The sequence below is a fragment of the Silvania sp. genome (genome assembly GCF_051656365.1).
GTDB classification, from domain to species: Bacteria; Pseudomonadota; Gammaproteobacteria; order Enterobacterales; family Enterobacteriaceae; genus Enterobacter; species Enterobacter hatchlandensis.
The window spans coordinates 1-57,671 of sequence record NZ_JBOGBT010000017.1; the positions used below are offsets into that span (position 1 = coordinate 1).

The 57,671-nt window shown below is 57.2% G+C and carries 49 protein-coding genes and 1 pseudogene; 35 read left to right on the plus strand and 15 right to left on the minus strand.

The annotated features are described in order from the left end of the window. Positions 1–83: 83 nt before the first annotated feature. The gene (setB, locus tag ACRDD5_RS02805; RefSeq protein WP_271282771.1) at positions 84–1,265 is read right to left on the minus strand and encodes a sugar efflux transporter SetB; all 1,182 of its coding nucleotides are present in this window, start codon (positions 1,263–1,265) and stop codon (positions 84–86) included. 369 nt (positions 1,266–1,634) lie between these two features. Here setB and fruB point away from each other — a divergent pair, with 369 nt between their 5' ends. From fruB to fruA, 3 genes are read left to right on the plus strand one after another with little or no spacing between them, the layout of a single operon-like run. Then, complete coding sequence (gene fruB, locus ACRDD5_RS02810) at positions 1,635–2,765, plus strand: fused PTS fructose transporter subunit IIA/HPr protein (RefSeq protein ID WP_438675856.1); 1,131 nt, start codon at positions 1,635–1,637, stop codon at positions 2,763–2,765. After that, positions 2,765–3,703 (plus strand): 1-phosphofructokinase, encoded by a 939-nt coding sequence (gene fruK / locus ACRDD5_RS02815; RefSeq protein ID WP_271282768.1) that lies wholly within the window; start codon positions 2,765–2,767, stop codon positions 3,701–3,703. The genes fruB and fruK overlap by 1 nt, the downstream gene beginning before the upstream one ends. 16 nt (positions 3,704–3,719) lie before the next feature. Continuing rightward, the gene (gene fruA / locus ACRDD5_RS02820; protein ID WP_271282767.1) at positions 3,720–5,411 is read left to right on the plus strand and encodes a PTS fructose transporter subunit IIBC; all 1,692 of its coding nucleotides are present in this window, start codon (positions 3,720–3,722) and stop codon (positions 5,409–5,411) included. Positions 5,412–5,452: 41 nt separating this feature from the next. Here the strand turns inward: fruA and ACRDD5_RS02825 are convergent, their stop codons facing one another. Further along, the gene (locus tag ACRDD5_RS02825) at positions 5,453–6,151 is read right to left on the minus strand and encodes a transcriptional regulator YeiL (protein WP_438675857.1); all 699 of its coding nucleotides are present in this window, start codon (positions 6,149–6,151) and stop codon (positions 5,453–5,455) included. 127 nt (positions 6,152–6,278) lie between these two features. Here ACRDD5_RS02825 and rihB point away from each other — a divergent pair, with 127 nt between their 5' ends. Beyond that, positions 6,279–7,211, plus strand: a complete 933-nt coding sequence (rihB, locus tag ACRDD5_RS02830) for a ribosylpyrimidine nucleosidase (RefSeq protein ID WP_438675858.1) — start codon at positions 6,279–6,281, stop codon at positions 7,209–7,211. A gap of 67 nt (positions 7,212–7,278) precedes the next feature. Here rihB and nfo read toward each other — a convergent pair whose 3' ends face one another. Beyond that, positions 7,279–8,136 (minus strand): deoxyribonuclease IV, encoded by an 858-nt coding sequence (nfo, locus tag ACRDD5_RS02835; protein WP_438675859.1) that lies wholly within the window; start codon positions 8,134–8,136, stop codon positions 7,279–7,281. Between the two features lie 64 nt (positions 8,137–8,200). Then, complete coding sequence (locus tag ACRDD5_RS02840) at positions 8,201–9,247, minus strand: YeiH family protein (RefSeq protein WP_271282763.1); 1,047 nt, start codon at positions 9,245–9,247, stop codon at positions 8,201–8,203. A gap of 123 nt (positions 9,248–9,370) precedes the next feature. On the opposite strand from ACRDD5_RS02840, the gene yieE reads away from it, so the two are divergent. The 3 genes from yieE to cirA all read left to right on the plus strand — a co-directional run bounded on the left by yieE (position 9,371) and on the right by cirA (position 14,133). Then, positions 9,371–10,237 carry a DNA-binding transcriptional regulator YeiE gene (gene yieE / locus ACRDD5_RS02845; RefSeq protein WP_271282762.1) on the plus strand — a complete coding sequence of 289 codons (867 nt, stop codon included), beginning with the start codon at positions 9,371–9,373 and terminating at the stop codon, positions 10,235–10,237. A 166-nt stretch (positions 10,238–10,403) separates the two neighbouring features. Then, positions 10,404–11,873 carry an amino acid permease gene (locus ACRDD5_RS02850; RefSeq protein WP_271282761.1) on the plus strand — a complete coding sequence of 490 codons (1,470 nt, stop codon included), beginning with the start codon at positions 10,404–10,406 and terminating at the stop codon, positions 11,871–11,873. Positions 11,874–12,162: 289 nt separating this feature from the next. Then, entirely contained in the window at positions 12,163–14,133 is a 1,971-nt protein-coding gene (cirA, locus tag ACRDD5_RS02855) for a catecholate siderophore receptor CirA (protein ID WP_438675860.1), read from the plus strand. An 82-nt stretch (positions 14,134–14,215) separates the two neighbouring features. Here the strand turns inward: cirA and fghA are convergent, their stop codons facing one another. Continuing rightward, the gene (fghA, locus tag ACRDD5_RS02860) at positions 14,216–15,052 is read right to left on the minus strand and encodes an S-formylglutathione hydrolase (RefSeq protein WP_438675861.1); all 837 of its coding nucleotides are present in this window, start codon (positions 15,050–15,052) and stop codon (positions 14,216–14,218) included. A 140-nt stretch (positions 15,053–15,192) separates the two neighbouring features. On the opposite strand from fghA, the gene ACRDD5_RS02865 reads away from it, so the two are divergent. The 7 genes from ACRDD5_RS02865 (at position 15,193) to mglC (ending at position 23,375) form a co-directional block, all read left to right on the plus strand. Then, positions 15,193–16,326: a YbfB/YjiJ family MFS transporter gene (locus tag ACRDD5_RS02865; RefSeq protein WP_438675862.1), complete on the plus strand. Its 1,134-nt coding sequence runs from the start codon at positions 15,193–15,195 to the stop codon at positions 16,324–16,326. 117 nt (positions 16,327–16,443) lie between these two features. After that, the gene (gene folE, locus ACRDD5_RS02870) at positions 16,444–17,112 is read left to right on the plus strand and encodes a GTP cyclohydrolase I FolE (protein ID WP_271282757.1); all 669 of its coding nucleotides are present in this window, start codon (positions 16,444–16,446) and stop codon (positions 17,110–17,112) included. A gap of 17 nt (positions 17,113–17,129) precedes the next feature. Continuing rightward, positions 17,130–18,287 (plus strand): DUF418 domain-containing protein YeiB, encoded by a 1,158-nt coding sequence (yeiB, locus tag ACRDD5_RS02875; protein WP_438675863.1) that lies wholly within the window; start codon positions 17,130–17,132, stop codon positions 18,285–18,287. Between the two features lie 155 nt (positions 18,288–18,442). Further along, positions 18,443–19,465, plus strand: coding sequence for an HTH-type transcriptional regulator GalS (gene galS / locus ACRDD5_RS02880; RefSeq protein WP_271282755.1), 1,023 nt, complete (start codon positions 18,443–18,445; stop codon positions 19,463–19,465). Positions 19,466–19,757: 292 nt separating this feature from the next. Beyond that, positions 19,758–20,756, plus strand: a complete 999-nt coding sequence (gene mglB, locus ACRDD5_RS02885; RefSeq protein ID WP_438675864.1) for a galactose/glucose ABC transporter substrate-binding protein MglB — start codon at positions 19,758–19,760, stop codon at positions 20,754–20,756. Positions 20,757–20,828: 72 nt separating this feature from the next. Beyond that, the gene (mglA, locus tag ACRDD5_RS02890; protein WP_271282753.1) at positions 20,829–22,349 is read left to right on the plus strand and encodes a galactose/methyl galactoside ABC transporter ATP-binding protein MglA; all 1,521 of its coding nucleotides are present in this window, start codon (positions 20,829–20,831) and stop codon (positions 22,347–22,349) included. A 15-nt stretch (positions 22,350–22,364) separates the two neighbouring features. Next, the gene (mglC, locus tag ACRDD5_RS02895; protein WP_438675865.1) at positions 22,365–23,375 is read left to right on the plus strand and encodes a galactose/methyl galactoside ABC transporter permease MglC; all 1,011 of its coding nucleotides are present in this window, start codon (positions 22,365–22,367) and stop codon (positions 23,373–23,375) included. 223 nt (positions 23,376–23,598) lie between these two features. On the opposite strand, the gene sanA is transcribed toward mglC, so the two are convergent. The 4 genes from sanA to ACRDD5_RS02915 all read right to left on the minus strand — a co-directional run bounded on the left by sanA (position 23,599) and on the right by ACRDD5_RS02915 (position 26,537). Beyond that, positions 23,599–24,306 carry an outer membrane permeability protein SanA gene (gene sanA / locus ACRDD5_RS02900; RefSeq protein ID WP_438675866.1) on the minus strand — a complete coding sequence of 236 codons (708 nt, stop codon included), beginning with the start codon at positions 24,304–24,306 and terminating at the stop codon, positions 23,599–23,601. Between the two features lie 127 nt (positions 24,307–24,433). After that, entirely contained in the window at positions 24,434–25,318 is an 885-nt protein-coding gene (gene cdd / locus ACRDD5_RS02905; RefSeq protein WP_438675867.1) for a cytidine deaminase, read from the minus strand. Between the two features lie 128 nt (positions 25,319–25,446). Then, on the minus strand, positions 25,447–26,142 hold the full coding sequence (locus ACRDD5_RS02910; protein ID WP_271282747.1) for a CidB/LrgB family autolysis modulator: 696 nt from the start codon (positions 26,140–26,142) through the stop codon (positions 25,447–25,449). Continuing rightward, a complete protein-coding gene (locus ACRDD5_RS02915) occupies positions 26,139–26,537 on the minus strand; it encodes a CidA/LrgA family protein (RefSeq protein ID WP_271282746.1) in 399 nt (132 codons plus the stop codon). Before ACRDD5_RS02915 ends, ACRDD5_RS02910 begins: the two co-directional genes overlap by 4 nt. A 188-nt stretch (positions 26,538–26,725) precedes the next feature. On the opposite strand from ACRDD5_RS02915, the gene ACRDD5_RS02920 reads away from it, so the two are divergent. The 8 genes and pseudogenes from ACRDD5_RS02920 to ACRDD5_RS02955 all read left to right on the plus strand — a co-directional run bounded on the left by ACRDD5_RS02920 (position 26,726) and on the right by ACRDD5_RS02955 (position 35,850). Then, positions 26,726–26,944, plus strand: a complete 219-nt coding sequence (locus ACRDD5_RS02920) for a ParD-like family protein (protein WP_032612583.1) — start codon at positions 26,726–26,728, stop codon at positions 26,942–26,944. Then, positions 26,925–27,704 carry a type I methionyl aminopeptidase gene (map, locus tag ACRDD5_RS02925; protein WP_271282745.1) on the plus strand — a complete coding sequence of 260 codons (780 nt, stop codon included), beginning with the start codon at positions 26,925–26,927 and terminating at the stop codon, positions 27,702–27,704. The genes ACRDD5_RS02920 and map overlap by 20 nt, the downstream gene beginning before the upstream one ends. 87 nt (positions 27,705–27,791) lie before the next feature. Further along, entirely contained in the window at positions 27,792–28,724 is a 933-nt protein-coding gene (gene dusC, locus ACRDD5_RS02930) for a tRNA dihydrouridine(16) synthase DusC (protein ID WP_271282744.1), read from the plus strand. Positions 28,725–29,145: 421 nt separating this feature from the next. Continuing rightward, entirely contained in the window at positions 29,146–30,435 is a 1,290-nt protein-coding gene (locus tag ACRDD5_RS02935) for a carbohydrate porin (RefSeq protein WP_418939609.1), read from the plus strand. A gap of 159 nt (positions 30,436–30,594) precedes the next feature. Further along, on the plus strand, positions 30,595–31,428 hold the full coding sequence (licT, locus tag ACRDD5_RS02940) for a BglG family transcription antiterminator LicT (RefSeq protein ID WP_271282742.1): 834 nt from the start codon (positions 30,595–30,597) through the stop codon (positions 31,426–31,428). 26 nt (positions 31,429–31,454) lie between these two features. Further along, positions 31,455–33,425 (plus strand): annotated as a pseudogene (bglF, locus tag ACRDD5_RS02945) (PTS beta-glucoside transporter subunit IIABC). A 12-nt stretch (positions 33,426–33,437) separates the two neighbouring features. After that, entirely contained in the window at positions 33,438–34,832 is a 1,395-nt protein-coding gene (locus ACRDD5_RS02950) for a glycoside hydrolase family 1 protein (RefSeq protein ID WP_438675868.1), read from the plus strand. 244 nt (positions 34,833–35,076) lie between these two features. Further along, on the plus strand, positions 35,077–35,850 hold the full coding sequence (locus ACRDD5_RS02955; RefSeq protein WP_438675869.1) for an SDR family oxidoreductase: 774 nt from the start codon (positions 35,077–35,079) through the stop codon (positions 35,848–35,850). Between the two features lie 4 nt (positions 35,851–35,854). Here the strand turns inward: ACRDD5_RS02955 and ACRDD5_RS02960 are convergent, their stop codons facing one another. Beyond that, positions 35,855–36,415, minus strand: coding sequence for a DedA family protein (locus ACRDD5_RS02960; RefSeq protein ID WP_438675870.1), 561 nt, complete (start codon positions 36,413–36,415; stop codon positions 35,855–35,857). 118 nt (positions 36,416–36,533) lie between these two features. Here ACRDD5_RS02960 and ACRDD5_RS02965 point away from each other — a divergent pair, with 118 nt between their 5' ends. Beyond that, positions 36,534–37,121: a Yip1 family protein gene (locus tag ACRDD5_RS02965; RefSeq protein ID WP_438675871.1), complete on the plus strand. Its 588-nt coding sequence runs from the start codon at positions 36,534–36,536 to the stop codon at positions 37,119–37,121. 167 nt (positions 37,122–37,288) lie between these two features. Beyond that, entirely contained in the window at positions 37,289–38,209 is a 921-nt protein-coding gene (gene pbpG, locus ACRDD5_RS02970) for a D-alanyl-D-alanine endopeptidase (RefSeq protein ID WP_438675872.1), read from the plus strand. Positions 38,210–38,254: 45 nt separating this feature from the next. On the opposite strand, the gene ACRDD5_RS02975 is transcribed toward pbpG, so the two are convergent. Both ACRDD5_RS02975 and dld read right to left on the minus strand, forming a co-directional pair. Beyond that, positions 38,255–38,809 carry a GNAT family N-acetyltransferase gene (locus ACRDD5_RS02975; RefSeq protein ID WP_271282735.1) on the minus strand — a complete coding sequence of 185 codons (555 nt, stop codon included), beginning with the start codon at positions 38,807–38,809 and terminating at the stop codon, positions 38,255–38,257. A 102-nt stretch (positions 38,810–38,911) separates the two neighbouring features. Further along, the gene (dld, locus tag ACRDD5_RS02980; RefSeq protein ID WP_438675873.1) at positions 38,912–40,669 is read right to left on the minus strand and encodes a D-lactate dehydrogenase; all 1,758 of its coding nucleotides are present in this window, start codon (positions 40,667–40,669) and stop codon (positions 38,912–38,914) included. Between the two features lie 189 nt (positions 40,670–40,858). Between dld and bglX the strand changes: the two genes are divergently transcribed. The 8 genes from bglX (at position 40,859) to ACRDD5_RS03020 (ending at position 51,485) form a co-directional block, all read left to right on the plus strand. Continuing rightward, positions 40,859–43,156, plus strand: a complete 2,298-nt coding sequence (gene bglX / locus ACRDD5_RS02985) for a beta-glucosidase BglX (protein WP_271282733.1) — start codon at positions 40,859–40,861, stop codon at positions 43,154–43,156. A 307-nt stretch (positions 43,157–43,463) separates the two neighbouring features. Continuing rightward, positions 43,464–44,816, plus strand: a complete 1,353-nt coding sequence (locus ACRDD5_RS02990) for a glycoside hydrolase family 28 protein (RefSeq protein ID WP_438675874.1) — start codon at positions 43,464–43,466, stop codon at positions 44,814–44,816. After that, a complete protein-coding gene (locus ACRDD5_RS02995; protein WP_438675875.1) occupies positions 44,813–46,372 on the plus strand; it encodes an MFS transporter in 1,560 nt (519 codons plus the stop codon). The genes ACRDD5_RS02990 and ACRDD5_RS02995 overlap by 4 nt, the downstream gene beginning before the upstream one ends. 52 nt (positions 46,373–46,424) lie before the next feature. Then, positions 46,425–47,660: an MFS transporter gene (locus tag ACRDD5_RS03000; RefSeq protein ID WP_438675876.1), complete on the plus strand. Its 1,236-nt coding sequence runs from the start codon at positions 46,425–46,427 to the stop codon at positions 47,658–47,660. A 70-nt stretch (positions 47,661–47,730) separates the two neighbouring features. After that, positions 47,731–48,648 carry a glycine betaine ABC transporter substrate-binding protein OsmF gene (gene osmF, locus ACRDD5_RS03005; protein ID WP_271282729.1) on the plus strand — a complete coding sequence of 306 codons (918 nt, stop codon included), beginning with the start codon at positions 47,731–47,733 and terminating at the stop codon, positions 48,646–48,648. A 15-nt stretch (positions 48,649–48,663) separates the two neighbouring features. Continuing rightward, positions 48,664–49,821, plus strand: a complete 1,158-nt coding sequence (locus tag ACRDD5_RS03010) for an ABC transporter permease (RefSeq protein WP_438675877.1) — start codon at positions 48,664–48,666, stop codon at positions 49,819–49,821. Further along, the gene (locus ACRDD5_RS03015; protein ID WP_438675878.1) at positions 49,814–50,764 is read left to right on the plus strand and encodes an ABC transporter ATP-binding protein; all 951 of its coding nucleotides are present in this window, start codon (positions 49,814–49,816) and stop codon (positions 50,762–50,764) included. The genes ACRDD5_RS03010 and ACRDD5_RS03015 overlap by 8 nt, the downstream gene beginning before the upstream one ends. Beyond that, positions 50,748–51,485: an ABC transporter permease gene (locus ACRDD5_RS03020; RefSeq protein ID WP_438675879.1), complete on the plus strand. Its 738-nt coding sequence runs from the start codon at positions 50,748–50,750 to the stop codon at positions 51,483–51,485. Before ACRDD5_RS03015 ends, ACRDD5_RS03020 begins: the two co-directional genes overlap by 17 nt. On the opposite strand, the gene ACRDD5_RS03025 is transcribed toward ACRDD5_RS03020, so the two are convergent. Together ACRDD5_RS03025 and mlrA are read right to left on the minus strand one after the other, a co-directional pair. Beyond that, on the minus strand, positions 51,460–51,573 hold the full coding sequence (locus ACRDD5_RS03025; RefSeq protein WP_271268768.1) for a protein YohO: 114 nt from the start codon (positions 51,571–51,573) through the stop codon (positions 51,460–51,462). The two genes, ACRDD5_RS03020 and ACRDD5_RS03025, sit on opposite strands and share 26 nt — an antisense overlap. A 59-nt stretch (positions 51,574–51,632) precedes the next feature. Beyond that, positions 51,633–52,367 (minus strand): HTH-type transcriptional regulator MlrA, encoded by a 735-nt coding sequence (mlrA, locus tag ACRDD5_RS03030; protein WP_271282725.1) that lies wholly within the window; start codon positions 52,365–52,367, stop codon positions 51,633–51,635. A gap of 218 nt (positions 52,368–52,585) precedes the next feature. Between mlrA and ACRDD5_RS03035 the strand changes: the two genes are divergently transcribed. Genes ACRDD5_RS03035 through ACRDD5_RS03045 form a run of 3 tightly spaced genes read left to right on the plus strand, consistent with a single transcriptional unit; the run spans position 52,586 to position 55,504 of the window. Beyond that, entirely contained in the window at positions 52,586–54,274 is a 1,689-nt protein-coding gene (locus ACRDD5_RS03035) for a LytS/YhcK type 5TM receptor domain-containing protein (RefSeq protein WP_438675880.1), read from the plus strand. Next, complete coding sequence (btsR, locus tag ACRDD5_RS03040) at positions 54,268–54,987, plus strand: two-component system response regulator BtsR (protein WP_271282723.1); 720 nt, start codon at positions 54,268–54,270, stop codon at positions 54,985–54,987. Before ACRDD5_RS03035 ends, btsR begins: the two co-directional genes overlap by 7 nt. Positions 54,988–55,033: 46 nt before the next feature. Continuing rightward, complete coding sequence (locus ACRDD5_RS03045) at positions 55,034–55,504, plus strand: DUF1456 family protein (protein ID WP_271282722.1); 471 nt, start codon at positions 55,034–55,036, stop codon at positions 55,502–55,504. Positions 55,505–55,580: 76 nt separating this feature from the next. On the opposite strand, the gene metG is transcribed toward ACRDD5_RS03045, so the two are convergent. Further along, complete coding sequence (gene metG / locus ACRDD5_RS03050; protein ID WP_438675881.1) at positions 55,581–57,614, minus strand: methionine--tRNA ligase; 2,034 nt, start codon at positions 57,612–57,614, stop codon at positions 55,581–55,583. Positions 57,615–57,671 lie beyond the last annotated feature (57 nt).

Genomic DNA, 57,671 nt, shown 5'->3' on the forward strand with positions numbered 1-57,671 from the left:
CTGCAGCCAGCGCGGGAGATGTGCGGCACCTCGCGTCCCCAGGCCATGACCTGGCTGCTGGAACTCGAGTCGCTCACCGCGCCTTAAATATCCTTAATTCGCGTCAGGCAGAGGGTGGTGAGCATGCACATCCCCAACGCAATCCAGAACACGGCGTGATAGCTCCAGAACTCAGCCACCACTCCGGCCACCGATCCGGCGATAATCCAGCCCACACGGGTGGTATTGGTGTACAGCGTAGTGGCCGCGCCCGCCTGACCCGGCATCAAATCCTGGAAGTAAAGCATGCCAATCCCGGCAAGGATGCCAATATAGATGGCGTTCAGCAGCTGTAACCCCAGCAGCAGCACCGGCGAATGCGCAGTCAGCATCCCTGTATAGAACAGCAGGCCCGCAACGGCGGCAATGCGCATCAGGAAGCGTTTGCCGAAGCGTTTAGCGTAATAGCCCGCAATCAGCATGGTCGGGATTTCCAGCCCGGCCGCCGTGCCCATCATCACTCCCGCCAGTTTTTCCGACAGGTGCAGCTCGTTAATAATAAACAGCGGCATATTAATGATGTACAGGCTGTTCGTGCCCCACATCAAGGTGCAAACCGTAAACAGCAGCAGTGCGTCGCGTCGGTTGCGGCGCGGGGATTCCAGCACGCCGGTCGCCAGCTTTGGCTCTTTACGCATCGACGGCAGGAAAAACCACACCATCACGCCGCAGACCACAAACGCCACCGCCGCGCTGATATACATCACCGCAAAACCAAACCCCATCGCCAGCGCATAGGCCAGCGGCGGGCCGATAACCCACGCCAGTGATACCTGCGCACGCAGGATTGAGCTGAACATTACCGCCTCGCGCCCGGTGTGGTCGGCATGTTCCCGGGCAAGGGCAAACATCTGCGGGTTAGCGGTCGAGCCAAAGCTGCTGAGAAACACCCCGACAAACAGCAGCACGAAGTAGTTACGGTTCCAGGCGAACAGCAGGCAGGCGAATACGCCCATCAGGCAGCAAAAGACAATCAGCGATTTGCGATCGCCTTTCTTATCCGAACGACCCGCCAGAAACTGGCTGACGAGGATGCCGATAATGGCGCTTCCGGTAAAAAAGAAGCCAACCATCGCCGGACGGGCATGAACCTCGTTGGTGAGGAACAGACTCAGCGTCGGTGTTTGTAACGCACCGGCAATACCGGTGAGGAAGGCAACAATCAAAAACGCCGATGACGTCAAATCAAATGGCTTTGGTGAGGCGGCAGCGGGGGTTGTGTGCATGTTTCTGTATCAGTGATAGTGAAGAGACGCGGAGTTTACGCCGCTTGTCAGAAAATGAACAGGTGCCCGGATCAATTCCCCACAATAAATCAAAAGCCCGTTTCAGAATAAAAATTACTGTTGCTGAAGTTGCTGAAACGCAGCGGTAAAAAACAAAATAGAGAGGCTGAAGTGAATGGCCTGCAAAGAAAATGTGCTGCATATCTAACTTCTGCATGCTGAATTGTAACTTTACTTGCAAGGTTTTGTAGAAAGAGCAAGACTTCTTGAAACGTTTCAGCGCTATCGGGTATCAATCAGTTTCACCGGAATAGCGTATTTTTTTTCATGTTAGCTGAAACGATTCAATTTCAGCAGGAGTGGAGAACCATGTTCCAGTTATCCGTGCAGGACATCCATCCGGGCGAACAGGCCGGTACGAAAGAAGAGGCCATCCGTCAGGTGGCCACCGCGCTGGTGCAGGCAGGCAACGTCGCCGACGGTTACGTTGACGGCATGCTGGCGCGCGAGCTGCAAACCTCAACATTTCTCGGCAATGGCATCGCCATTCCGCATGGCACCACCGATACCCGCGATCAGGTGCTGAAAACCGGCGTTCAGGTCTATCAGTTCCCGCAGGGCGTCCTGTGGGGTGAAGGCCAGGTCGCCTACGTCGCGATCGGCATTGCCGCCAGCAGCGACGAACACCTCGGCCTGCTGCGCCAGCTGACGCACGTCCTGAGCGACGACGCCGTGGCTGAACAGCTCAAATCCGCGACCACTGCTGAAGAGCTGCGTGCGTTGCTGATGGGCGAGAAGCAGAGCGACGCGCTGAAGCTGGACAACGAAACGCTGACGCTGGACGTCGTCGCCTCCGATCTGGTGACCCTGCAGGCGCTCAACGCCGGTCGCCTGAAAGAAGCGGGCGCGGTGGATACCGCCTTCGTGGCCCACGCCATTAACGATACGCCGCTGAACCTCGGTCAGGGTATCTGGCTGAACGACAGCGCCGAGGGCAACCTGCGCAGCGCTATCGCGGTCAGCCGCGCGGCCACCGCCTTTGATACCGCAGGCGAAAAAACCGCGCTGCTGGTTACCGTCGCCATGGCCGATGAACAGCCGGTTGAGGTGCTTAAGCGCCTGAGCGACCTGCTGTTGAACAACAAAGCTGAAAAACTGCTGAACGCCGATGCCGCGACCCTGCTGGCGCTGCTGACCAGCGACGACGTTTCACTGGACGAACTGTTGAGCGCTGAATTTGTAGTGCGTAACGAACACGGCCTGCACGCTCGTCCGGGCACCATGCTGGTGAACACCATCAAGCAATTTAGCAGCGATGTGACCGTCACCAACCTCGACGGCAGCGGGAAACCGGCTAACGGCCGCAGCCTGATGAAAGTCGTCGCACTGGGCGTGAAGAAAGGTCACCGCCTGCGCTTCACCGCGCAAGGTGCCGATGCTGAACAGGCGCTGAAAGCGATTGGCGAAGCCATCGCAGCAGGCCTGGGGGAGGGCGCATAATGAGCAGACGTGTTGCAACTATTACGCTGAACCCGGCTTACGACCTGGTGGGTTTTTGCCCGGAAATTGAGCGCGGTGAAGTCAACCTCGTGCGTACCACTGGCCTGCACGCCGCCGGTAAAGGGATTAACGTCGCGAAAGTGCTCAAAGATCTCGGTATCGACGTCACAGTAGGTGGCTTCCTCGGTAAAGATAACCAGGATGGTTTCCAGCAGCTGTTCAGCGAGCTGGGGATCGCCAACCGTTTTCAGGTTGTGCAGGGCCGCACTCGCATCAACGTGAAAATGACCGAAAAAGACGGCGAAGTGACCGACCTGAACTTCTCCGGTTTTGAAGTCACTCCGTCCGACTGGGAGCGTTTTGTCACTGACTCCCTGACATGGCTTGGTCAGTTCGATATGGTGTGCGTCAGCGGCAGCCTGCCGTCCGGCGTCAGCCCTGAAGCCTTTACCGACTGGATGACGCGCCTGCGCAGCCAGTGTCCATGCATCATTTTTGACAGCAGCCGCGATGCGCTGGTAGCCGGTCTGAAAGCCGCGCCGTGGCTGGTGAAACCAAATCGTCGCGAACTTGAGATCTGGGCTGGCCGTAAGCTGCCAGAATTAAAGGATGTGATTGAAGCCGCCCATGCGCTGCGCGAGCAGGGTATCGCTCACGTGGTGATTTCGCTGGGCGCAGAAGGCGCGCTGTGGGTTAACGCGTCTGGCGAATGGATCGCCAAGCCGCCGTCAGTGGAAGTGGTTAGCACCGTTGGCGCAGGGGATTCGATGGTTGGCGGGCTGATTTATGGCCTGCTGATGCGTGAGTCCAGTGAGCATACTTTACGTCTTGCCACCGCCGTTGCTGCCCTGGCCGTTAGCCAGAGCAATGTCGGGATTACCGATCGTACCCAGTTGGCCGCGATGATGGCGCGTGTTGACTTGAAACCCTTTAACTAACAGCAGGAGAGGCATAATGAAAACGCTGCTGATTATTGACTCTGCCCTCGGACAGGCTCGCGCCTATATGGCGAAAACGTTGCTGAGTTCGGCAGGACATAAAGCACACCTTGATTTCATCGACAACCCGGGCGATGCCGAACTGGTCATCGTGCTGGCTGACAGCATCCCGGCTGACAGCGCGCTGAACGGCAAAAAAGTGTGGCTGGGCGATATCAATCGCGCCGTGGCACACCCGGAACTGTTCCTGAGCGAAGCGAAAGGCCATGCGGCGGTGTACAGCGCACCTGTTGCAGCCGCTGCCCCGGCAGTTGTCAGTGGTCCAAAACGCGTGGTCGCGATCACCGCTTGCCCAACCGGTGTAGCGCATACCTTTATGGCGGCTGAAGCCATTGAAACCGAAGCCAAAAAACGCGGCTGGTGGGTTAAAGTCGAAACCCGCGGCTCGGTGGGTGCCGGCAATGCTATCACCCCGGAAGAGGTGGCTGCAGCCGATCTGGTGATCGTCGCGGCGGATATTGAAGTGGACCTGGCGAAGTTTGCCGGTAAGCCGATGTACCGCACCTCTACCGGCCTGGCGTTGAAGAAAACGGCGCAAGAGCTGGATAAAGCGCAGGCAGAAGCGAAGCTGTATCAGCCTACGGGCAACACGGCATCCTCTGCCAGCGAAGGCAAGAAAGAGTCCGCGGGTGCCTATCGTCACCTGCTGACGGGCGTCTCTTACATGTTGCCGATGGTGGTAGCCGGTGGTCTGTGTATTGCGCTCTCGTTCGCCTTTGGTATCGAAGCCTTTAAAGAGCAGGGCACGCTGGCAGCGGCATTGATGCAGATTGGTGGCGGCTCGGCGTTTGCGCTGATGGTGCCAGTGCTGGCAGGTTACATTGCGTTTTCTATTGCGGATCGTCCAGGCCTGACGCCGGGTCTTATCGGCGGGATGCTGGCGGTAAGCACCGGTTCGGGCTTTATCGGCGGTATCATTGCCGGCTTCCTTGCGGGTTATGTGGCGAAGTTCATCAGCTCGAAGCTTAAGCTGCCGCAGAGTATGGAAGCGCTGAAACCGATCCTGATCATTCCGCTGTTCTCCAGCCTGGTGGTTGGCCTTGGCATGATCTACCTGATCGGCAAACCTGTTGCGGGCATCCTTGAAGGCCTGACCCACTGGCTGCAAACCATGGGCACAGCTAACGCGGTTCTGCTGGGTGCAATCCTCGGCGGCATGATGTGTACCGACATGGGTGGTCCGGTGAACAAAGCGGCCTACGCCTTCGGTGTTGGCCTGCTGAGTACCCAGACCTATGCCCCGATGGCGGCCATCATGGCGGCGGGTATGGTGCCTCCGCTGGCTCTGGGCCTGGCGACTATCATTGCCCGTCGTAAGTTCGACAAAGCACAGCAGGAAGGCGGTAAAGCGGCGCTGGTTCTGGGTCTGTGCTTTATCACCGAAGGGGCAATCCCGTTCGCTGCCCGTGACCCGATGCGCGTGCTGCCATGCTGTATCGTCGGTGGTGCGGTGACCGGTGCAATGTCGATGGCGATTGGCGCAAAACTGATGGCGCCGCACGGCGGTCTGTTTGTGCTGCTGATCCCTGGCGCTATCACCCCAGTACTGGGTTACCTGTTTGCGATTATCGCCGGTACGCTGGTGGCCGGTCTCTCTTACGCGGTGCTGAAGCGCCCGGAAGCTGAGGTCGTCGCTAAAGCGGCATAATCCATTGTAGAAAATAAAAGGCAGAGGAAACTCTGCCTTTTTTAATGGAATAACGTCGTAAAATTGTTTAACGGATCCATCTCCCGCGCCAGCGAGGTCAGTCGTTTTTTATCTTTAATGATGTAACCTGCCTTCTGTTTTACTAACACGCCGTCATGGGTAAATTGCGCAATAACAAATAACAGATGTCGATATGACACACCCATATATTCAGCAGCCTGCGTATGTTTTTCGCGATATATATCACAATTCTGTGTGAGTAAGATAAAGGCTGCCAGCCGGTTAATCAGCGGGAAAGACTGGTTTTGAGTTAAGGATACGATATTACGGTAATTTTTATGGCTTAACGCAACGCAAAGATTACGTAAAAAAGTCGCGTCATTTAATAATAAAGGACGATACTGTTTCATGGGCAATGCCAGACACCAGCACTCCTCAATGGCCTGTACCGCTCGTGGTTCGTGATCGGTGTCGACTAATTCAATTTCGCCAATAAAACAGGGCGCGCTAAAAAAATCGATCAATGAGACCTTCCCATTGGGCAGGGACGCGTACAGTTTAGCCCGCCCGCGCACCAGGTAGAAGAGATACGTCGGCTGACTGGCCTCTTTCACAATAAACCCCCCGGCTGGTACCTGAATTAGCCGGGTGTCATGTAAAATGTCCATAGAAAACCGCGTCTTATAGTTCGATTCCTCAATCAGCTGATATTTCAATACGTCATTGTGGATCTCTTTCACGGCAGCTTCCTGATGTGAGATTTCTCATATCCAGCATACGTTCTCCCTTGTTAGGATTCAATCGTCGAAATAAGCCCCTGTGTTTGATGTATTTGAATTAACGTAACAGCGAACTGAGGAAGTAAAAATGGAAAAGAGAAAGATTATTCTTGATTGCGATCCTGGCCATGATGATGCGATTGCTATAATGCTGGCGGCAAAACATCCTGCAATAGATTTATTAGGCATAACGATCGTCGCCGGTAATCAAACGTTGGATAAAACATTAGTGAATGGATTAAATGTTTGTCAGGCTCTTGATATTCATGTCCCGGTTTATGCGGGCATGCCCCAGCCTATTATGCGCCAACAAATCGTGGCCGATAATATTCATGGCGAAACAGGGCTGGACGGGCCAGTATTTGCGCCATTGATGCGCAACGCTGAAAGCACCCATGCGGTGAAATACATTATTGATACTCTGATGGAAAGTGAGGGCGATATCACCCTGGTTCCCGTCGGCCCGCTGACGAACATTGCGGTGGCAATGCGTATGCAGCCCGCTATTTTGCCTAAAATTCGCGAAATCGTGCTAATGGGCGGGGCATACGGTACAGGCAATTTCACACCGTCTGCCGAATTTAATATCTTCGCCGACCCGGAAGCGGCCCGCGTTGTCTTCACCTCCGGCGTGCCACTGGTGATGATGGGCCTGGATCTCACCAACCAGACAGTTTGCACCGCCGACGTTATTGCCAGAATGGAAAAAGCGGGCGGTCCGGCCGGTAAATTGTTTAGCGACATCATGAATTTCACCCTCAAAACGCAATTCGAAAACTACGGCTTAGCCGGGGGGCCGGTGCATGACGCCACCTGTATCGGTTATCTCATTAATCCTGTCGGGATTAAAACGCAGGATATGTACGTCGAAATCGACGTAAACAGTGGCCCCTGCTATGGCCGTACCGTGTGCGATGAGCTGGGCGTTCTGGGTAAACCGGCGAATACCAAAGTGGGTATCACTATCGATACCGACTGGTTCTGGGATTTAGTGGAAGAGTGCGTGCGTAAGTACGCCTGATTTCCCTGAGTGCAGGCCGTGACGGGTAATCATTGGTTACCCGTCACGCGATCCAACCGGCCATTTTTTATGCCGTGACGTCTGCTGTTTGTTGCGCCTTCAGCCACGCAATCTCTTCGGCCCAGATATCCGGATTAATGGTTTCCAGTACCATCGGGATACCGTCAAAGCGCGGGTCCTGCATGATAAAGCGGAACGCATCATGGCCGATATTGCCTTCGCCCAGGCTGTGGTGGCGGTCGACGCGGCTGCCAAAAGCGCTTTTGGCGTCGTTCAGGTGCATGCCGCGCAGGTAGTTGAAACCGACGATGCGCTCGAATTCGGCGAAAGTTTTCTCACACTCTTCAATGCTGCGCAGGTCGTAGCCCGCGGCAAAGGCGTGACAGGTATCAATGCAGACCCCGACGCGGGTTTTGTCTTCCACGCCGTCGATGATTGCCGCCAGGTGTTCAAAGCGGAAGCCGAGGTTGCTGCCCTGTCCGGCGGTGTTTTCAATCACCGCTGTCACCCCTTCGGTTTGCGCCAGGACGATATTGATTGATTCGGCGATCCGCGCCAGACAGGCGTCTTCGTCGATCTGCGTCAGGTGGCTGCCAGGGTGGAAGTTCAGCAGCGTCAGGCCGAGCTGTTCGCAGCGCTGCATCTCATCAAGGAACGCCTCGCGGGACTTATCCAGCGCCTCCTGAACCGGGTGGCCCAGGTTAATCAGGTAGCTGTCGTGGGGCAGGATCTGGCCAGGGCCGAAATGGTACTTTTCACAGGCCGCTTTGAACTCATCAATCACCTGAGTGGTTAACGGCGCGGCGCGCCACTGGCGCTGATTTTTGGTGAACAGGGCGAAAGCGGTCGCCTCGATTTCGGCGGCACGAATGGCGGCATTGGCCAGACCACCAGCAGCGCTGACGTGCGCTCCAACATATTTCATATAAAACTCCCGTTAACCTGCAAACGCATATGATAGCGGGTTAACGGGAGAAGGTTGAAATGGTTTATGCCATCAGGCTATGAACCGCCAGGTTGATGGCGCCGCCGCCCACAATCAGCCAGACAAACAGCAGCAGGGCCATCAGCAGCGGTTTGGCACCGGCTTTTTTCAGCGCACTGACGTGGGTGGTTAAGCCCAGCGCCGCCATCGCCATCGCCAGCAGAACGGTATCAAGCGTTACCAGCATATCCACCACGGCTTTCGGCAGCAGATGGAACGAGTTAAACACCGCCACCACAATAAACAGGATTGCAAACCACGGTATGGTAATTTTGCTTTTCTCACCGCTGCCTGCTGGGGCCAGCTGTTTTACCCGCGCGGCCAGAATCAGCAGAAACGGTGCCAGCATCATGACGCGCAGCATTTTAGCGATCACCGCCGCATTTTCCGCTTCCGGGCTGATGGCGTGACCGGCGGCCACTACCTGCGCCACTTCATGCATCGTCGAACCGATGTAAATCCCGTAGGTTTCCGGGCTAAACCAGTGCGCCACCAGCGGATACATCGCCGGGTAGAGGAAGATCGCCAGCGTCCCGAAGATCACCACGGTCGCCACCGCCACGGTGACTTTGCTGGATTCTGCTTTGACCACCGGCTCGGTCGCCAGCACCGCAGCCGCGCCGCAGATGCTGCTGCCTGCCCCAATCAGCCAGCTGGTCTGTTTATCCAGTCCGAACACCTTCTGCCCGATAACGCAGGCCAGGATAAAGGTGCTGGTCAGGGTTAATACGTCGATGGCGATCCCGCTGACCCCGACGTCGGCAATCTGCGCAAAAGTCAGGCGAAAACCGTACAGGATGATCCCAAGGCGCAGCAGGTGCTGTTTGGCGAACAGAACCCCGCCGTCGCACGGTTTATGGATCCGCGGGTAGAGGGTGTTACCAACCACCATCCCCAGCAGGATGGCCAGCGTCAGAGCGCTGAAGCCTGCTCCCGCAACTGCCGGAATACTGCCGCCCCATAACGCGACGCCGGTGACCAGTGCACTCAGCGCCAGGCCCGGAACGTAATGCCACATGGAATGCTGATGCTGTAGAGTGAGTGTTGTCATAACCTTCTCCTTTATCTGGCTAAAAGGTTACGGCGCTCTGGTTTAAAAATAAAATTGATTATATATTTATAATTAATCTCTATAAGTGGTAAGCAACGCGCTTGCCGTACCGGATAGCCCCCTATGCACATTACGTTACGCCAGCTCGAAGTGTTCGCCGAGGTGCTGAAAAGCGGGTCAACGACCCAGGCTTCACAAATGCTGTCACTGTCGCAGTCTGCCGTCAGTGCCGCCCTGACCGATCTGGAAGGTCAGCTTGGCGTTCAGCTGTTCGACAGGGTAGGGAAGCGGCTGGTGGTCAACGAACACGGGCGCTTGCTCTACCCGCGGGCGCTGGCCCTGCTGGAGCAGACCGTCGAAATCGAACAGCTGTTTCGCGAGGATAACGGTGCCATCCGCGTCTCTGCCAGCAGCACCATCGGCAACTACATCCTGCCGGAAGTGATTGCCCGCTACCGCCGCGACTTCCCTGCGCTGCCGCTGGAGATGAGCGTCGGCAACAGCCAGGACGTGATCAATGCGGTGATCGATTTTCGGGTCGACATCGGGCTTATCGAAGGGCCATGCCATAACGCCGACGTCATCGCCGAGCCGTGGCTTGAAGATGAGCTGGTGGTCTTTGCCTCGCCCGCTTCGCCTTTACTGCAGCAGGAGATCACGCTGGAGCTGCTGGCGCAGGCACCGTGGATTTTGCGCGAGCGGGGTTCCGGTACGCGCGAGATCGTCGACTATCTGCTGCTCTCGCACCTGCCGCAGTTTCAGATGGGCATGGAGCTGGGCAACTCAGAGGCCATCAAGCACGCGGTGCGTCACGGCCTGGGCATCAGCTGCCTGTCGCGCAGGGTGATTGCCGAGCAGCTGGAATCCGGTTCGCTTGTGGAAATACCCGTTCCGGTTCCCCGGCTGGTGCGCACCCTGTGGCGCATTCATCATCGCCAGAAGCACCTCTCCAACTCCCTGCAGCGCTTCCTGCGCTACTGCGCGCAATAGCTTGTCACCCTCTTCGTCAGGGGAGGGTGCAATCTCTGCGATCTCAGCTTTACTTATAATCCTGGACCGGTCATGAAGCTCTCTTATAACAGGGCATTTGTGCCGGAAGGAACGCGGATCGTCTGCTACAATCTCGCCTCATTTTTTGAATGGACAGCATTTTCATATGGTTTCCGAAACTAAAACCACAGAAGCGCCCGCGCTACGTCGCGAACTCAAGGCGCGTCACCTGACGATGATCGCCATTGGTGGTTCTATCGGTACAGGGTTATTTGTCGCCTCTGGTGCGACCATTTCTGCAGCGGGCCCTGGCGGCGCGCTCTTTTCCTATATTCTGATCGGTTTGATGGTCTATTTCCTGATGACCAGCCTGGGCGAACTGGCGGCGTACATGCCGGTATCCGGTTCCTTTGCGACCTACGGCCAGAAATATGTCGAAGAAGGCTTCGGCTTCGCGCTGGGCTGGAACTACTGGTACAACTGGGCGGTGACCATCGCCGTTGACCTGGTGGCCGCGCAGCTGGTGATGTCCTGGTGGTTCCCGGACACGCCGGGCTGGATCTGGAGCGCCGTGTTCATGGCGGTGATTTTCCTGCTGAACTACATCTCCGTGCGCGGCTTCGGCGAGGCGGAATATTGGTTCTCGCTGATCAAAGTCGCCACCATCGTCATCTTTATTGCCGTGGGCATCGCGATGATCTTCGGTATCTTCCAGGGTGCCAAACCGGCGGGCTGGAGCAACTGGGCGATTGGCGATGCGCCGTTTGCCGGGGGCTTCGCGGCGATGATTGGCGTGGCGATGATCGTCGGCTTCTCCTTCCAGGGTACCGAGCTCATCGGGATTGCGGCCGCAGAATCCGAAGATCCGCAGAAGAACATTCCGCGCGCGGTGCGTCAGGTGTTCTGGCGTATCCTGCTGTTCTATGTGTTCGCGATTCTGATTATCAGCCTGATTATCCCGTATACCGATCCGAGCCTGCTGCGCAACGATGTTAAAGACATCAGCGTCAGCCCGTTCACGCTGGTGTTCCAGCATGCGGGTCTGCTCTCGGCGGCGGCAGTGATGAACGCGGTGATCCTGACGGCGGTCCTGTCTGCGGGCAACTCCGGCATGTATGCCTCAACCCGTATGCTCTATTCTCTGGCCTGCGACGGCAAAGCGCCGCGTATTTTCGCGAAGCTGTCCCGTGGCGGCGTGCCGCGTAACGCGTTGTATGCGACCACTGTGATTGCCTGCCTGTGTTTCCTGACCTCGATGTTCGGCAACCAGACCGTCTACCTGTGGCTGTTGAATACCTCCGGGATGACGGGCTTTATCGCGTGGCTCGGTATCGCCATCAGCCACTACCGTTTCCGTCGCGGCTACGTGAAGCAAGGGTTTGATATTAACAACCTGCCGTACCGCTCCGGGTTCTTCCCGCTGGGACCGATCTTCGCTTTTGTACTGTGTCTGATCATCACCCTTGGACAGAACTACGAAGCCTTCCTGGCCGACACCATTGACTGGGGCGGCGTGGCAGCAACCTATATTGGTATCCCGCTGTTCCTGATCATCTGGTTTGGCTACAAGTTGACGAAAGGATCGAAATTCGTTCGCTACAGCGAAATGGAATTCCCGGACAGCGTTAAAAAGTAATTGCCTCTCTCTCCAACCCGCTCATCCGAGCGGGTTTTTTTATCTCCACAGTATGAAAAATTGACATAACTTTTAACAATTGAATTGATAATAGTTATCGTTTGCTTTATCGTTAGCATCGCAATGAAAAGGATGAAGGAGTGGACGTCATCGCCCTGGTCAGGGGAGGACGCCGCCGCCACACCTGCAAAGAAATACTGAGCCGATTCGCCAGAGAAGCGGGCGGCATGCGATGCGATGTGAGCAATATAGAGTTGATTTTGTTGTGTTTACCTCATGGAGATTTGGAATGTTTAGGTTGAATCCCTTCGTACGGGGAGGACTGTGCGCGTCTGCTCTGTCCTTAGCCCTGCCGGTTGTTGCCGCTGAATCTGGCGAAACGATGGTTGTTACTGCATCGGCCAATGAACAAAACCTGAAAGATGCCCCTGCCAGTATCAGCGTTATCACCCAGCAGGATCTGCAGCGCAAACCGGTGCAGAACCTGAGAGATGTGTTACAGGAAGTTCCGGGCGTGCAACTCACCAACGAAGGAGACAACCGCCAGGGCGTCAGCATTCGTGGACTCGACAGCAGCTACACGCTGATCCTGATTGACGGTAAGCGCGTCAACTCGCGCAATGCGGTCTTTCGTCATAACGACTTCGATCTTAACTGGATCCCGGTTGACGCCATCGATCGTATCGAAGTAGTGCGTGGGCCGATGTCCTCGCTGTACGGCTCCGATGCGCTGGGCGGCGTGGTGAACATCATCACCAAAAAAATTGGTCAGAAATGGACCGGCACGCTCACCGCAGACACTACCATCCAGGAACACCGCGACCGCGGCGACACCTATGGCGGCCAGTTCTATACCAGCGGCCCGCTGGTGGACGGCGTTCTCGGCCTGAAAGCCTTCGGCAGCGTGCAGCAGCGCGACAAAGACAAACCGCAGGAATCGACGACCACCGCCACCGGTGAAACCCCGCGTATCGAAGGCTTTACCAGCCGCGACGCCAACGTCGAATTCGCCTGGACACCGAACGAAAATCATGACTTCACCGCAGGCTACGGCTTTGACCGCCAGGACCGGGACTCCGACTCGCTGGATCAGAACCGCCTTGAACGCCAGAACTACTCTCTGAGCCACAATGGCCGCTGGGGGCTGGGCAACAGCGAACTGAAGTTCTACGGTGAGAAAGTCGAGAATAAGAATCCGGGCAACAGCAGCCCGATCACCTCCGAAAACACCTCCCTTGACGGCAAATATGTTCTGCCGCTGAGTGATATCAACCAGTTGGTGACCCTCGGTGGCGAATGGCGTCACGACAAGCTGAAAGATCCGGTTAACCTGACGGGCGGCAGCAGCAGTAATACGTCTGCCAACCAGTACGCGCTGTTTATCGAAGACGAATGGCGGATCTTCGAGCCACTGGCGTTGACCACCGGCGTGCGTATGGATGACCACGAAACTTACGGCGACCACTGGAGCCCGCGTGCCTACCTGGTCTATAACGCGACCGATACCGTGACGGTGAAAGGGGGCTGGGCAACGGCCTTCAAAGCACCCTCCCTGCTGCAGCTCAGCCCTGACTGGACCACCGGGTCCTGCCGTGGTGCCTGTGAGATTGTCGGGAGCCCGGATCTGAAGCCGGAAACCAGCGAAAGCGTCGAACTGGGTCTCTACTATACCGGCGAAGAGGGATGGTTAGAGGGCGTGCAGGCCAGCGTCACCGCCTTCCAGAATGATGTCGACGATCGGATCAGCATCCTGCGTACCGCGAACGTCAACCAGGCACAGAGCTACCCGAACTATGTCGGTCTGAACGCCGATGGCGAGCCGATTTTCCGCTATTACAACGTTAACAAGGCACGTATTCGTGGCCTGGAGACGGAGCTGAAATTCCCGCTGGCCGAAGACTGGCGGGTGAGCCTGAACTACACCTACAACGACGGACGTGATGTCAGCAACGGCGACAACAAGCCGCTCTCCGATCTGCCGTTCCATACCGCAAACGGTACGGTTGACTGGCAGGCATCGCAGGCGTGGTCCTTCTACGTGCAGGGTAACTATACCGGTGAAAAACGTACCGTTACCAGCGGCGGCACAACGCCGGGCGGCTACGTGGTGTGGAACACCGGGGGCGCATGGCAGGCGAGCAAAAACGTCAAGCTGCGCGCGGGCGTCATGAACCTGATGGATAAAGACCTCAGCCGCGACGACTACACCTACAACGAAGATGGACGCCGTTACTTTATGGCGGTGGATTACCAGTTCTGATGCATGAAATGCCGGGCGGCACTGCGCTTGCCTGGCCATGGGTTGATGCCCTCTCCCTTTAGGAGAGGGCATCAGGCCGCGCTTACTTCAATAAATACTGCGCATGGAAGCGCAGATGATCGTCGATAAACGACGCCATGAAGTAGTAACTGTGATCGTAGCCTGGCTGGATACGCAGCGTCAGCGGCCAGGATGTCTGGCGTGCGGCTTCGGCCAGCACCGCGGGCTGCAACTGGCTGGCGAGGAACTGATCGCCATCACCCTGATCGATAAGCGTCGGGATCGCCTGTTCCGGCTGGCTGGCCAGCATTAGCGCACAGCTGTCCCATGCCTGCCAGCTCGCCGTATCTTCACCCAGATAGGCCGAGAACGCTTTTTGTCCCCACGGCACCTGGGTCGGATTCACAATTGGCGCAAAGGCCGACACGCTGACATATTTACCCGGGTTTTTCAGCGCCATGATCAGCGCGCCGTGTCCACCCATTGAATGCCCGCTGATGGCGCAGCGATCGCTAACCGCGAACTCCGCCTGAATCAGCGCAGGCAGCTCATCGCGCAGGTAATCGTACATCCGGTAGTGACGCGCCCAGGGTTGCTGGGTGGCGTTGAGATAGAACCCGGCGCCTTTGCCCAGGTCGTAACCGGCGTCGTCTGCCACGTCATCGCCGCGCGGGCTGGTGTCGGGCATCACCAGGGCGATCCCCAGCTCAGCGGCCACGCGCTGGGCGCCTGCTTTGGTGGTGAAGTTTTCATCATTGCAGGTCAGGCCGGAGAGCCAGTACAGCACCGGCGGTTTAGCCGCGCCGTCGGTAGGCGGCAGGAAAATGCTGAACGTCATCGCGCAGTTCAGCACCGCGGAGTCATGCCGCCAGCGCTGCTGCCGACCTTCAAAACAGTGGTGCTCTTCGAGCAGTTCCATGCAGGGCTCCTTCAGGAAGGTGATATCGATGTATGAAAGCCATAATACAATTATTCAATAACGTGTGAGCAACTTTCACTTCCGCATTAACCTCATATCCTGCATCATGAATTTACGAAACTTTAACAACTGGAGTGGTCATGGCGCTGCGTATCGCGCTCAGCGGATTTGTGGTTCTGGTCGTTGCGATGGGAATAGGGCGCTTTGCCTTTACCCCGCAGGTGCCGCTGATGATTGCCGCCGGGCAACTCACCCTGACCAGCGCCGGGCTGGTGGCCGCCATGAACTACCTTGGCTATCTGGTGGGGGCGTGGGATGCCATGCGGGCGCACCGCTTTGTCGAAGGCCGCCTGTGGCTGGGGATCATCGGCGCCGTGGCGCTGACGTTGCTCTCGGCGGTAGCCGATAACGCCGTTATTCACGGGCTGCTACGCTTTGTTATTGGCTGCATGAGCGGCTGGTCGATGGTGCTGATTGCCGCCTGGACCAACGAGCGGCTGGCCCATTTTGCGAAGCCGGGCCTGAGTGCGGCGGTATTTGCCGGGCCGGGAGCCGGGATCGCCATCAGCGGGCTGCTGGCAGTGTGGATCCAGGCGCAAGGGCTCTCTGCCGGGGCCGCCTGGCAAATTTACGGCGTGCTGGCGCTGGTGCTGGTGGCGCTGATTGCCCGCTATCTGCCGCGTGCCGGGCAACTGCACCGTCCGGGCTCTACGCCCGAGCCGCTGACGCTGACCCGCGACTTACGTCGTCTGGTCTGGAGCTACAGCCTCGCCGGGTTTGGCTACATCCTCCCGGCGACTTTTCTGTCGCAGATGGCGGCGTTGCGCTTTCCCGGCAGCGTGTTTGCTCAGTTTGTCTGGCCGGTCTTTGGCGTTGCCGCGATGCTCGGCATTGCCCTGAGCATCGCCCTGCGTCATGTTTCCACCACGCATCGCAGGCTGGCGCTGGTGCTGTGGCTGCAGGCGGTGGGGGTCATTGCTGCCTGGCTGCTGCCGGGGATGGCCGGTCTGGTGACCGGAGCATTGCTGGTGGGCGGCGGATTTTTATGCGCGGTGCAGCTGTCGTTGCTGTATGGCCGCGAACTGGCCCCAAACCACACCCGGTATATGGCCGGACTGCTGACCACCGGCTATGCCGTCGGGCAGCTTGTCGGCCCGATGACCTCGGCGCTGTCGAGCTGGCTGACCCATCAGCTTGAGCCCGCACTGGGCCTGGCCGGACTCGCGCTGCTTATCGCGGGCGGGCTGGTCTGGCAGCGTCAGGCTGAAAGGTAACGGCAATCGGAATAATTATCGCGGTGAATACTGGATTATGCTCGCCGCCTCGCGCACAATGAGTGCACATTTTGCCCCACGAAGGGTAGAAGAGCGTCACACCTGCAGGAGAACAGAATGTCATCAATGAGTAAAGAAGCAGCACTTGTCCACGAAGCGCTGGTTGCGCACGGCCTTGAAACCCCGTTGCGTCCACCGGTTCAGGATCTGGACAATGAAACACGTAAACGTCTCATTTCCGGGCACATGACCGAAATCATGCAGCTGCTGAATCTCGATTTGAGCGATGACAGTCTGATGGAGACCCCACGTCGCATCGCCAAAATGTATGTCGATGAGATCTTCTCCGGTCTGGATTACGCCAATTTCCCGAAAATCACCGTCATTGAAAATAAAATGAAGGTCGATGAGATGGTGACGGTGCGCGATATCACCCTGACCAGCACCTGCGAGCATCACTTTGTGACCATCGACGGGAAAGCAACGGTGGCCTATATCCCGAAAGACGCGGTGATTGGCCTGTCGAAGATTAACCGCATTGTGCAGTTCTTTGCCCAGCGTCCGCAGGTGCAGGAGCGTTTAACCCAGCAGATCCTTACCGCGCTGCAAACGCTGCTGGGCACCAATAACGTGGCGGTATCCATTGACGCCGTGCATTACTGCGTGAAAGCGCGCGGCATTCGTGATGCCACCAGCGCCACCACCACGACCTCGCTGGGCGGTCTGTTTAAATCCAGCCAGAACACCCGTCAGGAGTTCCTGCGCGCCGTGCGTCACCACAACTGATCGTCAGGGCAGAGTACATGGAGAGAAATGTCACGCTGGATTTCGTCCGTGGCGTCGCGATTCTGGGTATTCTGCTGCTGAATATCAGCGCCTTCGGTTTACCGAAGGCCGCCTATCTTAACCCCGCCTGGTATGGCGACATCACCCTGCGCGACGCCTGGACATGGGCGGCGCTGGATCTGTTCGCCCAGGTTAAATTCCTCACCCTGTTTGCCCTGCTGTTTGGCGCAGGGCTCCAGCTGTTGCTGAAACGCGGCAAACGCTGGATCCAGGCCCGGCTCTCCCTGCTGGTGCTGCTCGGTTTCATTCATGGCATCTTCTTCTGGGATGGCGACATTCTGCTGGCTTACGGGCTGGTGGGGCTGATCTGCTGGCGTATCATCCGCGATGCCCATGACGTCAAAAACCTGTTCAATACCGGCGTGGTGCTGTTTGTCATCGGCGTGGCCATTTTGCTGCTGCTGGGGATGATCTCCGGCGGATCCACCAACCGTTCGTGGGTGCCGGATGCGGCGAATCTACAGTATGAGCAGTTCTGGAAGTTGGGCGGCGGCATGGAAGCGGTCAGCAACCGCGTCGATATGCTGGGCAGCAACTTGCTGGCCCTTGGCGCACAGTATGGCTGGCAGCTGGCGGGGATGATGCTGATTGGCGCTGCGCTGATGCGCACCGGCTGGCTGCGGGGCGAATTCAGCCTGCGGCACTACCGACGCACCGGCTTCTGGCTGGTGCTGATTGGGCTGGTGATTAACCTGCCTGCGGTGATTGCGCAGTGGCAGCTCAACTGGGACTACCGCTGGTGCGCCTTCCTGCTGCAGGCCCCCCGGGAACTGAGCGCACCGTTCCAGACGATTGGCTATGCTGCGCTAATCTACGGCTTCTGGCCGCAGCTCAGCCGCTTTCGGCTGGTGATGGCGATTGCCTGCGTCGGTCGGATGGCGCTCAGTAACTACATTTTACAAACCCTTATCTGCACCACGCTGTTCTATCATTTAGGTTTGTTTATGCATTTTGACCGTCTGCAGCTGCTGGCCTTTGTCCCGCTGGTGTGGCTGGCGAACATCCTCTTCTCTCTTCTCTGGCTGCGCTACTTCCGCCAGGGGCCCCTCGAATGGTGCTGGCGGCAATTAACCGCACGTGCATCAGGGGTATCATCAAACAATACATCCGGATAACGATCCAGATCACAATCATTAACAAAACGGATGTAACCGTTTTCATCGTTGTGAGCTTCTTCACGTAGTCGCTGCCTTGTCGCTGCCAGAATAGTCACCTTGCTAAACACAGGGGGTGTCTGTGAGTTGCTGCAATCTAAATAAGTGTGGTGAATATGATCACCATTCGTGACGTCGCCCGTCAGGCGGGCGTCTCTGTCGCCACGGTCTCCCGGGTATTAAACAATAGCGCGCTGGTCAGCCCGGAAACACGCGAGTGCGTGATGAAGGCGGTGACGGCGCTGGGCTACCGTCCCAATGCCAACGCGCAGGCGCTGGCAACCCAGGTGAGCGACACCATCGGCGTGGTGGTGATGGACGTGTCTGACGCCTTCTTTGGCGCGCTGGTCAAAGCCGTCGATATGGTCGCCCAGGAGCACAACAAATATGTGCTGATTGGCAACAGCTATCACGAGGCGGAAAAAGAGCGCAATGCCATTGAGGTGCTGATTCGCCAGCGCTGTAACGCCCTGATAGTCCACTCCAAAGCGTTAAGCGACGAAGAGCTGTCGGTGCTGATGGCGCAGATCCCCGGCATGGTGCTGATTAACCGCATCGTGCCCGGCTTCGCCCATCGCTGCGTCTGCCTGGATAACGTCAGCGGCGCGATGATGGCGACGCGAATGCTGGTCAATAACGGCCATCAGCGCATCGGCTATCTGGCGTCCAGTCACCGGGTCGAGGATGACGACATGCGTCGTGAAGGCTGGCAGAAAGCGCTGCTGGAGCAGGGGATCACCGCCTCAGAAAGCTGGATTGGTACCGGTGCGCCGGATATGCAGGGTGGGGAAGCCGCGATGGTGGAACTGCTCGGGCGCAACCTGCAGCTGACGGCGGTCTTTGCTTACAACGACAGCATGGCCGCAGGCGCCTTGACGGCGTTAAAAGACAACGGCATTGCGGTGCCACAGCATTTGTCATTGATTGGTTTCGATGATATCCCGATTGCCCGTTACACCGACCCGCAGCTGACCACCGTACGTTACCCGATCGCCTCTATGGCGCGGCTGGCCACTGAGCTGGCGTTACAGGGTGCCGCAGGCACGCTGGATCTCAATGCAACACACTGTTTCATGCCGACTTTAGTGCGTCGCCACTCGGTTGCCATTCGGCAAATTGTGGCTCCGATCACTAACTGATAATGAGGGGTGATGTAACCGTTTTCAATCTGTGAGTAAATTCACAGTATCTTAACAAGGCGCTGACTATGATGTCAGCGTTTTAGAGAGTGAAACGCTATGTAACGGTGATTAATCACTTTCACTATAGCCAAGGTACGAGAAACAACCAAAAAAACGCATTCTGGAGCGTTACCGACCAAGGAAGATAGAAATTTTATAAGTGGACTTCGGCCGGCGTTAACGTTTCATTAACATGCTGCCTGCCGATCGTTATTCACACAAACTACCCTGCATAAAAACCGGAGATATCATGAATAAGAAGGTGTTGGCTCTGTCTGCTGTGATGGCAAGTATGCTTTTTGGGGCGGCCGCGCACGCTGCAGATAGCCGTATTGGTGTGACTATCTATAAATACGACGACAACTTCATGTCTGTTGTACGTAAAGCAATTGAGAAAGAAGGTAAAGACGCATCTGGCATTCAGCTGCTGATGAATGACTCCCAGAACGACCAGTCCAAACAGAACGACCAGATCGACGTTCTGCTGGCAAAAGGCGTGAAAGCACTGGCAATCAACCTGGTTGACCCGGCTGCTGCTGGCACCGTTATCGATAAAGCACGTGGTCAGAATGTGCCAATCGTGTTCTTCAACAAAGAACCTTCCCGTAAAGCGCTGGATAGCTACGACAAAGCCTTCTACGTGGGTACCGACTCCAAAGAATCCGGCATTATTCAGGGCGACCTGATTGCTAAACACTGGGCGGCAAACCCGAACTGGGATCTAAACAAAGACGGTCAGATTCAGTTCGTGCTGCTGAAAGGCGAGCCGGGCCACCCGGATGCTGAAGCCCGTACCACTTACGTTATCAAAGAGCTGAACGACAAGGGTCTGAAAACCCAACAGCTGGCTTTAGATACCGCAATGTGGGACACCGCGATGGCGAAAGATAAGATGGATGCCTGGCTGTCCGGCCCGAACGCGAACAAAATCGAAGTCATTATCGCCAACAACGATGCGATGGCAATGGGTGCAATTGAAGCATTGAAAGCACACAACAAATCCTCTATCCCGGTCTTCGGTGTGGATGCCCTGCCTGAAGCGCTGTCACTGGTTAAATCTGGCGCAATGGCCGGTACTGTTCTGAACGATGCGAACAACCAGGCGAAAGCAACCTTCGATCTGGCGAAAAACCTGGCAGAAGGCAAAGGCGCTGCTGACGGTACAAACTGGAAAATTGAGAACAAAGTTGTTCGCGTACCGTACGTTGGCGTAGATAAAGAAAACCTGGCGCAGTTCACCAGCAAATAAGTTTTAGCACTCCCGGGGCGCAGATTCTGCGCCCTTTTATCACGCGATCTGCGAGGCCGATAAGGTATAATTATGGTCAGCACAAATACTCAGTCGTCCGGTGAATACTTGTTGGAAATGAGCAGTATCAACAAGTCTTTCCCCGGCGTTAAAGCACTGGATAATGTTAATTTAAAAGTACGGCCTCACTCCATTCACGCATTGATGGGGGAGAACGGCGCGGGTAAATCAACATTATTGAAATGCTTATTTGGGATCTATCAAAAAGATTCTGGCAGCATTGTTTTTCAGGGGAAAGAGATCGATTTCCATTCTGCCAAAGAAGCACTGGAAAATGGTATTTCGATGGTTCACCAGGAACTTAACCTGGTGCTTCAGCGTTCTGTGATGGACAATATGTGGCTGGGTCGTTATCCGACTAAAGGCCTGTTTGTCGATCAGGACAAAATGTATCGCGACACCAAAGCTATTTTTGATGAACTGGATATTGATATCGATCCGCGGGCCCGCGTCGGTACGTTATCCGTTTCACAGATGCAGATGATTGAAATCGCGAAGGCTTTTTCCTATAACGCCAAAATCGTTATTATGGATGAGCCTACCTCTTCGTTAACGGAGAAAGAGGTGAACCACCTGTTCACCATTATTCGTAAGCTGAAGGATCGCGGATGCGGCATCGTCTATATCTCACACAAAATGGAAGAGATCTTCCAGCTGTGTGACGAAATCACGGTCCTGCGCGACGGCCAGTGGATTGCCACTCAGCCGCTGGAAGGGCTGGACATGGACAAGATCATCGCCATGATGGTCGGCCGTTCCCTGAACCAGCGTTTCCCGCACAAAGAGAACAAGCCGGGTGAAGTGATTCTGGAAGTTCGCAACCTGACCTCGTTGCGCCAGCCTTCTATTCGCGATATTTCGTTCGACCTGCACAAAGGCGAGATCCTCGGGATTGCCGGTCTGGTGGGGGCCAAACGTACCGATATCGTCGAAACCCTGTTCGGTATTCGTGAGAAATCCGGCGGGACAATTACCCTGCACGGTAAAAAAATTAATAACCACAACGCCAACGAAGCCATTAACCACGGCTTTGCGCTGGTGACCGAAGAGCGTCGCTCGACCGGTATTTACGCTTATCTGGATATTAACTTTAACTCCTTAATTTCTAATATTCACAATTATAAAAATAAAATCGGTCTGCTGGATAATTCCCGTATGAAGAGCGATACCCAGTGGGTTATTGACTCGATGCGCGTAAAAACCCCAGGGCACCGTACGCAAATTGGCTCGCTGTCAGGGGGTAACCAGCAAAAGGTTATTATCGGGCGCTGGCTGTTAACCCAGCCGGAAATTCTGATGCTGGATGAACCTACTCGTGGTATTGACGTAGGGGCAAAATTTGAGATTTATCAGCTGATTGCTGAGCTGGCCAAGAAAGATAAAGGGATCATTATTATTTCTTCCGAAATGCCGGAATTGTTAGGGATCACAGACCGTATTCTGGTAATGAGTAATGGTCTCGTTGCCGGAATTGTTGACACCAAAACGACTACGCAAAACGAAATTTTGCGTCTTGCGTCTTTGCACCTTTAAGATTAGGGGCTCCTCATGAGTGCGTTGAATCAAAAAAGTTTTCTCACTTATCTGAAAGAAGGCGGTCTTTACGTTGTTCTTTTAGTTTTGCTGGCCATTATTATTTTCCAGGACCCTACGTTCTTAAGTCTGCTGAACCTGAGTAACATTCTGACTCAGTCTTCTGTACGCATTATCATTGCGCTGGGCGTGGCAGGTCTGATTGTCACCCAGGGTACTGACCTGTCAGCCGGTCGCCAGGTCGGTCTTGCCGCGGTGGTCGCGGCAACGTTACTGCAGTCGATGGAGAACGCTAACAAGGTGTTCCCGGAAATGGCGACCATGCCGATTATCGTGGTGGTCCTGATTGTTTGCGCCATTGGTGCCGTCATCGGTCTGGTTAACGGCATCATCATCGCGTATCTGAACGTGACTCCGTTCATTACCACGCTGGGTACGATGATCATCGTTTACGGTATCAACTCCCTGTACTACGACTTCGTGGGCGCATCACCGATTTCCGGGTTTGACAGCGGCTTCTCGACCTTTACGCAGGGCTTTATCGCGCTGGGCAGCTTCCGCCTGTCATACATCACCTTCTACGCGCTGATTGCGGTGGCCTTTGTTTGGGTACTGTGGAACAAAACCCGCTTCGGTAAGAACATCTTCGCTATTGGCGGTAACCCGGAAGCGGCGAAAGTATCAGGTGTTAACGTTGCGCTGAACCTGCTGGTGATCTATGCCCTGTCAGGGGTGTTCTACGCCTTCGGTGGCTTGCTGGAAGCGGGTCGTATCGGCTCGGCGACGAACAACCTCGGCTTTATGTATGAACTGGATGCGATTGCCGCATGCGTCGTGGGTGGCGTGTCCTTCAGTGGCGGTGTGGGTACCGTTCTGGGCGTGGTGACCGGTGTTATCATCTTCACCGTTATCAACTACGGTCTGACCTACATCGGCGTGAACCCGTACTGGCAGTACATTATTAAAGGCGGAATCATCATCTTCGCGGTTGCGCTGGATTCCCTGAAGTACGCTCGTAAGAAGTAATCATCCTGTAGCTGACAAAACCCGCTCATATCGAGCGGGTTTTTTTATGCTAAGAGGGCAGCGATCAGCGTTTTGATACAGGGACCAGGCCTCAGGTTCTGTTTATATACCTGCGCTGCGTGTTATCCCCGCGAGACCATTAATGTCACTTATCTCACTCATCAGTGAGCAGAGAGGAGACTTACACGTGATATATCACGCATAAGTTATTCGCTGAGGTTTTCTATTTCTGCAGTTCCAGCAACTGCTCTGGCGTCACCGCCGGATACCCCTGGGCATCTTCCGGCACTTCGGTCATCGCAGGGATCGACACCAGCGGGCCTAAAAAGCGCGGCTCGCGTTTGAAGATATACAGATCGGCCAGCGCGCCCAGACGGGCGCCAAATTCACGTACCCGGACGGTGAGCATATCTTTTGGTGAAGGGACGGCATAGCACTGGGCCTGAATCCCCCGGTGCAGGGCGATAAACAGCGCGCGCTCGCAGTGGAAGCGCTGAGTGATGATGATGAAATCGTTGGTATCAAACACTTTACGCGTGCGGATGATTGAATCGAGGGTTCTGAAACCAGCGTAATCGAGCACGATATCAGCCGGATCGACGCCCGCGGCAATCAAATCCTTCCGCATCGTGACCGGCTCATTATAACTTTGTAGCGCGTTGTCGCCGCTCAGCAGAAGGTAATTCACTTTGCCGCTGTTATACGCGTTGAGGGCGCCCTGAATACGGTAGCGGTAATACTGATTGATCACCCCGGTGCGATAATACTTGGCGGTACCAAGCACCACGCCCACCTGGCGGTAGGGTAAATCCTGCAGGTCATCAAAGATGTAGGGAGCCGTTTTCCAGCTCATCCAGCGGTCAAGAGCCAATGCAGTCAACAGCACGATGCCGATCAGGACAACCAGGCTGTAAAACATGCGCTTCAACATACAGATGACTCATACCTAAGATGAAATTTCAATCAGGCTACTTTACCCGTCTGGTAAGCGCAAGAAACGGCGGTTCAACTGGAGGGATTTTCATCAGATCTGCGGGCATTGCTGCCCGCATCAAACATTACGCCAGCAAAACGCGGTCCACGTTGGTGCAGCCCAGCGCACGCAGCGTGGCGGCGGTGGCATCCCACTGGATCAGCGGCGCATCGGCCTTTTCCGCCAGTATGGCGCGCTGAATGTCCGGGTAGTCGTAGCCGTTCAGGCTGAGCAGGTTCAGCGCCCCCTGCAAGGGTGGCAGGGTCGGGTTAAAGGCGGCGTTCTCGGCATAGCTGCCGGTAAAGATGCGACCATCGCGGCACTCCAGCGCCACGCCGCTTGGCGAGTTGCTGTACGGCGCATGGCACGTGTTGGCTGCCTGGATTGCCGCCTGCGCCAGCTCGTCGCCGGTCAGTGGATAGCCATGATCCTGCTCGTCCATCAGCAAGGTTTTAATCTCCAGATCTTTGGGTCCGAAGGCGTCTGGCAGGTAATCGGCCAGCGTGTGCGGATCGCGGCCTGGCAGGTTGATACGCAGCTGCAAACCGCTGTTCAGCTCGTTCATAAACTGACGGCAATGACCGCAGGGGGTGTAGTTGACGGTAATGGCCTGCAGGGTTTTTTCGCCGCGCAGCCAGGCGTGACTGATGGCGCTCTGCTCGGCATGCACGGTCTGCTGCATGGTCGCCCCGAGGAACTCCATGTTACCGCCGAAGTACCAGGTGCCACTGACGCCGCGCGCAATTGCGCCAACGTTGAAATGGGAGAGATCGGCGCGGGCGCAGGCAGCCGCCAACGGCAGCAGGGCGAAGGCCAGCGCGTCATCATCCAGATCCGTGGCACGTTTCAGTCCGGCAACCTGTTCAGCTGTGAGCAGGGCGGGGAAGTGTGCATCCGCCAGAACCGGGGCCAGGGCTGACTGCAAATTCTCTGCAAGCTGAGCGAAAGCTGATTGAAAACGTGGATGCATGGCGTTGCCTCATAAGGGTTAATGGATCAGTAGTGTACGGAGCCGTTAAGGCTTTATATGTGATCTTGATCTCATTATGTGTGCAACTTATGAAACTCAAATGAAAATTGCGCGACGCGTCGCAAATTTTAGCCCACGACCGCCAGAATAATCGGGAACAGGAACGGGGCGATAAGCGAGGTCATGATCCCGCAAATTACCAGCGCCAGCGAGCTAAAGGCGCCTTCCTGATAATCAAGCTCGGCGCAGCGGGCGGTACCGAGGGCGTGCGAGGCTGTACCCATCGCCAGACCGCGGGCTGATTTGGTACGAATGCGCATCGCGTTCAGCAGCGTGTGGCCTAAAACCGCGCCGAGAATACCGACGTAAATCACGCACACGGCGCTGATTGCCGGGATGCCGCCGAGGCTACCACCCACTGCCATCGCGATAGGGGTGGTGACCGATTTAGGTAAGATAGAGGCTGCGATTTCCGGCGTCGCGCCCAGCAGCAGCGCCACCGAAGTCCCGGTAATCATCGCCACCACGCTACCGGCCAGACAGATCGTGATGATCGATTTCCAGCGGGCGCGGATCTGATGCAGTTGCTCATAGAGCGGAAACGCCAGCGCGACGACCGCAGGCTGGAGCAAATCATTCAGCACCTTGCTGCCCTGGAAATACTTCGCGTAAGGAATGCCGGTCAGCAGCAGGAAAGGGATAATGACCACCATCGCCACCAGTAGCGGGTTAAGCAGCGGGAACTTCAGGCGCACCGCCAGTTTGCGGGCGGCAAAGAATACCGCGACGGTGAGCGGCAGCGACCACCAGATATTGGCCATCATTTTTTCTGTCCTTTCTGTCCAACCACGTTACGCTCCCCGTGCGCCAGATGCGTGCTCCAGCTCACCACTAAAAACACCACCAGCGTACTGATGGTGCAGGAAACAAATATCGGGCCAAACTGGGCGCTCAGCAGATCGTAATACTGCATCACCCCCACGCCGATAGGAACGAACAGCAGCGCCATATAACGGATAAGCACTGAGCAGCCGGGCTTGACCCACTCTGCCGGCAGTATTTGCAGCGCGAGCAGTACAAACAGGATCAGCATGCCGATAATACTGCCGGGAATGGTAATCGGCAGCAGCGAGGCGAGAAAAATACCTGCGTACAGGCAGGCATAAATAAGGACGAACGCGCGCAGATATTGCCAGACGACCATCAGTGATTTTTTCATAGTGAAAGCCCTTGATGAAACGCATTCATCATACAATTAAAATTGAAACCGTGCTACGGATCACATCATGACTTTTGAGCATACCAGACATTACTTTCTGGAACGTTGGGCATTTCCCCAAACAAGGGGGGTGACAATGCTGCGCTATCAATATACGATTCATATATGAATTGTTATGGAACATATATATGGGCATCGTAAAAATCTCCGATCTGCTGCATGACGACATTCGTGATGCCAGCAAAGCCATGTCACGTTCGGTCAACGCGCAGGCGGAGTACTGGATCCGTCTCGGCATGATGAGCGAACTCTATCCTGACCTTAACCATCAACAAATAAAGATGATGATGCTGAAATCCGGCTCCGACCGCTTACTGGAGGTGATCAATGCCATCAATTCTCATTAAAACGGCGGATGAGCTGGCCCGTCAGCGTCATGCCGGGGAGCTGCTGGCTTCTGTATTCACCATGCTGGACGCGTTTATTAAGCCTGGCGTAACCACCATGGAGATCAACACTCGCGCGGAGGCGTTTATCGTTGACCAGCTTCAGTCTCGTCCCGCCAGCAAAGGGCAGTATGACTACCCCTACGTGCTGAACACCTCGGTCAATGAGGTGGTGTGCCACGGTATTCCGAAGGCGTCTGAACAGCTCAAATCGGGTGCCATCGTTAACGTCGACATTACCCTCGAAAAAGCGGGCATGATTGCCGACTCCAGTAAAATGTACCTCATTGGCGATGTTTCACCGTTGGCCCGCAGGCTGGTGAACAAAACCTATGAAGGAATGTGGAGAGGGATCAAGGCCGTCAAACCGGGTGCGACGCTTGGCGATATCGGCCATGCCATTCAGTCCTACGTTGAAAGCGAGGGCTACAGCGTGGTGAGGGAATATTGCGGGCACGGTATTGGCAAAGAGATGCATGAAGAGCCGCAGGTGATGCATTACGGTAAAGCAGGCGAAGGCACGGTGCTGCAGGCGGGGATGGTCTTCACCATCGAACCGATGATCAATCAGGGTGACAGCCGCATCAAAACCAAAAAAGACGGCTGGACGGTCGTTACCCGTGACAAAAAGCTCTCTGCGCAATGGGAGCATACCATCGCCGTGACGGAGGACGGTTTTGAGGTGCTGACGCTGCGTCCCGAAGAGACGATACCGGATTAAGCCGCCCCGCGTTTTCCCCTGATACTGAGGCTTCCCACCCTTCGCGGTTGCGGCTACTATAGCGCGTCTTTTTTTACGGGTACTGATATGCGTGTATTACTGGCACCGATGGAAGGTGTGCTCGATTCGCTGGTGCGTGAGCTGCTGACCGACGTTAACGATTATGACCACTGCATCACCGAGTTTTTACGGGTGGTGGATATGTTGTTGCCGGTAAAATCGTTTTACAGGCTCTGCCCGGAGCTGCATCGCCAGAGCCGTACCTCTTCCGGCACCCTGGTGCGCATTCAACTGCTGGGGCAATATCCCGAGTGGCTGGCGGAAAACGCCGCCCGTGCGGTTGAGCTCGGCTCCTGGGGCGTGGATCTTAACTGCGGCTGCCCGTCGAAAATGGTCAACGGCAGCGGCGGCGGCGCCACGCTGTTGAAAGATCCGGAGCTTATCTATCGCGGTGCCAAAGCGATGCGCGAGGCGGTGCCAGCCCATCTGCCGGTGACGGTAAAAATCCGTCTCGGCTGGGACAGCGGCGACCGGCAGTTTGAAATTGCCGACGCGGTGCAGCAGGCGGGGGCCAGCGAGCTGGTCGTCCACGGGCGCACCAAAGAGGATGGCTACAAAGCTGAGCGCATTAACTGGCAGGCTATTGCCGAGATCCGCCAGCGGTTGACCATTCCGGTAGTGGCGAACGGTGAAATCTGGGATCGCGAGAGCGCGCTGGCCTGTATGGCACAGACCGGCTGCGATGCCGTGATGATTGGCCGCGGGGCGCTAAACGTGCCCAACCTCAGCCGGGTGATTAAGTACAACGAGCCGCGCATGCCGTGGCCGGAAGTGGTGACATTGCTGAAAAAGTATTCCCGACTCGAAAAACAGGGCGATACCGGGTTATATCATGTTGCCCGCATCAAGCAATGGCTGAGTTATTTGCGCAAAGAGTACGACGAGGCGCTGGGATTATTTCAGGAGATCCGCACGCTGCAGACATCGGCAGATATTGCGCGGGTGATCCAGTCAAAATAATAAGCGTTAAACCGCTCACACTTTTTTAAGTTATAAAGCATTCACGGTTTGCAACCGGGCGCGATGGTGTTAAGGTGCCCGGGTTTTATTACGCAGGGTTGTTACTGGTTACCAGGCAAAACCTAAGCGCTCCACGGCCTCATCCGCTGTGGAGCGCTTAGGTTTTTTTTTGCCTGTTATTCGCACAGGAGAAAACATTGCCGTAACGCTGAATACTGGCTGATATTTCCATCCCTTTTTGTGGCTATTAAATGCCGCAGGGAAAACTATTACCTGAAATAAAGAAATGCGACGGGCAATATATAAATTGCCTGCGACCGGTTACGTCTTAAATACTCAATCACAGGTTTATATGATGGCACAAAAACACACCCGTTTAACAGTCTGCGCGCTGGCTTTATTGGTCTCTTCCCCGCTGGCGATGGCGCAGGAGTGGAATGGCACGGTGCTTGGCTTCGAAGCGCCGCCGGACCCGATTCTGGGCGAGATGCTTGGTATCCGCCACATCCTCAGCGACAACGGTTTCACCTATAACCTCGGCTACCTGAACGAGATCGCATGGAACGGCGGTGGGGGATACAACCACGATCCGCGTGTGGCCTATATCGACCAGTTTGCGCTGACCTTCAACCAGGATCTGGAGCGCTGGACCGGCATTCCCGATGCGCGTATCGAAGGCAATATCGTCAACCGTAACCACAACGACGATCTCACCACCCGGCGCGTGCAGGATCCGCGGGTCAACTTCAACGACCTGACCCAGGAGAGCTGGGGCGGACAGTCCATCACCCGCCTGGGCTGGTTGACCTTTGCCCGTAGCTTTGACGATCGCCGCCTGACCTGGCGGATCGGGATGATGAACAAGGTGCAAACCTTCGATCAGATTATCCCCTGCGACTTCCAGATGCTCTCCCAGTGCGGCGGTAAATCGGCGAACTCGCTGACCTGGAACAACTGGAACGTCCACACCTGGGGTACCACCCTGGCGTACAGCATCACGCCAACCGTTACCCTCAAGGGTGGGGTGATGGAGCAAAACCCGGATGCCTCCAGCCGCAATCACGCCTGGAGCTGGTCGACGAAGGGCAGCAAAGGGGTGCTGCTGCCGCTGGAGATTGAAGCGCGTCCGCAGATTAACGGTCTGCCGGGGGCCTACAACCTTGGCGTGCTTTACACCAACGCGCCGCAGCGCGATCTGTACAAAGGCAAATCCGGTGGGGCGGGGGCCAGCGATCCGAATGGCTATGCCGATCACGATGACACCTGGTTTATGTACGCCGGGTTTAATCAGCAGCTGACCCGCCATCAGGACGATCCGAACCGTGGTCTGAGCAGCTCTTTCAGCATGAGTCTTTCGGATCAGCGCAGCAACTACATGCACTCGGTGTACGCGGGCTCGCTGCGCTATCGCGGCCTGTTCGACGCTCGTCCGCAAGACTGGATTGGCTTTGGTCTGACGTGGATCGACATGAGTGACCAGTACGCCCGCAACCAGCGCTATATGAATACCCTGAGCGGCATCACCGACTACAACAATCCGGCCTACCATCCGGTGCCGGGGCACTCCCTGAACGGTGAGTTCTATTACCGCTTCCGCCCGGTGAAGTGGCTCGAACTGCAGCCTGGCATCCAGTACTGGCACCATCCAGGCGGCGTGGCGAAAACCCAGGACGCGTGGGTAACTGAACTGAAGACCGTTGTGACCTTTTGACCGGCTGAACAGCGATCTGTATCACGTTTTCATCGGTGATACGTTGAGGCTGCGAATGAAAGTGATAGAGTGCCAGAACTGGATTGTTACTGCTGCGGCAGGCAAAACCTGATTTCTGGCTAACACCGGGGGTCAGGTTTTTTTGTTTCTGGGGTTCCGATGATAATCGCCAAAATTCTTAATAATAACGTGGTGGTTGTTCAGGATGAGCACGGGTGCGAGCAGGTAGTGATGGGCCGTGGGCTGGCCTTTCAGAAGCGCGTCGGTGAGCGTCTGGATAAAGACAAAGTAGAAAAAGTGTTCGCGCTGAAAAGCAACGAACTGGTGCATCGCCTGGGGGAGTTACTCAGTCAAATTCCCCTCGAAGTGATGACCACCTGCGACCGCATTATCGGGCTGGCAGCGCAGCGACTGGGGAAATTGCAGGAGAGTTTGTACATCACCTTAACCGACCACTGCTACTTTGCGATTGAGCGGCAGAAAAAGGGGCTGGCGATCAAGAACGTGCTGCTGTGGGATATCAAACGTCTCTACCCGAAAGAGTTTGAGCTGGGCCAGGAAGCCCGGGCCATTATCGCCAAACGGCTGGAGGTGGAGCTAGCCGAAGATGAAGCCGGGTTTATCGCGCTGCATCTGGTCACCGCCCAACTGAACAGCGAAATGCCGGAAGTGATGCACGTCACCCGCGTGATGCAGGAGATCCTGCAGCTGGTGAAGTATCAGCTTCAGCTGGAGTATGACGAAGAGTCTCTGAGCTATCAGCGCTTTGTCACCCATCTGAAGTTTTTTGCCCAGCGGATGCTGACCCGCACGGTGGTGGAAGACGACGACGTCTCGCTGCACACGGCGGTGAAAGACAACTACGCGAAAGCGTGGAAATGCGCAGAGAAAATCGCGCAGCATCTGCAAAAAAGCTATCAGCGTGAGCTGACGACCGAAGAAATTATGTTCCTCGCCATTCATATCGAACGAGTGAGAAAAGAGGGGCGTTAAGCCTCAATAATCTGGATTGTTACTGCATAACGCAGGCAAAACCTGAGCGCGGCACCCGAAAGGGCGCTGTTCTCGGGTTTTTTTATTTTTACGACTCAGTCAAACCCTGCCTGCGGGCAGTGAAGAAGGAAATCGAGATGGAATATCAAGCATTGGCGAAAGATATTCTCGGCCACGTGGGCGGCAAAGAGAACATCGTCAGTCTGGTTCATTGCGCCACCCGACTGCGCTTTAAATTGAAAGAGAACCAAAAAGCAGACGCCGAAGGACTCAAGACCAATCCTGGTGTGATCATGGTGGTCGAAAGCGGCGGTCAATTCCAGGTGGTGATTGGCAACCACGTGCACGACGTCTGGCAGGCGGTGCGCGGCGAAGCGGGCCTCAGCGATGACGCCCCCGTTGCCGACGATACCGGCGATAAAGGCAGCCTCTTCGGGCGCTTAATCGACATTGTTTCCGGAATTTTTACGCCGTTTATCGGCATCCTGGCGGCCTCGGGGATCCTGAAAGGGCTGCTGGCGCTGGCAGTGGTCTGCGGCTGGTTAAGTACCGACAGCGGCACCTACAAAATCTGGTTTGCCGCCAGTGATGCGCTGTTCTTCTTCTTCCCGATGGTGCTGGGCTACACCGCCGGTAAAAAGTTTGGCGGCAATCCGTTTATCACCATGGTGATTGGCGGAGCGCTGATCCATCCGGCGATGATCCAGGCTTTCGAGGCCAGCCAGCAGGCGGGCGCGGTGGGAGATGCCTTCCTCGGCATTCCGGTCACCTGGTTTAACTACAGCTCGTCGGTGATCCCGATAATCCTTGCCGCATGGGTCAGCTGCTGGCTGGAGAAGCAGAGCGCGAAGCGCCTGCCGTCGTCGATGAAAAACTTCTTCACTCCGCTTATCTGTTTAGCCGTCACCGTGCCGCTCACCTTCCTGGTGATTGGCCCGATCGCCACCTGGCTGAGCCAGCTGCTGGCGAACGGTTATCAGTGGATTTATGTGCTGGCTCCGTGGCTGGCGGGTGCGGCGATGGGGGCCCTGTGGCAGGTGTGCGTGATCTTTGGCCTGCACTGGGGGTTGGTGCCGCTGATGATCAACAACCTTGCGGTGCTGGGTCATGACTCAATGCTGCCGATGCTGCTGCCTGCGGTGTTTGGCCAGGTCGGGGCCGCGCTGGGCGTATTCCTGCGCAGCCGCGATGCGCGTCAGAAAATGCTGGCGGGCTCCTCGGTCACGGCGGGGATCTTTGGTATCACCGAACCGGCGGTGTACGGCGTGAACCTGCCGCTGCGCCGTCCGTTTATCTTCGGCTGCGTGGCAGGGGCCATTGGCGGGGCGATTGTTGGCTTCAGCGACACGCACGTCTACTCCTTCGGCTTTGCCAACATCTTTACCGTGGCGCAGATGATCCCGCCGGGCGGGGTGGATGCCACGCTGTGGGGCGGTATTTTCGGTACCCTGGTGGCGCTGGTGCTGAGCTGCGTAATGACGCTGGTCGCTGGCATGCCGGGCCGTGCGGCAGAAGCCACGCCGGTAGCGGTAACCGTGGGTGAAAACGATGTTCTGTCACCGATGACCGGTACCGTACTGGCCCTCGATCAGGTTCCCGATGCGACCTTTGCCAGCGGCCTGCTCGGCAACGGTGCGGCGATTATTCCCTCGGACAACAAGGTGATTGCGCCCTTTGCCGGAGAAGTGGCCTCGCTGTTCGCCACTAAACATGCCATCGGCCTGCTGAGCGACAGCGGCATTGAAGTCCTGATCCACGTCGGGATCGACACCGTGAAGCTCGACGGCAAGCCGTTCACCGCCCACGTCAAGGTGGGTGACAAAGTTCAGCCGGGCGATCTGCTGCTGGAGTTCGACCGCCAGGCCATTATCGATGCCGGATACGATCTGGCGACCCCGATTATTATCAGTAACAGCGACGAGTACCGCGATGTCGTGACCGTGGCGGCAACCGCCGTCCAGGCCGGCACGCCGTTACTCTGCGTCAGCCATCAATAACAGGAGAACCTAATGAAAACTTTCCCAAATGATTTCTTGTGGGGCGGCGCGGTTGCCGCGAATCAGGTAGAAGGCGCTTATCTGGAAGATGGCAAAGGCCTGTCCACCTCTGACGTTCAGCCGCAGGGCGTGTTTGGCCAGGTCGTTGAGCGCGTCGCCGGTGACAGCGGCATCAAAGACGTGGCGATCGATTTCTACCATCGCTACCCGGAAGACATCAAACTGTTCGCCGAAATGGGCTTCAGCTGCCTGCGCGTCTCCATTGCCTGGACGCGTATCTTCCCGAACGGTGACGAGCAGCAGCCGAACGAAGCGGGGCTGGCCTTTTACGACAAGCTGTTTGACGAACTGGCGGCGCACAACATCACCCCGCTGGTGACGCTGTCGCACTACGAAATGCCGTGGGGGCTGGTGCAGCAGTACGGCGGCTGGGGCAGCCGTCAGGTGATTGGTTTCTTTGAGCGCTATGCCCGCACCGTCTTCACCCGCTATCAGCATAAGGTGAAGCTGTGGCTCACCTTTAACGAGATCAACATGTCTCTGCACGCGCCGATGACTGGCGTGGGCCTGCCGGAAACCAGCAGCAAGGCACAAGTGTATCAGGCGATCCACCATCAGCTGGTGGCCAGTGCGTTGGCGGTGAAGGCCTGCCACGAGATCGTCGCCGAGGGGAAAATCGGCAACATGCTGCTGGGTGGCCTGGTCTATCCGCTGACCTGCAAGCCGGACGATGTGCTGGAAGCCCTGCAGGAAAACCGCGCATGGCAGTTCTTCGGCGACGTACAGTGCCGCGGGGCCTATCCGGGGTACATGTTGCGCTTCTTCCGCGATAACGGCATTCAGCTGGAGATCACCGACGGCGATCGCGAGGCGTTGAAATCGACCATCGACTTTATCTCCTTCAGCTACTACATGACCGGTTGTGTGACCACAGACGAAGCGCTGAACCAGCAGGCGCGCGCCAACATTCTGAACATGGTGCCGAACCCGCACCTGGCAAGCTCCGAGTGGGGCTGGCAGATTGACCCGGTGGGCCTGCGTAACCTGCTCAATGTCCTCTGGGATCGCTATCAGAAGCCGCTGTTTATTGTAGAGAACGGTCTGGGTGCGAAAGACAAGCCGGACGCCGATGGGGTGGTGCAGGATGATTATCGCATCAGCTACCTCAACGACCATCTGGTGCAGGTGCGCGAGGCGATTGACGACGGCGTTGACGTAATGGGGTACACCAGCTGGGGGCCGATCGACCTGGTCAGTGCGTCCAAAGCAGAACTCTCTAAACGCTACGGTTTTATCTATGTCGATCGCGACGACAGCGGCGCAGGCACTCTGGCGCGCAGCCGTAAGAAAAGCTTTTACTGGTATCAGGAAGTGATTGCAACGCGTGGCGCCTCGCTGAAAGCGTAAGCCCGACGTTACCCGGCAGGCCGCGCGCCCGCCGGGTAATATTTTCAGAAAATGGCCTTAAATACGCCCGTAACCACCAGTAAACCAATCAAGAAAATAATCAAAATCACCCAGAGTAGAATCTTCATACCTGTCTCCCTTGTTTTGCCTGTTGGCTACAGACAAGTGTAGCAACGGTACGAGAAGCAACCTGAAATTGCTCAACAACTATACTTATCTCTTTGTTTGCTTTCTGGAGGTGAGTATGGCGTCAACCCATCGTGTAGCAATTGTCACCGCATCCGATTCCGGGATCGGCAAAACCACCGCGCTGATGCTGGCGGAGCGCGGGTTTGACATTGGCGTGACCTGGCACTCCGACGAAGAGGGGGCGATGAAAACCTGTCGCGAGGTCGAGGCGCGGGGGCAGCGGGCAGAGGCCATCCATCTGGATCTCAGCCATCTGCCGGACGGCGCCGAGGCCATCAACACGCTGATCGCCCGTTTTGGCCACATTGACGTACTGGTCAACAATGCCGGGGCGATGTCCAAAGCCCCGTTTCTGGAGATGGACTATGATGCGTGGCGAACCATTTTTACCGTCGACGTGGACGGGGCATTTCTCTGCTCGCAGATTGCCGCCCGGCAGATGGTGAAGCAGGGTAAGGGCGGGCGCATCGTGAATATTACCTCGGTGCATGAACATACCCCGTTGCCCGAAGCCAGCGCCTACACCGCCGCCAAACATGCGCTGGGCGGCCTGACCAAATCGATGGCGATTGAACTGGTGCAGCACAACATTCTGGTCAATGCCGTGGCGCCTGGCGCCATTGCCACGCCGATGAACGACATGGACGAAAGCGACGTTGAGCCCGGCTCGATGCCCAATATTCCGCTGGCCCGGCCGGGGTACACCAAAGAGATTGCCAGCCTGGTGGCCTGGCTGTGCGACAGCGACGCCAGCTACACCACCGGGCAGTCGTTTATCGTCGACGGCGGGTTTATGCAGGCCAATCCGCAGTTTAAGCCTGCCGAATAAGCCGTTATCGGGATTCCCGGTGTTTAAACCACAGCCGGACGGCGATCACCAGCACCAGCACTACAACCAGCCAGATGAGGTGGCGCAGGTGCTGATCGAGGTCGTGGAGCCACGGCCCCAGCACTTCGCCACCCACATAGCCTAAGGTGGTGAAGATCAGCGCCCAGACAATGGCCCCCAGAATGTTCAGCGGCAGGAAGAGTTTGGGTGGCAGGCGGCTGGCGCCGATCAGCAGCGGGCCGATAATGCGAAAGCCGTACATAAACCGTGCCCCGATGACGAACAGGTAAGGGTGGCGCTGGATCAGCCGCTGAGCACGGTCGATCTTGCTCTGGTGGCGGGAAAAGTGGCGCAGCAGCGTTGGGCCAAAACGGACCCCGAGAAAATAGAGTAGCTGATCGCCGATCATGCCCCCCAGCGCCACTGCCGCTACCACCAGCGGAAAACGCAACAGCCCCTGATGTGCCGCCACCCCGCCTAACAGGGTGATGGTTTCGCCTTCCGCCATACTGCCGACCACGAGCGCGGCATAGCCATATTGTGTAATCAGTGCATTGATATCCATCGGGTAAGCGTAGCGCAGTAACCCCCCAGGATCAGCTATTTTCTGCCTGTACAGAAAATAATCGCAGGCCTGCATTATACTTGAGATATCGCTAGCGGGCCGACAACAAGGGGGCGTTATGAACCATGTCTGGGGACTCTTTTCCCATCCCGATCGTGAAATGCACGTGATCAGAAGCGAGAACGAAACGGTCAGTCATCACTATACCCACCACGTATTGATGTTGGCCGCGGTTCCGGTGATCTGCGCCTTTATCGGCACCACACAAATCGGCTGGGACTTTGACGACGGCACCGTTGTTAAACTCTCATGGATGACCGGCCTGGCGCTGGCCATCGTGTTTTACGGTCTGATGCTGGCGGGCGTGGCGGTGATGGGACGCGTGATTTACTGGATGGCACGTAAATATCCGCAGCGGCCGTCGCTGGCCCACTGCATGGTATTCGCCGGTTACGTTGCGACTCCGCTGTTTCTGAGCGGCATCGTGGCGCTGTATCCCATTGTCTGGCTGTGCGCATTGGTCGGCACCCTGGCGCTGTTTTATACCGGCTATCTGCTGTATGTCGGCATTCCGACCTTCCTGAATATTAACAAAGAAGAGGGCCTGAGCTTCTCGGGTTCGACGCTGGCCATCGGGGTGCTGGTGCTCGAAGCCCTGCTGGCGCTAACGGTTATTCTTTGGGGTTATGGATACCGTCTCTTCTGACGTTTCTGCATTGCTGGTTTAATTGCCAGCAATGCAGCATCTGTTCACGATTAACTGCTGGCAGCAAGGCATCCGGGCGGCTATGATGCCTGTGCCAGCCCCTGCGCACGGCTTTGCACGGGCGGTGTACGTTATTACGTGCATGAATAATTATCAGAAATCTCACCATGCTCAAATTCCGCATTTCTATACTGAGTCTTGCACTGTTGCTGGCTGTGCCAGTGGCGACCCCCGCGCTCGCCAAAACCGCCGCCGTGACTGCTGCGGCGCAACCGGAAATTGCCTCCGGTAGCGCAATGATTGTCGATCTCGAAACCAACAAAGTGATCTACGCCAGCCATCCGAATCGGGTGCGCCCGATTGCGTCTATCACCAAACTCATGACCGCGATGGTGGTGCTGGATGCACGGCTGCCGCTGGATGAAAAGCTGCGCGTCGACATCAGCCAGACGCCTGAAATGAAAGGGATCTACTCCCGCGTGCGCCTGAACAGCGAAATCAGCCGCAAAAATATGCTGCTGCTGGCGCTGATGTCCTCGGAAAACCGCGCGGCGGCCAGTCTGGCGCACCACTATCCGGGCGGCTATAAGGCCTTTATCCAGGCGATGAATAACAAAGCCCGTTCTCTGGGCATGACCCAGACGCACTTTGTTGAACCTACCGGCCTGTCGATTCAGAACGTCTCGACCGCCCAGGATCTGACCAGGCTGCTGATTGCCAGCAAACAGTACCCGCTGCTCGGCCAGCTCAGCACCACCCGTGAAGAGATGGCGACCTTCTCGCATCCGGCCTATACGCTGCCGTTCCGTAACACCAACCATCTGGTTTACCGGGATAACTGGAATATCCAGCTGACCAAAACCGGCTTTACCAATGCCGCAGGGCACTGTCTGGTGATGCGTACGGTCATTAACGGTAAGCCAGTGGCGCTGGTGGTGATGGATGCGTTTGGCAAATATACCCACTTTGCCGATGCCAGCCGTCTGCGGACCTGGATTGAAACCGGGAAGGCACAGCCGGTTCCGGCGGCGGCCCTGAGCTATAAAAAGCAGAAAGCCGCGCAGATGGCGACCGCGCAAAACGATTAAGTTATCGGTGTTTGCCGGGTGGTGCTACGCCACCCGGTAATCGCATTATTCCGGCGGGGTCCAGTCACCGTCGTTGAGCGGGCGCTGCATAATTAGCGTATCGCGCCAGTCACCCTTCTTGAATCCCACGCTTCTGAGCTGTCCGGCCACTTCAAATCCGTATTTTTTATGCAGGCGTAGCGAGCCGATGTTGTTTGGCCCGTCGCCGACGATGGCGATCATCTGCCGCCAGGGGCCTTCTTCGCTGCGGGCGATTAGCGCGCTCAGCAGGGCGCTGCCAAATCCGCGCCCCGGGGTGCTGGCTTCAACGTAAATGGATTCTTCAATGGTGTAGCGATAGGCGGGACGAGGGCGGTAGGGGGTGGCGTAGCAGTAGCCCACCACGATGCCCTGATAGATGGCCACCAGCCAGGGTAAGCCTTTGCTGACCACCGCGCTCATGCGCTCGCGCATCTCTTCGACAGTGGGGGGAACATCTTCAAACGATGCGCGTCCGTTGAGGACGTGCCAGGCGTAGATGGCCGTAATGGCCTGGGCGTCGTCTGCCCGGGCATCGCGTATTTTAAGGTCAGTCCCGATTGAAATTTCAATAGCCGACATGGTATGCCCGCTCCTCAGCGAAAAAGCCAGAGAAATGTTTCTCTGGCGACCTGTCGCTACTCTAGACCTATTTGTGTGGGCTTAACAGCCAGTTAACCGGGGCTAACTGGTTTGATCAGTGGCTTGCATATTAACAGTCGCTGTTTGCGGCGCCTCCTGCCAGTTTTTATGCTTGGTTGTTTTACCAATGCCCGGATTCATGCTGTTGGTGGGGTCATTTTCACGATAAAACTGCTTTAATGCCTCTGGCGCTTCATACACGTGACCGACATTGTGTTCTGCAGGATACTGCGCGCCGCGCGCCTGCAGCAGGGTCAACATTTGCGCCTTCAGCGCGTGAGCGTCGACCCCTTTCTTAACGATGTAATCCTGGTGGAAGACGTAGCACATAAAATGGCCGTAATAGAGTTTATGCACCAGCTGGCTGTCGATCTCTGGCGGCAGGGTTTCAAACCAGTCGGTATCGTTGCGACGCAGGGCGATATCCAGCGCCAGAATATCTTCCACCTCGTCGGCGTGCACCGCCTGATAGCGGATCGCTGCACCTGCGGCGGCAAAGCGGTGTAAGAACGCCTTGCTGCCCTCTTCCGGGGTACAGGCAAAGAAGTCGCCCTCAGCCGTTTTAAAGAACCCGGACAGCCACGCCTGCGCTTCGGCAATTCCGTCGCCCGACATTTTCAGCAGCAGGTGATGCTCATACTTATCGCGCCAGCTTTTCATGCGCGGCGGCAGATGCGCCGGGAAGGCGCTGCCCAGCTTCTGCATAAAGCGGTCGCTGAAGTGCGGCTTGAACAGCGAGACTTTCTCCAGCATCGCATCGGTGCGCCCCTTCATGGTGAAGAAGAAGGGCATTTTGTCGGTGCCGAGCTTGTCGATCATCAGGAAGGTATCTTTGCCGTAGCGCTCGGCGATGTCGTAGATGTCCCGGTGCATATACTCACCGGCCACCGGCAGATGGGTGAACTCGCCGAGAATATGACGACGAATCTCGGTCAGCACCTCGGGCTGGTTGGTACCGATGTAAAACACCTGCTGCTGCTTCTCGGCCTTAAAGGTATCCAGACGCACGGCAAATACCGCCAGCTTGCCCGCGCAGCCGGAGGATTCAAACAGCCGGTCCGGGTCGGCGTTATAGCGCGCGGGGGTGTCCGCGTCGATTTCGCGCACCCGGGTAATGTAGTCATGATCGTGGGCGTGGCGGCCGTCATGCAGCACATCGCTGTCCTTGACCCGCTCATCGTCCAGCTTGCTAAGGATCTGTTCCGGGGTCATGCCAAGATCGATACCCAGATGGTTCACCAGCTGCAGCTTGCCGCTCTCATCGATGCGGGCGAACAGGGACATTTCGGTGTACGCCGGGCCGCGCTGCACCAGCGAGCCGCCGGAGTTATTGCAGATCCCGCCAATCACCGAGGCGCCAATGCACGATGAACCAATCACCGAATGCGGTTCCCGGCCCAGCGGCTTGAGCGCTTTTTCCAGCGCATACAGGGTGGTGCCCGGGAAGGCCAGCACCTGCTCGCCTTTATCCAGCAGATGCAGTTTGTCGAGGCGCAGGGTGCTGATAATCACAATGTCGCGGTCATAATCGTTGCCGTTCGGCGTGGAGCCTTCGGTCAGACCGGTATTCGCCGCCTGCATCAGAATGATTTTATCGGCTGCAACGCAGGCGCTGAGCACCCGCCACAGCTCCAGCAAGCTTCCCGGGAATACGACGGCGAGCGCGTTGCCCTGGCCTGAGCGAAAGCCCTTGCGGTAGCGGGCGGTCTTCGCGGCATCGGTCAGCAGATGCGCGTGACCCACCAGGCGCGACAGGTCATTAATAAAAGTCTCGTTATCGTGATTTTGAACAGAGGACATCTTCCACCCCTTGTGGTAAGTCAAAATGATCGCCATAAATCATAGCGCGATTAATGTTTAAGCGAACACCTATTCGCCTGCAAAATCAGAGAATAAACCCTGCACCCTGCTCTGGGTTTATGGCACACTGCGCTCTTCGCACGGTCTGGCCGCGACTATCCGGCGGTTTTTGATGAGAGAGTAAACGAGATGAAATGGCTTTGTTCTGTAGGTATCGCTGTGAGTCTGGCGTTGCAACCTGCGCTGGCAGATGACCTGTTTGGCAATCATCCGCTGACGCCGGAAGCCCGGGACGCATTTGTTACTGACTTGCTCACAAAAATGTCGGTCGATGAGAAAATCGGCCAGCTGCGTTTGATCAGCGTCGGCCCGGATAACCCGAAAGAGGCGATTCGCGAGATGATCAAGGCCGGGCAGGTGGGGGCGATTTTCAACACCGTCACCCGTCAGGATATCCGCAAAATGCAGGATCAGGTGATGGAACTCAGCCATCTGAAAATTCCCCTGTTCTTTGCCTATGACGTGGTCCACGGTCAGCGTACCGTCTTTCCGATAAGCCTCGGGCTGGCCTCTTCCTTTAATCTTGATGCAGTGAAAACGGTCGGACGTGTCTCGGCCTATGAAGCGGCGGACGACGGCCTGAACATGACCTGGGCGCCGATGGTGGATGTCTCGCGCGATCCGCGCTGGGGCCGCGCCTCGGAAGGCTTTGGTGAAGACACTTACCTGACCGCGACGATGGGCAAAACCATGGTTGAAGCAATGCAGGGCAAAAGCCCGGCGGATCGCTATGCGGTGATGACCAGCGTTAAGCACTTCGCCGCCTACGGTGCCGTCGAAGGCGGGAAAGAGTACAACACCGTTGATATGAGCCCGCAGCGCCTGTTCAACGACTATATGCCGCCGTACAAAGCGGGGCTGGATGCGGGCAGCGGCGCGGTAATGGTGGCGCTGAACTCCCTGAACGGCACCCCGGCGACCTCCGACGCCTGGCTGCTGAAAGACGTCCTGCGCGACCAGTGGGGCTTTAAGGGCATCACCGTGTCCGACCATGGGGCGATCAAAGAGCTGATTAAACACGGCGCGGCATCCGATCCGGAAGATGCGGTCCGCGTGGCGCTGAAGTCCGGCATCAACATGAGTATGAGCGACGAGTACTACAGCAAATACCTGCCGGGGCTGATTAAAAGCGGCAAAGTCACGATGGCCGAGCTGGATGACGCCGCCCGCCACGTGCTGAACGTGAAGTATGACATGGGGCTGTTTAACGATCCGTACAGCCACCTGGGGCCAGTAGAGTCCGATCCAGAAGACACCAACGCCGAAAGCCGCCTGCACCGCAAAGAGGCGCGCGACGTGGCGCGTGAAAGCCTGGTGCTGCTGAAGAACCGTCTCGAGACGCTGCCGCTGAGCAAATCCGGCACCGTTGCGGTGGTGGGGCCGCTGGCTGACAGCAAGCGTGACGTGATGGGCAGCTGGTCTGCCGCAGGCGTGGCGGATCAATCTGTGACCGTGCTGACCGGCATCCAGAATGCGCTTGGTGACAAGGGCAAGGTGATTTACGCCAAAGGTGCGAACGTCACCGGCGACCAGGATATCGTCACCTTCCTCAACCAGTACGAAGAGGCGGTGAAGGTCGATCCGCGTCCGGCGCAGGAGATGATTGACGAAGCGGTGAATGCGGCGAAACAGTCTGACGTGGTGGTTGCCGTGGTGGGTGAAGCCCAGGGGATGGCGCATGAAGCATCGAGCCGTACCGATATCACCCTCCCGCAGAGCCAGAAGGCGCTGATTGCCGCGCTGAAAGCCACCGGCAAACCGCTGGTACTGGTGCTGATGAACGGTCGTCCGCTGGCGCTGGTAGAAGAGAATCAGCAGGCTGACGCGATTCTGGAAACCTGGTTCGCCGGCACCGAGGGCGGTAACGCCATTGCCGACGTGCTGTTCGGCGATTACAACCCGTCGGGCAAACTGCCGATGTCCTTCCCGCGCTCCGTGGGGCAGATCCCGGTTTACTACAGCCACCTGAATACCGGTCGCCCGTATAACGCCGATAAGCCGAACAAGTACACCTCGCGCTATTTCGACGAAGCCAACGGCCCGCTGTATCCGTTCGGTTATGGCCTGAGCTACACCAGCTTCACCGTGTCTGACGTAAAAATGTCCTCGCCGACCATGGCACGTGACGGCAGCGTGACCGCCAGTGTGGAAGTGACCAACAGCGGCAAACGTGAAGGGGCGACGGTAATGCAGCTGTACGTGCAGGATGTCACCGCCTCGATGAGCCGTCCGGTGAAACAGCTGCGCGGTTTTGAGAAGGTGAACCTGAAACCGGGCGAAACCAAAACCGTCAGCTTCCCGATTGACGTCGATGCGCTTAAGTTCTGGAATCAGCAGATGAAATATGACGCTGAGCCGGGCAAATTCAACGTCTTTATTGGCGTTGATTCTGCCCGCGTGAACAAAGGCGAGTTCGAACTGCTGTAAACCCGGCAATAGCCAAACGGGGTCGGTCCACGTCATTCGTGACCGGCCCCGCAATTTTTCTTCCCTTGGTCCTCAAACGCGGTTAACCCTCGCTTTTATCCCGCACGCCTGATGATGAACTGTGATGATTTTCACATTTCATCGCTGCATTGCCTGCCAAAACGTGAACCCCATCAAAAGCACTTTGCGGTGCGTCATCCCGCCGTGATGCTGTTCACTCTTCGTTAAAAATCCGCGGAATCCCCCCGCCAGCCATGGCCTGAAACGGCGTTAAATGCCCGTCACTTAACAGCTGACAGGTATTCACATGAAGCTCTCCTTAGATGATGTCAATCTCGACCGCAGCGGTCTGTCTCTTGTCACCCACACCCTGCAGGGCGTAATCGATACCCTGGCGCAGGCGGGTGGCGGCACGCTGGTGGTGACACCCGGCACTTACTTGACTGGCACGCTGGTGTTGCCGTCACACTTCACCCTGCACCTGGAGGCGGGCGCGCGTCTGCTGGCCAGCCCGCAGGAGGCTGACTATCAGGCTGTCGAAACGCAAAGCATGGCGGAGCTGTCGCGGATGGCGCTGCTGTACGCTCGCGATGCGCAGCACCTGACTCTCAGCGGTGCAGGCTGTATCGACGGTAACGCCCGCGCCTGGTTTGCTCCACAGCCTGATGCCCAGGGCTATCGCCAGCCGAAAACCCACCGCCCGCGTATGCTGGTACTGGAGGGCTGCCAGCAGGTGCGGGTCGCGGATATCACCTTGTGCGACGCGCCGATGTGGACCGCGCATCTGGTCTGCTGTAAACACGTTTTTATCAACAACCTCACCATCGACAACGATCTGACGCTCTCCAATACCGATGCGCTGGATATCGACAGCTGCCAGCATGTTCACCTCAGCAACAGCTATTTCAGCGCTGCCGATGACGGCATCTGCCTGAAAACCACCGCCAAAGCGGCGGAACTTCAGCAGGCGACAGAGAACGTCACGGTCAGTAACTGCATCATCCGCTCGAAGAGCTGCGCGATCAAAGTCGGGACCGAAACCTTCGCCGATATCCGCAATATCGCCGTTAACAACTGCGTTATCTTCGAATCCAACCGCGCCATTGGCCTGGTCTCCCGCGATGGTGGCCAGTTCAGCCAGATGCTGTTCAGCAATATTCTCTTCGACTGTCACCACGGCGACCCGTGCCACTGGGGCAAAGCCGATCCGGTGTTTGTCTCGGTTCGCCATCGCGCACCGGATATCGCACCGGGGCAGATTCGCCAGGTCACCTTTTCCAACCTCAGCGGTAGCGGGGAGGGGGCCATCAACCTGCACAGCGACATTCCGGGCGCGATTCGCGACGTTACCTTCAACGGCCTGACCTTCTCCCAGCAGTTGAGCGTGAGCGACGAGCAGGGCAGCTACGACGTGCGCCCGCCCTGCAATCCCGAGCGACCAACCGGGATGGGGCTGGATAACGCCTATCTCGTCAACCCGCAAACCGGGCGTGCGCACGGGGTTGAGCCTTATCCGCACGGTCTGCCTGCGCTGTATGCCACCGGCGTTCAGGGATTACAGCTTAATGGCCTCACCATTACCCGTCCGCAGCCGCTCCCGGCAGGCTGGGATGACGAGGCGATCCGGGTTTATCCGGTACAGTCAGGAAACAGAAAATGATAAAAAAAGTGCGTGAAATAAAACTGCGTAACTACGTCTGCTACGGACTGGCCGACGTGATCGGCTCCGGCGCGTTTACGCTGGTCAGCGCCTGGCTGCTGTTCTTCTTAACCACTTTCTGCGGGCTCTCGCCGATCGAAGCGGGTTCGCTGTTTGCAGTGGCGCGCATTGTCGATGTGATCATGTGTCCGGTCATCGGTTACGTTTCCGATAACTTCCATAAAACGGCACTCGGCCGTCGCTTTGGCCGCCGCCGCTTCTTCCTGCTGGCCAGTATTCCGCTGGTGTCGGTTTACAGCCTGCTGTGGGTCGAAGGCTTCAACTACTGGATGTACCTGCTGTTCTACATTTTGTTTGAGATCGTCTACACCATGATCATCATCCCTTACGACACCCTGTCGGCAGAGATGACCTCTGATTTCAACAAGCGTTCTAAGCTCACCAGCGCCCGCATGTACATTGCCCAGTTGGCCGGTTTTGCCGCCGCGTTCCTGCCGGGGCGTCTGGTGGCGTACTTCGGCCCGGAGTCGTCAGATTCGTTCTTTTATACCGGGGCCATCTTCACCGTCTCCTTTATGATCGTGCTGTTCTTTGTCTACTTCGGGACCTGGGAACGAACGCTTGAGGAGATCCAGCAGAGCGAAGTCCACGACGAAGAAGAAGAGAAAGAGCCGCTGGCGACCCGCATCTACCATATCTATTACGATTTCGTCTCGACTCTGAAAATCAAAACCTTCCGTTCGCATCTGGGGATGTACCTCGGCGGCTCGGTAGCTCAGGATATTTTTAACTCGGTGTTTACCTATTTCGTGGTCTTTGCCCTGATGACCTCGTCGGTGATGGCCTCGAACCTGCTTGGCGTGATCAACGCTCTGCAGTTCTTTGGCGTAGGCATTGCCACCTGGCTGACCCTGCGCTATTCCCCGTCCCGCGCCTTTGCCACTCAGGCGTCGATGGGGCTGGTGGCCTTCGCGCTGCTGGTGTCGGCCTACTTCAGCGAAACCAGCGGCATGGTGATGCTGTACGCCGGAGCGGCGATTGCCGGTCTGGCACGCGGCGGGATCTATGCCATTCCATGGAATAACTACACCTTCGTGGCGGACGTGGATGAGATCCTCACCTGCCAGCGGCGGGAGGGGATCTTCGCTGGCTTTATGAGCCTGCTGCGTAAAGCCTCGCAGGCGATGTCGATTTTCCTCGTCGGGGTGGCGCTGCAGATGTCCGGCTTTGTCTCCGGTCAGAGCGCTCAGCCCCAGTCGGCCATCAACATGATCATGGTGATCATGATTGTGCTCCCGGTGATCCTCACCCTCTGGGGGATCTGGTCGGCCTTCCAGTTCCGCGTTAACAGCCGGACGCACGCCATTCTTAACGACGAGGTGGCGCGCCTGAAGCAGGGCGGCAGCAAAGCCAGCGTCAGTGCAGAAAACCGCCGGGTCATCGAAAGCCTGACCGGGATGCCGTACGAACACTGCTGGGGCGACAACACCGTGGGTTATCTCAACCGCAAACGGATGCTGGCGCGCCAGAGCCCGGCGCAGTTGACCAACGCCTGATCCTCCAACCCGGACCGGGCTTGTGCGCCCGGTCTGCTCAAGACGAAGCAAAATGACAGAACACAGCGTATACATTCAGCACGGGCTCTGGGCCAGGCTGGGACTCCCCCGCGAACTGAGTTGGGGCTTTATCGGGATTTTTCTCTTCATTACCGGGGCCACCATCGAGCAGAGCTGGCTGGCCTCGATGCTGCAACACCGCGGTTTCGACGCCTTCCACATCAGCCTGCTGTCGTCAGTGTTTGGCCTGTGCGTGGCGGTGGTGTCGTGGTTCTCCGGAATAGGCGCAGGCGTGCTTGGCCTGCGCCGTCTGATGTGGGCGGCGACGGCGGTCTACTTTATCGGCTCGATTCCGTTTATCGGCTATGCCCTGCCGCAGGGGAACTACCCGCTGATGGTAGCGAGCTATGCCCTGCGCGGCGTGGCCTATCCACTGTTTGCCTACTCGTTTCTGGTGTGGATTAACCAGCGCTGCGAGCCGCGTATTCTCGGACGCGCGGTCTCCTGGTTCTGGATCGCCTTTGGGGTGGGGATGACCATCGTCGGGCCCTGGTACTCCGGGGTGATGCTGCCCGCCATTGGCGAAACCGCCACCCTGCTGAGCGGCTTTGTTTTTGTGGTGCTGGGGGCGGTCTGTGCGCTGGTGCTGAACCAGGACCGCCCGGAGGTGGAGCAGGGCGGCAGCATGGGCGCGGCCCTGAGCGAAGGAATCAGGGTGCTGGTGCGCGAGCCGACAATGCGTCTCGCGGTAATCGTCAAAACCATCAACGATATTGGCAAATTTTCGCTGGTGATCCTGATGCCGGTCTACCTGCCGCACTTTGGCTTCAGCATTGCGCAATGGCTCACCATCTGGGGGCTGGTAAACGTGGTCAACATCTTCGCCAGCTACTTCTTTGGCTGGCTGGGCGACACCATCGGCTGGCGCAATACGGTGGTCTGGTTCTCCGGCACCCTCTGCGGACTGGCGATGCTGGCGGTGTGCTATGCCCCAGTGCTGTTTGGCAACAGTGAAACCGCGCTGTTCTGCGCCCTGGCGCTGTACGCCATCGGGCTGGGCGCTTTCGGGCCGCTCAGCGCGCTGATCCCGTCGCTGCTCCCGGATAACAAAGGCGCGGCCATTTCGTGTCTGAATCTGGGGTCCGGGCTGAGTAACTTTGTCGGGCCGCTGATCGTTACCCTGTGCGTAGCCCCGTTCGGCGTCGAGGGGACGCTGTGGGTCATCGCCATTCTGTACTTTGCTGCCAGCGTGCTGACCCTGCCGTTAAAACTGCCGGAGTTGCGCTAAACGCCCGCTTATCGTCTACGCTTTTCTCTCAAGCCTCTGAAAACGGCGGCAAAATAATGAGGGCATTGGAATGACGATCTCAAAGGGGATTTTAGGCTCGGCGGCGCTGCTGGCGGCGCTGAGCCTGCCATTACAGGCGGCGGAGCCGATTAAAGTCGGGTCGAAAATCGATACAGAAGGCGCCCTGCTCGGCAATATCATTTTGCAGGTGCTGGAAAGCCACGGCGTGAAAACGGTCAATAAAGTTCAGCTTGGCACCACCCCGGTGGTGCGCGGAGCGATCACCTCTGGCGAGCTGGATATCTACCCGGAGTACACTGGCAACGGAGCCTTCTTCTTCAAAGATGAAAACGACCCGGCATGGAAAAATGCAAAGAATGGGTATGAGAAAGTCAAAAAGCTTGATGCCGAAAAGAACCACCTGATCTGGCTGACCCCGGCCCCGGCCAACAACACCTGGACCATTGCGGTGCGCAAGGATCTGGCGGAAAAAGGCAAACTCACCTCGCTGGACGATCTCAGCCGCTACCTGAAAGAGAAAGGGGACTTTAAGCTGGCCGCCTCGGCCGAGTTTATCGAGCGCCCGGATGCCCTGCCGGCGTTTGAAAAAGCCTATGACTTTAAGCTCGATCAGAGCCAGCTCCTGTCGCTGGCGGGCGGCGATACCGCAGTGACCATTAAAGCGGCGGCCCAGCAGACCTCCGGCGTGAACGCGGCGATGGCTTACGGCACCGACGGCCCGGTCGCGGCGCTCGGTCTGCAAACCCTGACCGACCCGAAAGGCGTTCAGCCGATCTATGCCCCGACCCCGGTGGTGCGCGAGGCGGTGCTGAAAGCCTATCCGCAGCTGGACGCGTGGCTGAAGCCGGTGTTTGCCAGCCTCGACGAGAAAACCCTGCAGCAGCTGAATGCCAGCATTGCAGTCGAAGGGCTGGATGCCAAAAAAGTGGCGGCAGATTACCTGAAGCAAAAAGGGCTGGTGAAGTAGCCCCAGGATTGTTCGGTGCCAATACGATGTCATAACCGCGTCCTGCTACTGCTGGCGATGATTGCCGTGGTTGCAGGCGCGCTGCCGTTTGTGAATTTCGCCCCTAACCGGCTGATGTCCGGGGTAGGGCGCGCGGCATGGCAGGTGTGGTCGTTTTCGCCTGCGCTGCTGTTCCTGCCGCTGGGCCTGCTGCTGGGGTTAACCCTGGTGCGCGGGCGCTGGGCGCTGGTTGCGACGCTGGCGGTCTGCCAACTGCTGTTTACCCTGCTGGTCTGGAGCGCCGGGCTTGCCGCCTCGCACCTCGCCAGCAGTGAAAGCCCGCTGGCGCGCACCGGCGTGGGCAGCGGCCTGTGGCTGTGGCTGGCATTGAGCCTGCTGGCCTGTAGCGATGTTATCCGCCGACTCAGCCCGCAGCCGCTCTGGCGCTGGCTGCTGCAGGCGCAAATCTGGATCCTGCCATTATTGCTGCTTTTTCACGGCGAACTTAACGCCCTGTCGCTGCTCAAGGAGTATGCCAACCGGCAGGATGTCTTTAATGAGGCCCTGACACAGCATCTGACCCTGCTGCTGGGGACCCTGTTTCCGGCGCTGCTGATGGGCGTACCGCTGGGGATGTTCTGCTATCGCCAGCCGCGCTATCAGGGACCGGTTTTTGCGGTGCTGAACGTTATTCAGACCATTCCCTCGGTGGCACTGTTTGGCCTGCTGATTGCGCCCCTGGCCGGACTGACCCGTGCCTGGCCCTGGCTGTCGTCGCTGGGTATTGCCGGGACCGGCATGACCCCGGCGCTGATTGCCCTGGTGCTTTACGCCCTGTTGCCGCTGGCGCGCGGGGTGTTGGCGGGGCTGAGCCAGGTGCCAGCCGAGGTGCTGGAGAGCGCCGACGCGATGGGAATGAATAGCAGGCAACGCTTCTGGCAGATCCAGCTGGCGCTGGCGCTGCCGGTGCTGCTGCGCGGCCTGCGAGTGGTGGCGGTGCAGACGGTAGGGATGGCGGTGATTGCGGCGTTGATTGGCGCAGGGGGATTTGGTGCGCTGGTGTTCCAGGGGCTGCTGAGCAGCGCCCTCGATCTGGTGCTGCTGGGCGTGGTGCCGACCATTGCGCTGGCGGTGGTGATCGACGCCCTGTTCGCGCTGTGGATAGCCCTGCTCAAAAGGAGTTCCAATGATTGAGTTTCATGATGTAAGCAAAACTTTTGCCGGGCAACCCGCCGTCAACAACCTGAACCTGACCTTTGCCGAAGGGGCCTTCTCGGTGCTGATTGGCACCTCGGGCTCGGGCAAATCCACCACCCTGAAGATGATCAACCGGCTGGTAGAGCATGACAGCGGTCTGATCCGCTTCGCCGGGGAGGAGATCCGCAGCCTGCCGATGCTGGCGCTGCGTCGGCGGATGGGTTATGCCATTCAGTCGATTGGCCTGTTTCCGCACTGGACGGTGGCGCGCAACATTGCCACCGTGCCGCAGCTACAAAAATGGCCCCGGCAAAAAATTAACGATCGTGTGGATGAACTGATGGCCCTGCTGGGGCTGGATCCGGTGCTGCGGGAGCGCTATCCGCACCAGCTCTCTGGCGGCCAGCAGCAGCGGGTCGGCGTGGCGCGTGCTCTGGCGGCTAACCCGGAGGTGCTGCTGATGGACGAACCCTTCGGCGCGCTCGATCCGGTCACCCGCGGTGCGCTGCAGATGGAGATGACCCGCATTCACCGTATTCTCGGGCGCACCATTATTCTGGTGACCCACGATATCGATGAAGCCCTGCGGCTGGCCGATCATCTGGTGCTGATGGATCACGGCAACGTGGTGCAGCAGGGCACGCCCCTGACCCTGCTGACCCAGCCGGAGAATGCCTTTGTACGCGAATTTTTTGGCCGCAGCGAGCTGGGCGTGCGCCTGCTGTCGCTGCGTACGGTAGGCGGATCCATGCGCCAGGAGATTGCCCCAAGCGACGCCACCCCATTGCGCGACGCCATGAGCCTGCGGGATGCGCTCTCGGCGTTTGTCACCTGTCGCTGCGAAGCCCTGCCGGTGGTCAATGAGCACAATCAGCCGTGCGGCACCCTTTATTTTCGCGATCTGCTGCGAACGGAGGTGGGGGATGATGTGGCTCCGTGATCCGCTCCTGTGGCTGGTGACGCTGTTTATCGCCCTGCTGCTGGTGATGCCCTACAGCGCACCGCTGTTCAGCGCGCTGTTTCCTGCGCTGCCGCGCCCGGTCTATCAGCAGGAGAGCTTTCTCAGCCTGACGCTTTCCCACTTCTGGCTGGTGGGGGTCTCCAGCGTCCTGGCGATGGCGCTGGGGATCGGCGCCGGGATCGCCGTCACTCGCGAGGCTGGACGCGAGTTTCGCCCGTTGGTCGAGACCATTGCGGCGGTCGGACAGACCTTTCCGCCGGTGGCGGTGCTGGCGATTGCGGTGCCGGTAATGGGTTTTGGTCAGCAGCCGGCAATTGTCGCTCTGATCCTCTACGGCGTGCTGCCGATTTTACAGGCGACGCTGGCAGGCCTGGCGGCGGTACCTGCGGCGGCCATCAGCGTGGCTGAGGGGATGGGAATGAGCGGCTGGCAGCGTCTGCGCAACGTCGAGCTGCCGCTGGCGGCACCGGTGATGCTGGCCGGGATCCGCACCTCTGTCATCATTAATATCGGGACGGCGGCGATTGCCTCTACGGTGGGGGCGAACACGCTGGGAACGCCGATCATTATCGGCTTAAGCGGCTTTAATACCGCCTACATCATTCAGGGGGCTGTGCTGGTGGCGCTGGCAGCGATTGTGGTGGATCGCGCGTTTGAGCGGCTGGCGCAGAGACTCAGCCGACACCGCCGCGAACAATAAACGAATAGCCTGCCAGCATCACGCCGCCGATACCGCTGACAGCCATGAGAACGAACAGGGTAATAACGGCCACTTTGGCTGCGTTCATAATGTGCTCCTTATGTTATCGGCACGATTATACGGTGAAGCGCAGGTGTTAATGAACCATTAATTGCCGTTTAGCGGGAACACCGGATAACCATTTTCCTGCCACCGGGTAAGCTGCTGCTGCTGAGCGGCCGTAGGCGACTCGCCACACCACACCAGCAGCGTCTGGCCATCGAACAGCTCCGGGCGCAGCTGCACCAGCGAGTGCGCCAGCACATCGACTCGCCAGCCCTGCTGGGCGGCAATCCACGCTTCCAGCCACAGGCGGGTGGTGTCGTGAACATTCCAGCCGACCACCAGCGCATCTTTGCTGTTCTTCTTGCGCGCCGAGGCCAGGCAAATACAGATGTAGTTAATCAGTACGCCATCCAGCGCGCTGAGCAGGGCCTGAAGGGTGGGTTGTTGTGATTGCAGGCGTCGACGTAGCGGAATGAAAAGAGAGGTAATTAAGGTCTGGGCCGGGTATTCGCTGCCTCGCTCCTTGAGCCACACGCGCAGGCGATGCAGATGACCGCACTGGAGATAGCGCAGCAGCACCTCCTGCTGTTCACGCCAGATATCCTGTTCATCGCTGTTTTCCGGGCTCAGCAACGATTTGACTTTGCCCACCTGGACGCCATTATCGATCCAGCCTTTAATCTCACGGATCCGGTCGATATCGGCATCATTGAACAGGCGGTGTCCACCGTCGGTTCGCTGCGGTTTAAGTAATCCATAACGCCGCTGCCATGCTCGTAACGTTACAGGATTGATATCACACAGGAGTGCTACTTCCCCTATCGTATACAGCGCCATGGAATCCCCCGGCTTGCGCTTACCCAGATTAACTGTAGTCGCAGATTGTCGAACCAGGAAGGGCTGCTCTTTTTTTGCACAAAAAATGCGATAATCAGATTATGTTAAGGAAAAGATGTGACGCTGGACACGAAAAACCATCTTTCCAGAACGGCCACAAAGAAAGTTACAGCGCATCAGTGTATGTTACGCGCTTTTAGAGTTTTCGGTTTCCAGGTATGTACGAATTTAATCTGGTGTTGCTGCTGCTACAGCAGATGTGCGTGTTTCTGGTCATCGCCTGGCTGATGAGTAAAACGCGGCTGTTTATTCCTCTGATGCAGGTTACCGTTCGCCTGCCCCACAAGCTGCTCTGCTATGTCACGTTCTCGATTTTCTGCATCCTGGGCACCTATCTGGGCCTGCATATTGAGGATTCTATCGCCAACACCCGTGCCATTGGCGCGGTGATGGGCGGGTTGCTCGGCGGCCCGGTGGTCGGCGGGCTGGTGGGACTCACCGGCGGGCTGCACCGCTACTCAATGGGCGGCATGACCGCCCTGAGCTGTATGATCTCGACCATTGTCGAAGGGCTGCTCGGCGGGCTGGTGCATAGCATTATGGTCCGACGCGGGCGCCCGGATAAAGTCTTTAGCCCGCTGACGGCGGGGGTTGTCACTCTGGTCGCTGAGCTGGTACAGATGCTGATCATCCTGCTGATTGCCCGCCCGTTCGATAATGCCCTGCATCTGGTCGGCAATATTGCCGCGCCGATGATGGTCACCAACACGGTGGGCGCGGCGCTGTTTATGCGCATTCTGCTCGACAAGCGGGCGATGTTTGAAAAGTATACTTCTGCCTTTTCGGCTACCGCGCTGAAGGTAGCGGCCTCAACGGAGGGGATCCTGCGGCAGGGCTTTAACGAAGAGAACAGCATGAAGGTGGCACAGGTGCTGCACCAGGAGCTGGATATCAGCGCCGTCGCCATCACCGATCGCGAGCGGCTGCTGGCCTTTACCGGTACCGGCGACGATCATCATCTGCCCGGCAAACCGATCTCCTCCACCTATACGCTGCGGGCCATTGAAACCGGGGAAGTGGTGTACGCCGACGGCAATGAAGTGCCGTACCGCTGTTCGCTGCACCCGCAATGCAAGCTGGGCTCGACGCTGGTGATTCCCCTGCGCGGCGAAAACCAGCGGGTGATGGGTACCATCAAGCTGTATGAAGCTAAAAACCGGCTGTTCAGCTCCATCAACCGTACCCTCGGGGAGGGGATTGCCCAGCTGCTGTCGGCGCAGATCCTCGCCGGGCAGTACGAGCGGCAGAAGGCGCTGCTGACCCAGTCGGAAATCAAGCTGCTGCATGCCCAGGTCAATCCGCATTTCCTGTTTAACGCCCTTAATACCCTGAAGGCGGTGATCCGTCGGGACAGCGATCAGGCGAGCCACCTGGTGCAGTTTCTGTCGACTTTTTTCCGTAAAAACCTGAAGCGGCCGTCCGAAATTGTCACCCTCGCCGATGAGATTGAGCACGTGAATGCCTATCTGCAAATCGAGAAGGCGCGCTTCCAGTCCCGCCTGCAGGTGCAGCTCTCGGTGCCGGATGAGCTGGCCTGGCAGCAGTTGCCCGCCTTCACCTTACAACCGATTGTGGAAAATGCGATCAAGCACGGGACGTCGCAGCTGCTGGGCACCGGCGAGATAGCCATTACCGCCAGCCGCTTCAATGGCTATCTGGTGCTGGATATTGAAGATAACGCCGGGCTGTATACCTCTGCGCAAGAGGACGGCGGCCTGGGGATGGGGTTGGTAGATAAACGCCTGCGTGCCCACTTTGGTGAGAATTGCGGGATCACCGTCGCCTGCGAGCCGGACCGATTTACCCGCATAACCTTAAGACTGCCTCTGGAGGAACACGCATGTTAAATGTGCTGATTGTTGATGATGAGCCTCTGGCGCGGGAGAATCTGCGCTTCCTGCTGCAGGGGCAGAGCGATATCGAGATTGTCGGTGAGTGCGCCAACGCCATCGAAGCCATCGGCGCGGTGCATAAACTGCGCCCGGATGTGCTGTTTCTGGATATTCAGATGCCGCGTATCAGCGGCCTGGAGCTGGTGGGGATGCTCGACCCGGAGCACCGGCCCTATATTGTGTTTCTCACCGCCTTTGATGAGTACGCGGTAAAAGCGTTCGAAGAGCATGCCTTCGACTACCTGCTGAAACCCATTGAAGAGCCGCGGCTGGAAAAGACCCTGAGCCGCCTGCGTCAGGAGCGTAGCGTGCAGGATGTGTCGCTGCTGGCGGAAAACCAGCAGCCGCTGAAGTTTATCCCCTGTTCCGGCCACAGCCGTATTTATCTGCTGCAAATGGACGACGTGGCCTTTGTCAGCAGCCGGATGAGTGGGGTATTTGTTACCAGCCACGAAGGCAAAGAGGGCTTTACCGAACTGACGCTGAGAACGCTGGAGAGCCGCACGCCACTGCTGCGCTGTCATCGTCAGTTTCTGGTCAATCTGGCGCATCTGAAAGAGATCCGTCTGGAGGAGAACGGGCAGGCGGAGCTGGTGCTGAGGGCAGGGCAGACGGTACCGGTCAGCCGTCGCTATCTGAAGAGCCTGAAAGAGGCGATAGGGCTGTAAAACTGGTACACTGCGCCCATCGCTTCACCGACAGTTAAAGGCACTCATGCTTAGTAATGACATTCTTCGTAGCCTGCGCTACACCCTGAAAGCAAATAATAACGACATGGTGCGCATTCTTGCACTTGCCGACATGGAAGCCACGTCCGCCGGGTTTGATACCTGGATGACAAAAGAAGATGAGGAGGGATTTATCCGCTGCCCGGATATCATCCTGTCTGGCTTCCTGAATGGTCTGATCTATGACAAGCGCGGCAAAGATGAATCCGCCCCTGAGCTGGCGCTTGAGCGTCGTGTTAACAACAACACGGTGCTGAAAAAGCTGCGTATCGCATTTTCCCTGAAGACCGACGATATTCTGGCGATCATGACCGAGCAAAAGTTCCGTGTCTCTGTCCCGGAAATCACCGCCATGATGCGCGCGGCGGAACATAAAAATTACCGCGAGTGCGGGGATCAGTTTCTGCGTAATTTCCTGCGCGGATTGACCCATCGGGTGCATCACCCGAAAGCGTGATTTTTGCCGGGTAAGGCGACGCCGCCACCCGGTGAAAGGGCATAAAAAAGCCGGAGATAATCTCCGGCTTTTTCGTTTATTTCACCTGATGACCAGGCTGCGCACCGCTGTCCGGGCTTAACAGGAAAATATCTTTCCCACCAGGGCCGGCGGCCATTACCATCCCTTCCGAGATGCCAAAGCGCATTTTACGCGGGGCGAGGTTCGCCACCATCACCGTGTGGCGGCCAATCAACGCCTGCGGATCCGGATATGCGGAGCGGATGCCGGAGAAGACGTTACGCTTCTCGCCGCCCAGATCCAGCGTCAGGCGCAGCAGTTTGTCGGAGCCTTCAACAAATTCCGCGTTTTCAATCAGCGCCACGCGCAGATCGACTTTGGCGAAATCGTCAAAGCTGATGGTCTCCTGAATCGGCTCATCCGCCAGCGGACCGGTGACCGGTGCGGCTGCGGCTTTCACCTCTTCTTTAGAGGCCTCGACCAGCGCTTCAACCTGCTTCATCTCAATGCGGTTATACAGCGCCTTGAACGCGTTCAGCTTATGGCCGAGCAGCGGCTGATTGATGCTATCCCAGCTCAGTTCGGTGTTCAGGAACGCTTCGGTACGTTCTGCCAGCTGCGGCAGAACTGGCTTCAGATAGGACATCAGCACGCGGAACAGGTTGATACCCATGGAGCAGATAGCCTGCAGGTCGGCATCGCGGCCTTCCTGTTTCGCCACCACCCACGGTGCCTGCTCGTCAACGTAGCGGTTGGCCAGATCGGCCAGCGCCATGATTTCGCGGACGGCTTTGCCGAACTCGCGGCTTTCCCACGCATCGCCGATAGTCTGTGCTGCGTCGATAAAGGTCTGGTACAGGGCCGGATCCGCCAGCTCAGCGGCCATCACACCGTCGAAACGCTTGGCGATAAAGCCCGCATTACGCGAGGCAAGGTTGACCACTTTGTTGACGATATCTGCGTTCACGCGCTGGACGAAATCTTCAAGATTCAGGTCGATATCGTCGATGCGGGAAGAGAGCTTCGCCGTGTAGTAGTAGCGCAGGCTGTCCGCGTCAAAATGGTTCAGCCAGGTGCTGGCCTTAATGAACGTCCCGCGCGATTTGGACATCTTCGCGCCGTTGACCGTCACGTAGCCGTGGACGAACAGGTTGGTCGGCTTGCGGAAGTTGCTGCCTTCCAGCATCGCTGGCCAGAACAGGCTGTGGAAGTAGACGATGTCCTTGCCGATAAAGTGATACAGCTCGGCGGTGGAGTCTTTCTTCCAGTATTCATCAAAGCTGACGGTGTCGCCGCGCTTGTCGCACAGGTTCTTGAAGGAACCCATGTAGCCGATTGGCGCATCCAGCCAGACGTAGAAATATTTGCCCGGCGCGTCCGGGATTTCGAAGCCGAAGTACGGTGCATCGCGGGAGATATCCCACTGCTGCAGGCCAGATTCAAACCACTCCTGCATTTTGTTCGCCACCTGCTCCTGCAGCGCACCGCTGCGGGTCCACGCCTGCAGCATCGCGCTGAACGACGGCAGGTCGAAGAAGAAGTGTTCGGAATCACGCATTTCAGGCGTCGCGCCGGAGACCACAGATTTTGGCTCAATCAGCTCAGTCGGGCTGTAGGTCGCGCCGCACACTTCGCAGTTATCGCCATACTGATCCGCAGCCTTACATTTCGGGCAGGTGCCTTTCACAAAACGGTCCGGCAGGAACATGCCTTTTTCCGGATCGTAGAGCTGAGAGATGGTGCGGTTTTTGATAAAACCGTTCTCTTTCAGGCGGGTGTAGATCAGCTCCGATAGCTCGCGGTTCTCGTCGCTGTGCGTCGAGTGGTAGTTATCGTAGCTGATGTCAAAGCCGGCAAAATCGGTCTGATGCTCCTGACTCATTTCGGTGATCATCTGCTCAGGAGAAATTCCCAACTGCTGGGCTTTCAGCATGATCGGCGTGCCGTGGGCGTCGTCCGCGCAGATAAAGTTAACCTGATGGCCGCGCATTCGCTGGTAACGGACCCAGACATCAGCCTGGATATGCTCCAGCATGTGGCCGAGGTGGATTGAACCGTTTGCGTACGGCAGTGCGCACGTTACCAGAATTTTTTTCGCGACTTGAGTCATAGTGGGCATTACTTCTTTTACAGTAAAAAGGGTTTTTGATAGTACCAAAAGGGTCAT

Coding starts and splice junctions, on each gene's coding strand:
- setB (WP_271282771.1), bottom strand. CDS start 1,265: ATGCACACAACCCCCGCTGCCGCCTCACCAAAGCCATTTGATTTGACG.
- fruB (WP_438675856.1), top strand. CDS start 1,635: ATGTTCCAGTTATCCGTGCAGGACATCCATCCGGGCGAACAGGCCGGT.
- fruK (WP_271282768.1), top strand. CDS start 2,765: ATGAGCAGACGTGTTGCAACTATTACGCTGAACCCGGCTTACGACCTG.
- fruA (WP_271282767.1), top strand. CDS start 3,720: ATGAAAACGCTGCTGATTATTGACTCTGCCCTCGGACAGGCTCGCGCC.
- rihB (WP_438675858.1), top strand. CDS start 6,279: ATGGAAAAGAGAAAGATTATTCTTGATTGCGATCCTGGCCATGATGAT.
- nfo (WP_438675859.1), bottom strand. CDS start 8,136: ATGAAATATGTTGGAGCGCACGTCAGCGCTGCTGGTGGTCTGGCCAAT.
- ACRDD5_RS02840 (WP_271282763.1), bottom strand. CDS start 9,247: ATGACAACACTCACTCTACAGCATCAGCATTCCATGTGGCATTACGTT.
- yieE (WP_271282762.1), top strand. CDS start 9,371: ATGCACATTACGTTACGCCAGCTCGAAGTGTTCGCCGAGGTGCTGAAA.
- ACRDD5_RS02850 (WP_271282761.1), top strand. CDS start 10,404: ATGGTTTCCGAAACTAAAACCACAGAAGCGCCCGCGCTACGTCGCGAA.
- cirA (WP_438675860.1), top strand. CDS start 12,163: ATGTTTAGGTTGAATCCCTTCGTACGGGGAGGACTGTGCGCGTCTGCT.
- fghA (WP_438675861.1), bottom strand. CDS start 15,052: ATGGAACTGCTCGAAGAGCACCACTGTTTTGAAGGTCGGCAGCAGCGC.
- ACRDD5_RS02865 (WP_438675862.1), top strand. CDS start 15,193: ATGGCGCTGCGTATCGCGCTCAGCGGATTTGTGGTTCTGGTCGTTGCG.
- folE (WP_271282757.1), top strand. CDS start 16,444: ATGTCATCAATGAGTAAAGAAGCAGCACTTGTCCACGAAGCGCTGGTT.
- yeiB (WP_438675863.1), top strand. CDS start 17,130: ATGGAGAGAAATGTCACGCTGGATTTCGTCCGTGGCGTCGCGATTCTG.
- galS (WP_271282755.1), top strand. CDS start 18,443: ATGATCACCATTCGTGACGTCGCCCGTCAGGCGGGCGTCTCTGTCGCC.
- mglB (WP_438675864.1), top strand. CDS start 19,758: ATGAATAAGAAGGTGTTGGCTCTGTCTGCTGTGATGGCAAGTATGCTT.
- mglA (WP_271282753.1), top strand. CDS start 20,829: ATGGTCAGCACAAATACTCAGTCGTCCGGTGAATACTTGTTGGAAATG.
- mglC (WP_438675865.1), top strand. CDS start 22,365: ATGAGTGCGTTGAATCAAAAAAGTTTTCTCACTTATCTGAAAGAAGGC.
- sanA (WP_438675866.1), bottom strand. CDS start 24,306: ATGTTGAAGCGCATGTTTTACAGCCTGGTTGTCCTGATCGGCATCGTG.
- cdd (WP_438675867.1), bottom strand. CDS start 25,318: ATGCATCCACGTTTTCAATCAGCTTTCGCTCAGCTTGCAGAGAATTTG.
- ACRDD5_RS02910 (WP_271282747.1), bottom strand. CDS start 26,142: ATGATGGCCAATATCTGGTGGTCGCTGCCGCTCACCGTCGCGGTATTC.
- ACRDD5_RS02915 (WP_271282746.1), bottom strand. CDS start 26,537: ATGAAAAAATCACTGATGGTCGTCTGGCAATATCTGCGCGCGTTCGTC.
- ACRDD5_RS02920 (WP_032612583.1), top strand. CDS start 26,726: ATGGGCATCGTAAAAATCTCCGATCTGCTGCATGACGACATTCGTGAT.
- map (WP_271282745.1), top strand. CDS start 26,925: ATGCCATCAATTCTCATTAAAACGGCGGATGAGCTGGCCCGTCAGCGT.
- dusC (WP_271282744.1), top strand. CDS start 27,792: ATGCGTGTATTACTGGCACCGATGGAAGGTGTGCTCGATTCGCTGGTG.
- ACRDD5_RS02935 (WP_418939609.1), top strand. CDS start 29,146: ATGGCGCAGGAGTGGAATGGCACGGTGCTTGGCTTCGAAGCGCCGCCG.
- licT (WP_271282742.1), top strand. CDS start 30,595: ATGATAATCGCCAAAATTCTTAATAATAACGTGGTGGTTGTTCAGGAT.
- ACRDD5_RS02950 (WP_438675868.1), top strand. CDS start 33,438: ATGAAAACTTTCCCAAATGATTTCTTGTGGGGCGGCGCGGTTGCCGCG.
- ACRDD5_RS02955 (WP_438675869.1), top strand. CDS start 35,077: ATGGCGTCAACCCATCGTGTAGCAATTGTCACCGCATCCGATTCCGGG.
- ACRDD5_RS02960 (WP_438675870.1), bottom strand. CDS start 36,415: ATGGATATCAATGCACTGATTACACAATATGGCTATGCCGCGCTCGTG.
- ACRDD5_RS02965 (WP_438675871.1), top strand. CDS start 36,534: ATGAACCATGTCTGGGGACTCTTTTCCCATCCCGATCGTGAAATGCAC.
- pbpG (WP_438675872.1), top strand. CDS start 37,289: ATGCTCAAATTCCGCATTTCTATACTGAGTCTTGCACTGTTGCTGGCT.
- ACRDD5_RS02975 (WP_271282735.1), bottom strand. CDS start 38,809: ATGTCGGCTATTGAAATTTCAATCGGGACTGACCTTAAAATACGCGAT.
- dld (WP_438675873.1), bottom strand. CDS start 40,669: ATGTCCTCTGTTCAAAATCACGATAACGAGACTTTTATTAATGACCTG.
- bglX (WP_271282733.1), top strand. CDS start 40,859: ATGAAATGGCTTTGTTCTGTAGGTATCGCTGTGAGTCTGGCGTTGCAA.
- ACRDD5_RS02990 (WP_438675874.1), top strand. CDS start 43,464: ATGAAGCTCTCCTTAGATGATGTCAATCTCGACCGCAGCGGTCTGTCT.
- ACRDD5_RS02995 (WP_438675875.1), top strand. CDS start 44,813: ATGATAAAAAAAGTGCGTGAAATAAAACTGCGTAACTACGTCTGCTAC.
- ACRDD5_RS03000 (WP_438675876.1), top strand. CDS start 46,425: ATGACAGAACACAGCGTATACATTCAGCACGGGCTCTGGGCCAGGCTG.
- osmF (WP_271282729.1), top strand. CDS start 47,731: ATGACGATCTCAAAGGGGATTTTAGGCTCGGCGGCGCTGCTGGCGGCG.
- ACRDD5_RS03015 (WP_438675878.1), top strand. CDS start 49,814: ATGATTGAGTTTCATGATGTAAGCAAAACTTTTGCCGGGCAACCCGCC.
- ACRDD5_RS03020 (WP_438675879.1), top strand. CDS start 50,748: ATGATGTGGCTCCGTGATCCGCTCCTGTGGCTGGTGACGCTGTTTATC.
- ACRDD5_RS03025 (WP_271268768.1), bottom strand. CDS start 51,573: ATGAACGCAGCCAAAGTGGCCGTTATTACCCTGTTCGTTCTCATGGCT.
- mlrA (WP_271282725.1), bottom strand. CDS start 52,367: ATGGCGCTGTATACGATAGGGGAAGTAGCACTCCTGTGTGATATCAAT.
- ACRDD5_RS03035 (WP_438675880.1), top strand. CDS start 52,586: ATGTACGAATTTAATCTGGTGTTGCTGCTGCTACAGCAGATGTGCGTG.
- btsR (WP_271282723.1), top strand. CDS start 54,268: ATGTTAAATGTGCTGATTGTTGATGATGAGCCTCTGGCGCGGGAGAAT.
- ACRDD5_RS03045 (WP_271282722.1), top strand. CDS start 55,034: ATGCTTAGTAATGACATTCTTCGTAGCCTGCGCTACACCCTGAAAGCA.
- metG (WP_438675881.1), bottom strand. CDS start 57,614: ATGACTCAAGTCGCGAAAAAAATTCTGGTAACGTGCGCACTGCCGTAC.